Origin of the sequence: Streptomyces sp. CNQ085, from assembly GCF_022614595.1 — a bacterium.
Classification (GTDB): Bacteria; Actinomycetota; Actinomycetes; order Streptomycetales; family Streptomycetaceae; genus Streptomyces.
This window is the reverse complement of sequence record NZ_JAJFAU010000017.1, coordinates 1-49,100: the sequence shown is the minus strand read 5'-3', so window position 1 is coordinate 49,100 and position 49,100 is coordinate 1. Positions and strand designations below refer to the sequence as shown.

Genomic DNA, 49,100 nt, shown 5'->3' with positions numbered 1-49,100 from the left:
GGCCGCTTCGGCACGGGGGACGGACGCAGGCCGGGAGACAGCGGCGCACAGGTCTGACGGGCCGGGCGCCGCACGCCCCGGGGCACGCATACGCGGCGCCGGGCGGGGTCAGGACCGTCCGGCGTCCGAGGCGGGCGACTCCTCGAAGTCGACCTTCTCTATATGGCGGTTCAGCGACTTCATCAGCATCCAGACGGCCAGCCCCAGCACCGCGAAGACGAGGAAGCCGAGGACACCGGGCGTCACCTTGTTCTCGTCGAACTCCTTGGCGAGGTCGACGAGGCCTGGGGCCTGGGTGAGGGCGAGGTTGGTCGGGCTCATGGCGTCAATTGTCGCGGATGCCCGCGAAGAGGTCGTCCTCGGGGAGGGAGGTGTCCACCAGGGACTTCGCCAGCTCGTACTCCTCCGTCGGCCAGACCTCCCGCTGGAGATCCAGCGGGACCTTGAACCAGCCGCCGTCGGGGTCGATCTGGGTGGCGTGGGCGATCAGCGCCTTGTCCCGGACCTCGAAGAAGTCCGCGCAGGGCACATAGGTGGTCAGCGTGCGCTCGGCGCGCTGGAACTCCTCCCACCGCTTGAGCCACTCGCCGTAGGGGGAGTCCAGGCCGCGCTCCAGCATCGCCTCGTGCAGGGCGAGGGTGCGGGGGCGGTTGAAGCCCTGGTTGTAGTAGAGCTTCAGGGGCTGCCACGGCTCACCCGCGTCCGGATGGCGGTCGGGGTCGCCCGCGGCGTCGAAGGCCGCCATCGTGATCCGGTGGGTCATGATGTGGTCCGGGTGCGGGTAGCCGCCGTTCTCGTCGTAGGTGGTGATCACGTGCGGCCGGAAGGCACGGATGCTGCGCACCAGCCGTCCGGCGGCCTCCTCCACGTCCTGGAGGGCGAAGCAGTCCTCCGGCAGCGGCGGCAGCGGGTCGCCCTCGGGCAGGCCGGAGTCGACGAAGCCCAGCCACTCCTGCTTCACGCCCAGGATCTCGCGGGCCTCGGCCATCTCCCTGGCTCGCACCTCGTGGATGTGCTCCTCGATGTAGGCGTCGCCCTGGAGCTTGGGATTGAGGATGGAGCCGCGCTCCCCGCCCGTGCAGGTCACGACCAGCACGTCCACCCCCTCGGACACGTACTTCGCCATGGTCGCCGCGCCCTTGCTCGACTCGTCGTCGGGGTGTGCGTGCACGGCCATCAGTCTGAGCTGTTCAGTCAAGGCTCGATCCTCGTTACCTGGTCATGGGAGACGGCTTCTATAGTGACCGAAGCGGCATCCGCTTGTATTCCCTACAGGACCGACAGGACGTGGCGATGAGTTCGGCTGATCCGGCGCGCGCGGAGCTGCCCCGGGGGCGGTACGGGCGGTCGGGGGACGAGCACTCGGACCGCCGTCTGAGGGCGGTCGGCGCGGTGCTGGGCGTGGCGTTCCTGGCGCTGATCGCCTGGTTCGGGGTGTCGTACGTCGCCGGGACGCGGGTCAGCGGCGAGCTGATCAAGTTCGAGATCGTCTCGGACCGCGAGGTGGCCGTCCACCTGGAGGTCCGCAAGGACGAGGACGTCACCGGTGTGTGCACCGTCAACACCCTCGCGGAGGACGGCGGGGACGTGGGCCGCGCGGACTTCACCTTCGACGGGCCGCGGGGCCGCATCGACGAGATCGTCACCGTGCGCACCACCGGGCGGGCCACCAGCGCCCAGCTGATCGGCTGTACGACGGCCGGCGGGAACTGACGGCCCACCCCGGGCCCGAAGGTTTGACCTTCTTCCCTTTTCCGGCGGAATTGTTAGGCTCGTGGTTTCGCCCACCCATGAAGGCGCGCCCTTCGGGTAGGGCGTTGATTTATATCCCGAGAGTACCTACGAGGAGCACCTGTGACCCAGACCAGCGACAACGTCACCTGGCTCACCCAGGAGGCGTACGACCAGCTCAAGGCCGAGCTGGAGTACCTGTCGGGTCCTGCCCGCGTCGAGATCGCCAAGAAGATCGAGGCGGCCCGCGAGGAAGGCGACCTCCGTGAGAACGGCGGCTACCACGCGGCCAAGGAGGAGCAGGGCAAGCAGGAGCTGCGGGTACGCCAGCTCACCCAGCTGCTGGAGAACGCCAAGGTTGGCGAGGCCCCGGCGGACGACGGCGTGGTCGAGCCCGGCATGGTGGTCACCGTGGCCTTCGACGGGGACGAGGACGACACGATCACCTTCCTCCTGGCCTCCCGTGAGTACGCGAGCTCGGACATCGAGACCTACTCCCCGCAGTCCCCGCTGGGCCGGGGTGTGAACGGCAAGAAGGTCGGCGACGACGCCGAGTACGAGCTGCCCAACGGCAGGATGGCCTCGGTGCGGGTCCTGAACGCCAAGCCGTACCAGGCCTGAGCCCCCGGACCCCGGCCCCCAGGACCGGGGCGGAGACGGCGGAGGCGACGCGCGGCCCCCGGCCGCCACGGAAGGGGTTCCGTGGCGGCCGGGGCCCGCTTCGTCGTGCCCGCGGCGCGCCGGTCAGGCCGCCGAGCGGTACTTGCGCACCGCCAGGGTGCGGAAGACCGCGATGATCAGCACCGACCACAGCAGCGAGGCCAGGACCGGGTTCTGCATGGGCCAGGCGTCGGGCGCCTGGTAGCCGGGCGGGAGGTTGCCGAACAGTTCGCGGGCCGCCAGCACGGTCGCGCTGAACGGGTTCCACTCGGCGACGTGCCGCAGGAACGAGGGCATGTTCTCCGAGGGCACGAAGGCGATCGAGACGAAGGTCAGCGGGAACAGCCAGATCAGTCCGCCGGAGGTCGCCGCCTCCGGAGTGCGTACCGACAGGCCGATCAGCGCGCCGATCCAGGTGAAGGCGTAGCCCAGCAGGAGCAGCAGGCAGAAGCCCGCCAGCGCCTTGAGGACGCCCTCGTGGGCCCGCCAGCCGACGATCGTCGCCACGACGGCCAGCACCACCAGGGTCAGCGCGGTCTGGACGAGGTCGGCCAGGGTGCGGCCGGTCAGGACCGCGCCGCGTGCCATCGGCAGGGAGCGGAAGCGGTCGATGAGACCCTTGTGCATGTCCTCGGCGATGCCCGCGCCCGCGCCGGCCGTGGCGAAGGTGACGGTCTGGGCGAAGATGCCCGCCATGAGGAACTCGCGGTAGGCGCCGGCGTCCACGCCGGCGCCGGGGATGCTGATCGAGCCGCCGAAGACGTAGCTGAACAGCACCACGAACATGACCGGCTGGATGAGGCCGAAGACGACCATCTCCGGGATGCGCATCATCCGCAGCAGGTTGCGTTTGGCGATGGTCAGCGAGTCCGTCAGGGACTGCCCGACGCCGCCGCCCGCGCGGGGCGCGCGGGTGGTGGGTGCGGAACCGGTGGTGGTGCTCACTTGGTGTCCTCCTTCCGGCCCGCGGCCTTGGCGGCGGACCCGTCGTCCGAGCCGTTCGAGCCGTTCGAGCCGTCCGGGCCGGCTCCGGCCTCCTGGGCGTCCTCGGCCGCGTGGCCGGTCAGCGAGATGAACACGTCGTCCAGGGTCGGTCGGCGCAGGCCGACGTCGTCGATCTCCACGCCGCGGGCGTCCAGCTCCCGGATGGCCTCGGCCAGCAGCTTGGCGCCGCCGACGACCGGGACGGTCAGCCTGCGGGTGTGCTCCTCCAGCGAGACCGCACCCCGGCCCAGGCCCCGCAGGATCTCCTCGGTGGTGCGGATGTCGTCGCGCTCGTGCACGACGACCTCGATGCGCTCGCCGCCGATGCGGGCCTTGAGCTCGTCGGAGGTGCCGCGGGCGATGACGCGGCCGTGGTCGACCACGGCGATGTCGTGGGCGAGCCGGTCGGCCTCCTCCAGGTACTGGGTGGTCAGCAGCAGTGTGGTGCCGCCGGCGACCAGCTCCTCGATGACCTCCCACAGCGCCTGGCGGTTGCGCGGGTCCAGACCGGTGGTCGGCTCGTCCATGAACATCACGGGCGGGCTGACGACCAGCGCGGCGGCGAGGTCGAGGCGGCGGCGCATGCCGCCGGAGTACGTCTTGGCGGTCCGGTCGGCGGCGTCGGCGAGGTTGAACCGCTCCAGCAGCTCGGCGGCCCGCCGCTTGGCGTCGCGTGCGGACATCTGGTAGAGGCGGCCGACCATCTGGAGGTTCTCGCGGCCGGTCAGGTACTCGTCGACGGCGGCGAACTGCCCGGACAGGCCGATGGACCGGCGTACCTCCTGGGGCTGCCTGAGCACGTCGATGCCCGCCACGACCGCGCGGCCGCTGTCGGGCCGCAGCAGTGTGGTCAGTACCCGTACGGTGGTGGTCTTCCCGGCGCCGTTGGGCCCGAGCAGGCCCAGTACGGTGCCTTCGGAGACGTCGAGATCGACACCGTCCAGAGCCCTGACGTCGCCGAAGGTCTTGACCAGCCCCTCGGCGTGGATGGCACCTGGCATGGAGGTCTCCCATGGGTGTGGGTGGTCGGAGAAGGGCGGAAACCGCGGGGATCGCGGAAACCGCGCGGGAGCAGCCGTTCCGCACCGAACGCGACGGTGCGGGCGGATGCGCACGGACACACCGCGGGCGCGGTGCGGGTCAGCACTATGCAGGAACGCGATATATCGCGTCAAACGATTTACGGCGTGTCCCACCGGCGTGTTCCGGCGGCCCGCCGCCCGCCCGGTCCGTACGCCTCAGCCCGTTACCGTGTAACCGGCCCTGACCAGCGACGTCTTCACCTCGGCGCAGTGCTGGGGACCCTTGGTCTCCAGGTGCAGGTCCACCTCCACCTCCGTCAGCCCGAGCCGCGGATCGGTCCGCACATGGCTGATGTCCAGCACATTGGCGTCCACCACCGACAGCTCCGCCAGGAGCGCCGCAAGCGCCCCCGGGCGGTCGGTCAGCCGCAGCCGCAGCGACAGGTAGCGGCCCGCCGCCGCCATGCCGTGCCGCAGCGTGCGCTGCAGCACCAGGGGATCGACGTTCCCGCCGGAGAGCACGGCCACCACCGGCCCCTCGAAGGCGTCCGGAGCGGACAGCAGCGCCGCCACCGGACTGGCGCCGGCCGGCTCGACGACCAGCTTGGCGCGCTCCAGGCAGAGCAGCAGCGCGCTGGAGAGCGCGTCCTCGCTCACCGTGCGGACCTCGTCGACCATCCTGCCGACGATCTCGAACGGCACGTCCCCGGGCCGCCCGACCATGATCCCGTCGGCCATCGTCGAGACCGACTCCAGGGTCACCGGGTGCCCGGCGGCCAGCGAGGGCGGGTACGCCGCGGCCCCCTCGGCCTGCACCCCGACCACGCGCACGTCCGGCCGCAGCGACTTCACCGCCAGCGCCACCCCCGCCGCCAGCCCGCCGCCGCCGATGCCGACGACGACCGTGCGGACCTCCGGGCACTGCTCCAGGATCTCCAGCCCGACCGTGCCCTGGCCGGCGACGATGTCGGGATGGTCGAAGGGGTGGATGAAGACCGCGCCGGTCCCGGCCGCGTACTCCTGCGCCGCCCGCAGCGTCTCGTCCACCACCTGCCCGTGCAGCCGCACCCGCGCGCCGTAGTCACGGGTCGCCGCCACCTTCGGCAGCGCCGCGCCCACCGGCATGTAGACCGTAGAACGCACCCCCAGCAGGGAGGCGGCCAGGGCGACGCCCTGGGCGTGGTTGCCCGCGGAGGCCGCGACGACCCCGCGGGCGCGCTCCTCGGCGGACATCGCGGCTATCCGCACATACGCGCCGCGGACCTTGAACGACCCGGTGCGCTGGAGGTTCTCGCACTTGAGGTGGACGGGCGAACCGACCAGTTCGCCGAGGTGGCGGCTGCCCTCCAGCGCGGTCGTCCGGGCCACCCCCAAGAGCGTCTTCTGGGCGGCGCGTACGTCGTCGAGGGTGAGTGCCGGCGCGTCGTCGCGGCCGGTGTGCTGGACAGTGCTGGCGACCATGCCGCCAGTCTGGCAGTCCGGCTCGCGGGCGGCTCGGGGGGCCCGGCAGGCGGAAAGCCCGCCGGGTCCCCGCGGCGGGGGCCGTCCATTCGTACGCCACCGGTACGGGGCGGGCCCGGGGCGCGTACTCTTTGGCACACCCTCAGCCCGTCGTACCCCGTATTCACGAAGAAGCGAGCAACCGGCCATGCCCACGCACCCGGACATGACGACCGCCCACCCACACGACGAAACGAGCGAAGAGAGCGCGCAGGCCAGCATGCCTCCCACAGCAGGCCGCCCGGACCCCGACCAGGACCGGACCGGCTCCGCACCCCTTCTCGACTCCCTGCAGCACCAGGTGGCCCTCTTCGCGCGGCGCGCGGAGCAGACCCGGCTCGGCGGCGTCGGACAGGCCCGCAACTCCATGGACCGCGCCGCCTACCTGCTGCTCAACCGGCTGGACAAGGACGGGCCCACCGGCGTCAAGGCGCTCGCCGCGGGCATGGGCATCGACTCCTCGACCGTGACCCGCCAGGTGGCTCCGCTGGTGGAGTCCGGCCTGGTCAAACGCACCTCCCATCCCGACGACGGCCGCGCCGTGGTCCTCCAGCTCTCCCCGCGGGGCATCGCACGGCTGGAGCAGGTGCGCGCCTCGCGGCGCGAGCTGATGGAGGTGCTGACACGGGACTGGGAGGAGGAGGAGCGGACGGTCTTCCGCGACCTGCTCACCCGCTTCAACCAGGCCCTCTCCGACTTCCAGGCGGAGGGCTCCTGACCCTCTCCGCGGCCCTTCTGCGGAGGCCTGCGGGGCCCGCCCCCGACCAGTGCGCAAGGCGTCCGGGGGCGGGCCCCCGCGAAGCCGCTGTGACGCGGCGTCCGCCCCTCCGGGGCACAGAGAGGACAGGGAGGGGACATGACCAGCCGAGTTCCAGCGGGCGGGTGGCGACGCACACTCGGTCACCTATCCGCTGGGCCGCGAGCACATGGTGACCGTGACGCAGACCGCGGACCGGGCCGCCCAGCGGGTCCTGAGCGTCTTCCTGGTGCAGAGCGCGTCGACACTCACCGCGTTCCACGAGCAGGCCACCTGGGCCACCCTCGCGGAGATCCGGCTGATGGCACGGATCGCAGGCCTGAAGGTGGCGAACGTCAACGGGTCATACGCGGGAGAGCCCTACGGCGCGCACTCGCGGGAGATGCTGGTAGTGCTGGAGCGGCAGTGAGCGAAGTGCCCGCGATCGCGGCGGAGGACGCCACGGTCGTCCTGGACGGGACCACGCTGCTGGCACCGACGACGTTCTCGGTGACGCCGGGCGAGTTCTGGTGCCTCACCGGCAGCAACGGCTCCGGGAAGACGACCCTCCTGCGGGCCTTCCTGGGGAGCCGGAGACTGACAGGCGGTGCCGTCCGCGTCCGGGGCGAGACCGTCGACCTGGCCAGGCCCCGGCACCGGCGGCTCGTGGCCTCCCTCGTCGAACCGGTGCCCGTCGCACGTGACATGACGCTGCGCGAGCAGGTGACCCTGGTCGCCGCCTCCTGGTACGGCAACACCACGACGACCGTGGAGCGCGCCGAGGAGGTCATCGGGCGACTGGGCCTTTCCGTACTGGGCGAGCGGTTTCCCACGCAGCTCTCCTCCGGCCAGCTGCAGCTCTTCAGTCTCGCGCTGACCCTGGTCCGCCCCGCCGACGTCGTCCTGCTCGACGAGCCGGAGCGGCATCTCGACACCGACCGCGTCGACCTCGTCGCCACGCTGCTCGCCGAACGCGCGGAGCGGGGAACCTCGTTCCTGGTCGCCACCCATGAGGCCGCCGTGGTGGAGGCCTGCGACGGCGTTGTGGAGCTGGGATGACGATGGACGGCATCATGGCGGCGGAGGCCGGCACCAGGGCCCGGGTCCATGCCGTACGGCAACGGTACGCCCACCGCGGTGGCCGCGCCACGGTGCACGACTGGGCGTACACCGGCTACCTCGCCGTCATCCTCGTCTCCGTCTACGCGGCGCCGGTCGTCCACCTGATGAGGACCTCGCGGGCGCGTGTCCCACTGGAGTCCTCCGAGGCGGCGGCGCCAGTGGCATGCCTGGTCGCGGCGGTGGCGGTCTGGGGCGCCCAGCTCACCGGCCGGTTCTGGGGGCCGCTGGTGCTCAAGCCGTTCCTGCTGCACGTGTTCATGTCCACAGACCTGTCCCCGACGCACTACCTCGGCGCGATCGCCCGCCGCCGGCTGATGTACGCGGGACTCGGAACGGTGCCGGCGGTGTGCACGGCGACGTTCCTCGGGACCGACCTGTTCGACCACCCGGGGACCGCGCTCGTGCCGCAGGGCGTGGCCGTCGCGGTGGGCATCGGCGCCGTCGCCTCCACCGCGTGGCTGTGGGGCCAGATCCGGACGGTGCGCGAGAATCTCCTGCTCGCCTTCGCCGCGGCCCCCGCGGCCGTCGCCGTCGCGCTGCTCGGCCGGTCCGCCTTCCTGGGCGTGGGCGGTCTGTGGCTCGTCGCCGGTGTACTGGCGGTCTCGGCGACGGTGCTCGGCCGGTCCGCCTTCCGGTCCGTCCGTACGGTCGATCTCGCCCGGCTGGCACGCGAATCGGCGCGTGCCGCCGAGGCCCAGGCCTTCGCCTGGACCGGCACGCTCCACCACGCGCTCGACCTGTACCGTCCGGAGCCGCGCGGGCTCACGTCGGCCCTGGTGCGCCCGGACGGGCGCCTGCGCGGCCACCTCACACAGGGAGTGGTCCGCGCGCTCCGCACACGGGGCCGTGCGATCGCGGCCGCGGCCTTCCTGCCGACCGGTGGTGCCCTGCTGACGCTCGGCGTCGCGGAGCCGGACGCCGAAGGGGCGACGTTGTTCCGGGTGGCCGGCTCGGTCGCCGTGTACTGGGGGTCCGGGTGGGTCGGCGAGACCTGGCGCGGTCTGCGCGACGAGCTGATGCTGGCCCCCTTGTTCGGTGAGCGGTGGGGCGGGGTGCTCGCCCGCACCCTGGCCTGGCCGGTCGTCGCGGTGGTGGTCATGGTGGGCTTCGCCGGCGGTGTCGCGGCCATGACCCGGTGGCCGTTTCAGGGCGGCAGGCCGGCCGACGCGCTGCTGCTCGCCGCCGCATCGGTGGTGCTCGTGCTCGGTGCCAGGTTCCTGCGCGAGATGAAGACGAATCTGCCGATCGAACTGCTGCTCCCCGTCATCACGCCCCTGGGCGACCTTTCCGGGCTCCGGGTCTTCGTGTGGCAGTTCGACGGACTCGCCGTCGTGCTGACCGGCGTCCTCGTGATGACGTGGATGCCCTCCGCGCTCGGCGCGGCCCTGGTCGCGCTGGGCATGGCCGCCTGGTGCGGCTGGGCGGGCCTGCGCCGTACGGGGTGGGCCCGCCTGGCGCTGTTCACCCGCCTCGGCCGGGCGTAGGACCGCGGCGTGGGACTGCCCTGCGCCGAGCGGTACCCGGGCCGGCGGATGACGGGCCGCCGCGCGGGACCGCTGCGCAGGGCAGGATGGGAGGCATGGCGAACCGACTGGCCCGTGAGACGTCCCCCTACCTCCTCCAGCACGCGGACAACCCCGTCGACTGGTGGCCCTGGTCGCCGCAGGCGTTCGACGAGGCCCGGCGGCGGGACGTCCCGGTGCTGCTCAGCGTCGGCTACAGCTCCTGCCACTGGTGCCATGTGATGGCCGAGGAGTCCTTCGAGGACGGGGCCACCGCCGAGTACCTCAACGCCCACTACGTGTCCGTCAAGGTGGACCGTGAGGAGCGCCCGGACGTCGACGCCGTCTACATGGAGGCGGTCCAGGCTGCCACCGGGCAGGGCGGCTGGCCCATGACCGTCTTCCTGACCCCGGAGGGTGAGCCGTTCTACTTCGGCACCTACTTCCCGCCCGGGCCCCGGCACGGGATGCCCTCCTTCCGCCAGGTGCTGGAAGGGGTGCGCGCCGCCTGGGCCGACCGGCGCGAGGAGGTCGCCGAGGTGGCCGGGCGGATCGTGGCGGACCTGGCGGGTCGGAGCATCGGCTACGGCGACGGCGGGGACGCCCCCCGCCCGCCCCGGCCGGAGGAACTGGGCGCGGCACTGCTCGCGCTGACCCGCGAGTTCGACGCGCGGCACGGCGGCTTCGGCGGCGCGCCGAAGTTCCCGCCGTCGATGGTGCTGGAGTTCCTGCTGCGCCACCACGCCCGCACCGGCTCCGAGGGCGCGCTGCAGATGGTGGAGGCGACCTGCGGGGCGATGGCGCGCGGCGGTCTCTACGACCAGCTCGGCGGCGGCTTCGCCCGCTACTCGGTGGACGCCGCGTGGACGGTGCCCCACTTCGAGAAGATGCTCTACGACAACGCCCTGCTGTGCCGGGTGTACGCGCATCTGTGGCGTGCCACCGGCAGCGAGCGGGCACGGCGGGTCGCGCTGGAGACGGCCGACTTCATGGTCCGCGAACTGCGCACCCCCCAGGGCGCCTTCGCATCCGCGCTGGACGCCGACAGCGACGACGGCACCGGGCGGCACCGGGAGGGCGCGTACTACGTGTGGACGCCCGCCGAACTGCGCGAGGTCCTCGGCGATCAGGACGCGGAGCTGGCCGCCGCCCACTTCGGGGTGACCGGGGAGGGCACCTTCGAGGAGGGGGCCTCCGTCCTGCGGCTCCCGGACACCGACGGCCCCGCGGACGCCGGGCGGATCGAGTCGGTGCGCCGCAGGCTGCTGGACGCCCGGTCCGCGCGTCCGCGCCCCGGCCGGGACGACAAGGCCGTCGCCGCCTGGAACGGGCTGGCGGTCGCCGCGCTGGCCGAGACCGGCGCCTACTTCGACCGTCCCGACCTGGTGGAGGCGGCCACCGCCGCCGCCGATCTGCTGGTCGCCGTCCACCTCGATACGGGCGGACGTCTGGCGCGCACCTCCCGCGACGGCGTCGCCGGTCCCGGAGCCGGGGTGCTGGAGGACTACGGCGACGTGGCCGAGGGCTTCCTCGCCCTGTACTCGGTGACCGGCGAGAGCCGCCGGCTGGAGCTGGCCGGCACCCTGCTGGAGATCGTGCTGACGCGCTTCACCGCCGCCGACGGCACCCTGTACGACACCGCCGACGACGCCGAGCGGCTCATCCGCCGCCCCCAGGACCCCACCGACAACGCCGCGCCCTCCGGCTGGACGGCCGCCGCCGCGGCCCTGCTGTCCTACGCGGCCCACACCGGGTCCTCCCGCCACCGCGAGGCCGCCGAGCGGGCGCTGGGCGTGGTGACGGCGCTGGCCCCGCGCGTGCCGCGCTTCACCGGCTGGGGGCTGGCCGCCGCCGAGGCGGCGCTGGACGGGCCGCGCGAGATCGCCGTGGTCGGCCCGGCCGGCGACCCGGCCACCGCCGTGCTGCACCGCACCGCGCTGCTGGCCACCGCGCCCGGCGCGGTGGTGGCCGTGGGCGAGCCGTCGGCGGACGCGAGTGCGGACGGCGCGGACGGGGAGACGCCCGCGCTGCTGCGCGGCCGGCCGCTACTGGAGGGCCGCCCGGCCGCGTACGTGTGCCGGCACTTCGTGTGCGACGCCCCCACGGCCGATCCGGAGCGGCTGGCGCGGATGGTGGGGGCGTCCGCCGGGGAGTGAGGCGGCGCCCGCGGGCCACCCGTGTGCCGCCCGCGCGTCACCCACGTGGGGAAAAACACGGAGCGCCCGGCCCGGGGTGTCCGTACAGTGGCCGTCATGCAGGTGATCCAGTCGACGAAACTCGCCAATGTCTGCTACGAGATCCGGGGCCCGGTTCTCGAGGAGGCCATGCGGCTGGAGGCGGCGGGTCACCGCATCCTCAAGCTCAACACCGGCAATCCCGCGCCCTTCGGCTTCGAGTGCCCGCCGGAGATCCTCGAGGACATGCTGCGCAACGTCGGGTCGGCCCACGGCTACGGCGACGCCAAGGGGCTGCCGGCGGCCCGGCGCGCGGTGATGCAGTACTACCAGACCAAGGGCATCGAGCTGGACGTCGAGGACATCTACATCGGCAACGGTGTCTCCGAGCTGATCCAGATGTCGATGCAGGCGCTGCTGGACGACGGCGATGAGGTGCTGGTGCCGGCGCCGGACTACCCGCTGTGGACGGCCTCGGTCTCGCTCTCGGGCGGCACCGCCGTGCACTACCGCTGTGACGAGCACTCCGACTGGATGCCGGACCTCGCCGACATCGAGCGCAAGGTGACCGACCGCACCAAGGCGATCGTCGTCATCAACCCCAACAACCCCACCGGCGCCGTCTACGGCGAAGAGGTGCTGCGCGGTCTGACGGACATCGCCCGCCGCCACGGCCTGATCGTCTACTCCGACGAGATCTACGACAGGATCCTCTATGACGGCGCCACCCACACCCCCACCGCCGCCGTCGCCCCCGACCTGCTGACCGTCACCTTCAACGGTCTCTCCAAGTCCTACCGGGTGGCCGGGTACCGCTGCGGCTGGATGGCCGTCTGCGGGCCGAAGACGCACGCCGCCAGCTACATCGAGGGCCTGACGATCCTGGCGAACATGCGGCTGTGCGCCAACATGCCGTCCCAGTACGCGGTGGCCACGGCCCTGGGCGGGCGGCAGTCGATCAACGATCTGGTGCTGCCGGGCGGGCGGCTGCTGGAACAGCGCGACACCGCGTACGACCTGCTGACGTCCATCCCGGGCGTGACGTGCGTGAAGCCCAGGGGGGCGCTGTACCTCTTCCCCCGGCTGGATCCGCAGGTCCACCGGATCAAGGACGACCGGCAGATGGTCCTGGACCTGCTGCGGACCGAGAAGATCATGGTCGTCCACGGCACGGGCTTCAACTGGCCGGAGCCGGATCACTTCCGCATCGTCACGCTGCCTCCGGTACAGGATCTGGCGGACGCGGTGCAGCGGATCGGGAAGTTCCTGGAGGGCTACGGCCAGCACTGAGGAGCCGCCGGGACAGCGCGGCACCGGGGCGGCACCGGGGCCCCGTCCGCGCCCGGCGGGAGCGGGCGAGGACGCCGGAGAACTTTCTGCACCCGTCACAACTTTAGACAGAGTCTAAGTTAGGATGGACTCCTGTATCAGCCAGGAGGCCATCCCATGTACGAACCGATTCGCACGCCGTCGGTCCACACCATGGCCGATCGGGCCAGGACCGGGGGACCCCTCCCGCGCCGCTCCCGCGAGGAGGAGCTGGACGACAGGCTCGCCGGCCATCTCACCGCGCTGCTGACCGTGACCGACGAGCTCCGCGCCCACGCCCCGGACGTGGAGCTGGACGACGCAGCACAGCGGCTCGACGCCCAGGTCGCCCGGTTGTGCGGAGGGCGCGCCCCGCTGCGGGCCGAGCCGTCCGCGGCCGGGGCCGACGCCTCCCGCGTCGCGGCGCTCCACCAGCGGGCCCACACGCTCGCCGGGCAGGCCCTGGTCGTGGCCACCTCCCGCTCGGACACGGCGGCCGTCTCCCTGGCCGCCGAGCGGATGGAGACCCACGCCCGGGCGCTCGGCCTGGCCGAGGTCGGCTGACCGGCGCCGGCCGGGGACGGGAAGTCCACGAAGCCCGCGGTCCCCGTCCCGGCACAGGATGCCGGGACGGGGACCGCGGGCTCTCGGCGCGGCCTCGGGCGGCCGCCCGCTCAGCCCAGGCGCTCGACCAGGGCGTGGTACTCGTCCCACATCGCCTTCGGGGTGTGGTCGCCGAAGGTGTTCAGGTGCTCGGGGATGAGCGCGGCCTCCTCGCGCCAGGCCTTCTCGTCCACCTTGAGCAGGAACTCCAGGTCCGCCTCGGGAAGCGCCAGACCGTCGGTGTCCAGGGCGCTCCTGGCCGGGACGATGCCGATGGGCGTCTCGGCGCCCTCCGCCTCGCCGTTCAGGCGGCCGACGATCCACTTGAGCACCCGGCCGTTCTCGCCGAAGCCCGGCCACACGAACCGGCCGCCCTCGTCCTTGCGGAACCAGTTCACGTAGTAGATCCTCGGCAGCTTCGCCGGGTCCGCCTTGGCGCCGACCTCCAGCCAGTGGCCCATGTAGTCGCCCATGTTGTAGCCGCAGAACGGCAGCATGGCGAACGGGTCGCGGCGCAGCTCGCCGACCCTGCCCTCGGCCGCGGCGGTCTTCTCCGAGGCCACGTTGGCGCCGAGGAAGACGCCGTGCTGCCAGTCGAAGGACTCCGTCACCAGCGGCACCGCGCTGGCGCGGCGCCCGCCGAAGAGGATCGCCGAGATCGGCACGCCCCTGGGGTCCTCCCACTCCGGCGCGATGATCGGGCACTGCGAGGCGGGCACGGTGAAGCGGGCGTTGGGGTGCGCGGCCGGGGTGCCGGAGTCGGGCGTCCAGTCCTCGCCCCGCCAGTCGGTCAGATGGGCCGGGGGCTCCTCGGTCATGCCCTCCCACCACACGTCGCCGTCGTCGGTGAGCGCGACGTTGGTGAAGATCGCGTTGCCCCAGAGGGTCTTCATCGCGTTGGCGTTGGTGTGCTCACCGGTGCCCGGCGCCACGCCGAAGAAGCCGGCCTCGGGGTTGATCGCGTAGAGGCGGCCGTCCTCGCCGAAGCGCATCCAGGCGATGTCGTCGCCGATCGTCTCGACCGTCCAGCCCGGGATCGTCGGCTCCAGCATCGCCAGGTTGGTCTTGCCGCAGGCGCTGGGGAAGGCGGCGGCGACGTACTTCGACTCACCGCGGGGAGGCGTCAGCTTGAGGATCAGCATGTGCTCGGCGAGCCAGCCCTCGTCGCGCGCCATCACCGAGGCGATGCGCAGCGCGTAGCACTTCTTGCCCAGCAGGGCGTTGCCGCCGTAGCCCGAGCCGTAGGACCAGATCTCGCGGGTCTCGGGGAAGTGGGAGATGTACTTGGTGGAGCTGCACGGCCAGGGGACGTCCTCCCGGCCCGGTTCGAGCGGGGCGCCGACGGTGTGGACCGCCCTGACGAACGCCCCGTCCTCGCCCAGCTCCTCCAGCACGGCGCTGCCCATGCGGGTCATCGTCCGCATGGAGACGGCCACGTAGGCGGAGTCGGTGATCTCCACGCCCAGCGCGGAGAGCGGGGAGCCCAGCGGTCCCATGCAGAAGGGGACGACGTACATCGTGCGGCCGCGCATCGCGCCGCGGAAGATGCCGCCCTCGCCGCCGGACCCGGTGAAGACCTCGCGCATCCTCGCGGGGTCCATCCAGTGGTTGGTGGGGCCCGCGTCCTCCTCCCCGCCGGAGCAGATGAAGGTGCGGTCCTCCACGCGCGCCACGTCGGACGGGTCGGAGGCGGCGTAGTACGAGTTGGGGCGTTTGACCGGGTCGAGCCTGGTGAAAGTGCCCTTCTCGACCAGTTCCTCGCAGAGCCTGTCGTACTCCGCCTCGGAACCGTCGCACCAGACGACGCGGTCGGGCCGGGTGAGAGCCGCGATCTCGTCGACCCAGGCGGCCAGTCCCCGGTGACGGGTGGGGGTGGTGTTGCCGGGAGCCGCAGTACTGCGCGTCACAATCGCTCCAGATGTCGAGGGTTTCATGCGGATACCGCACATGTATCCGTTTTGTTCATCCGTGCTTCAGATTCGACCCCGTGGGGGCTGCGACCCGGACGCTGCGGCCTTGCTCATCCGGTGCCGACCATGCTCATTTGATACTCCGCCTTCGGGGCGATTCTGTCCAGACGGCCGCATGGTGAGCATGGCCACGCGGCGGCGAAGCCGACGGTCACGTAGGTACGATGAGACGCATGACCGCCGCAGTGCCCGAATCCCCCAGGACCCTGCCCGCCGAGGATGGCGACGGCCGCGAGGACCACGGTGCCCGGGGGGCCGTCCACCCCGTCAAACCCCGCCTGCGGGGGTGGCTGCACGCCGGGATGTTCCCGGCCGTGCTGACCTCGGGGATCTTCCTCACCGCTCTGGCGCAGACCCCGCGCGGCCGTCTGGCCTGCGCGGTCTACACGCTGACCGCCTGCCTGCTGTTCGGCGTCAGCGCCCTGTACCACCGCGGCGACTGGGGCCCGCGCGCCAACGCGGTGCTCCGCCGCCTCGACCACGCGAACATCTTCCTGATCATCGCGGGCACCTACACGCCCCTGACGATCCTGCTGGTCCCCGGAGGCCGCGGTCAGTTGCTGCTGTGGGGCGTCTGGGCCGCCGCCGCCGCGGGCATCGCCTTCCGCGTCTTCTGGGTCGGCGCGCCGCGCTGGCTCTACACCCCCTGCTACGTCGCGATGGGCTGGGCCGCGGTGTTCTTCCTGCCCGACTTCCTGCGCGCGGGCGGTGTCGCCGTCCTGGTGTGCGTGATCGTGGGCGGCCTCCTCTACAGCGTGGGCGGCCTCGTCTACGGCATCAAGCGGCCCAACCCCTCACCGCGCTGGTTCGGCTTCCACGAGGTCTTCCACTCCCTCACCCTGGCCGCCTTCGCCGTCCACTACGTGGGAATCTCCCTGGTGGCCTACAACGCCTGACACCCGGTCCCGGCCCCCGCCCCCGGCGGGCGGTCAGCGGCCGCGCCGCACCGAGCGGCCGGCGAGCACCCCGGTGCGGCGGCCGTCCTCGACGGCGAACCGGCCGCCGACCAGCACGTGCGGGATGCCCCGCGGCGGGGTGCGCGGCGCCTCGAAGGTCGCCTCCGCCGCCACCGTCTCCGGATCGAACAGAACCAGGTCGGCGTGGTACCCCTCGCGGACCAGCCCCCGGTCCGGCAGCCGCAGCCGGGCGGCCGGGCGGCCGGTCAGACGCGCCACGCACTCCTCCAGCGACAGCACGCCCAGTTCGCGCACATAGCGCCCCAGGTAGTGCGGGAAGGCGCCCCACGCCCGCGGATGGGGCCGGCCGCCGACGAGGATGCCGTCGCTTCCGCCGGTGTGGGCCCGGTGCCGCATGATCGCCCGGACGTTCTCCTCGTGCCCGACGTGCTGGAGGACGGTGGTGCCCAGCCGGTCCGCCAGCAGCAGCCGCCGCGCCACCGTGAACGGCTCCTCTCCGCGTTCGGCCGCCGTCCGCGCGATCGTGCGGCCCACGTGTCCGGCCAGGGCGGGGTCGGTCACCCCGGAGACCTCCACGGTGTCCCAGTCGACCGGCACCCCGTGGCAGCCGTCCGAGCCCTCGGTCTCCATCACGTACCGGATCCGGGCGCAGGCCTCCGGGTCACGCAGCCGGGCGAGGGTCGCCCCGGGGCCGCCCTCGGCCGCCCAGCTCGGCAGCAGCGCGGCCAGGCTGGTGCAGCCGGGCAGGTAGGGATAGCTGTCCAGCGTCAGATCCATGCCCTCCTCCAGAGCCGCGTCCAGCAGGGCCAGCAGCTCGGGGGCGCGTTTGGCGTTGACGGAGAAGTTCACGGTGGCGTGCGCCAGGTGCAGGGCGCATCCGGAGGCGCGGGCGACCTCGATCATCTGCGCGTACGCATCCAGCGCGCCGGCGCCGTAGGAGCGGTGGTGGGGGCAGTGGTAGCCGCCGTAGGACGCCACCACCCGGCACAGCTCGGTCAGCTCGGAGTCGGGGGCGTACATCCCCGGGGTGTACGTCAGGCCGGACGACATCCCCACCGCGCCCTGTTCCAGGCCCTCGGCCACCAGGCGCCGCATCCGCTCCAGCTCCCCGTCCGCGGCGGGCCGGTCCTCCCAGCCGACCGCCATCGCCCGCACCGTGCCGTGGGGGACGAGATAGGCGGCGTTGACGGCGATGCCGCGGTCGAGCCGGTCCAGGTACTCCCCGACGGTCCGCCAGTCGAAGTCGACGTCCGAGCCGTCGCCGTTCCAGCCGGTGATCGCCTGCCGCACCCGCGCCAGCGTGCGGTCGTCCACCGGCGCGTACGACAGGCCGTCCTGCCCGAGCACCTCCAGGGTCACGCCCTGGGCGACCTTGGCGATGTGGGCGGGGTCGCGCAGCAGCGCCAGATCGCTGTGGGCGTGCATGTCGATGAAGCCGGGTGCGAGGACCAGGCCGTCCGCCTCCAGCACGCGCCGTGCGCCGGGGCGCGGCCCGGCGTCCCCCTCGCGGTGGACCACGGCGATCCGGCCGCCGTCGACGCCGACATCGGCCCGGCGGGCGGGGGCTGGGGTGCCGTCGGCGACGCGCGCGCCGCGCAGGACGAGTTCCACGCCGGACTCCGGTTCTCGGGGACGGGGAGGGGTGGGGGAGGGGTCAGAAGAACGTGCGGACGAAGTCGGTGACGGTACCGTCGGCCTCGGCGACGGGGATGAGCTGCCACCGGTCGAAGACGGTGCACGGATGCGACAGGCCCAGCGCCACCCAGTCGCCCACCTCCAGCTCCGTGCCCGGCGCGAGGCGGACGAACGCGTGCTGGTCGGCCAGCTTCACCACCTCCATCCCCTCCGCGGCCCGCTCCGCGCCGCCGGCCGTGCGGACGGTCACCGGCTGGGGCAGGCCCAGGTCGTAGGAGGTGTCGCGCTTGCCCGCGTTGAGGAACGCCAGGTGCGGCTCGGGACGGGAGACCACCTGTGCCCACAGCCGGAACGCCGGCAGCAGCGAGCCCTGCCCGGGTACGCGGTTGAACGGGGTCGCGCGCCGGTAGTGGCCGTCGTCGTGCGAGATGTACGCGCCCGAGCGCAGCAGCTTCAGCACCGGGCGCGAGAGTTCCGGCACGCGCCCGAAGACCTCGGCCACCACGTCGAACCAGGCGCTGCCGCCCGCGCTCACCACGATCTCCTCCCCGGGCCCCAGGGCGGCGAAGAGGCCCGCCGCGTCCAGGCCGGCGGCCAGCGCGACCAGTTCCTCCAGCCAGGCCCGCACCCGTCCGGCGTCGGCGTCCGGCACCTCCCCCTCGTAACCGGCGACGCCGACCAGCCGCAGCGAGGCCGCCTCCGCCACCGCCCGAGCCACCCGCACCGCCTCACCGGCCGTGCGCACACCGGTACGGCCGCCCGTCACGCCCAGCTCGACGACGACGTCGAGGGGACGCGGGGAGGGGGAGGCGCCGGTGGCCGGGGCCAGGGCGGCGTCCATCAGCTCCACGCCGCGCACCGAGTCCGCATAGCAGACGACCGCCGCCTCCGGGTCCGCCACCAGCTCCGCGGAGATCCAGCGCAGCGCGGCGGCGTCCACCACCTCGTTGGCCACGAAGACCCGCCGCACTCCGAAGGCCCGGCACACGCGCACCTGGGAGGGCACCGCGACCGTGATGCCCCAGGCGCCGTGGTCGAGCTGGCGCCTGAAGAGCCGGGGGGACATCGACGTCTTGCCGTGCGGGGCGAAGGCGAGGCCGTGCCGGGCGGCGAAGGCGCCCAGCTGCCGCAGATTGTGCTCCAGCGCCCCGGCGGCCAGCGTCAGCACCGGGGTGGTGAAGCCGCCGGTGAACAGGGAGCGCCGCTGGGCCGCCAGCGCGCCCACGGTCAGTCCCGCCGCGTTTGGGGGCAGCCCCTTGAAGCGGTGGTCGACGATCTCGCCGGCGAGACGGGCGACGGGGTCCGCGGACCCGGGCCCCCCGGTGTGCCGGAGGCGCTCGGGGTGCTCTGGTTGCTCGGCGTGCTCGTCGGCCACGGTGAACTCCGGACTCCGGGGCGGACCCCGGAAGAGTGATTGCGATATGTGCAACACCTGTTGCGCATAGTGCTCTTCGCTGTCTAGCATCCCCGCGAACGCCCGGTCAACGGACAGCGGGGACGGAAACGGGGACGGAAGCGGGGAGGGGCGACCGTGACGGTGCGTCCCGGGACCTCCGCACCCGTCGCGGCCCACGGCCCCCGCGCCGGGCTCCCCTTCGGCGTGGTCTGCCCGGGGGGAAACCATGGCGGCCTTCCGGCCCGCCGGCCCCGGCCGGCTCGCCGAGTCCCCGGTCTTCGTCCGCGGCGTCGGCGGCGCCGAGTCCAACACCGCCTGCCTGCTTGCCCGCGCCGGGCACCGGGTCCGCTGGAGGGGGCTGCGGCACGGCCATCCGGCCGCCGCCGCGCTCACCTGCCCGGCGACCTCGCCGAACCGCCCGGCCGGGCCCTGGCCGACCGGCTGGCCGCGCTCGACGACGCCGCCTGGGGCAGACTGCGGCTCACCCCCGGCTGGACCACACGGAAGGCGTGAGACAGATGAGCCAGACCGTCGGCCGGGCGCTGAGCATCCTCCCCCTGCTCGCGCGCGGGCCGGCAGGCCTCGAACAGGTCGCCCGGCACCTGGACGTCCACAAGTCCACCGCCCTGCGGTTGCTGCGCACCCTGCACGAGCACGGTATGGTCCACCGCCAGGCCGACCAGCGTTACCGCCTGGGAGCGCGGCTGATCGCGCTGGCTCAGGAGGCCGTGGAGAACATCGATGTGCGTGCCGTCGCCCACCCGTACCTGGCGGAGCTGAACGAGGCGTGCGGCCACACCGTCCACCTGGCGGTACGGCAGGAGGACGAGGTCCTCTACATCGACAAGGTCGAGAGCCGCTACCCGGTGCGGATGTACTCGCGCATCGGCAGACCGGTGGCGGTCACCGTCGCCGCGGTCGCCAAGGTCATCCTCGCCGACCTGCCCGAGGCCGAGCGGCGCGCGCTCGCCGAACGCCTGGACTACCCGCGCCACACGCCCCGCTCCACACCGGGCCCGGACGCCTTCCTGAGGGAGCTGGCCCGGGTGCGCGAACAGGGCTGGGCCACCGACCTCGGCGGCTACGAGGAGACGGTCAACTGCGTCGCGGCCCCCGTACGCGGCGCGGACGGCCGGGTCGCCGCCGCACTGTCGGTCTCCGCGCCCGCGGCCGTGGCGGGCCCGGGCGAACTCATGCGCCTGCTGCCCCTGGTACGGCGTACGGCCGACGCCGCCGGCGCCGAGTACTCGGGCAGGCCCCCCGCCACCTGACCCTGCGAACCCCCGTGAACCCCCGTGAACCCCCGTGAACCCCCGTGAACCCCCGTGAACCCCCGTGAACCCCCGTGAACCCCCGTGAACTCAGCCTCACCCGGAAGGACGACCGTGAGCGACACCCCCGCGAAGAACCCCGCCGGCACCCCCTCCAGGACCGCGTTCACCCCGCCGACCCACACCGTCCCGCCCGCCCGCTTCTCGCACGGCGTGCGCAAGGGGAACATCCTCCAGGTGGCCGGACAGGTCGGCTTCCTGCCCGCCGTCCCCGGGCAGCCGCCCACCCCGGCGGGCCCGTCCCTGCGTGAGCAGACCCTTCAGACCCTCGCCAACGTGGAGGCGGTCCTGAGGGAGGGCGGTGCGAGCTGGGAGGACGTGGTGATGGTCCGCGTCTATCTCACCGACACCGGCCACTTCGCCGAGTTCAACGAGATCTACGACGAGTACCTCGCCGGCCCGGCGGGCCTCACCGGCCCCCCGGCGGCGCGGACGACCGTTTACGTCGGCCTGCCCGCCGGGCTGCTGGTCGAGATCGACGCCATGGCCGTCGTGGACTGAGGCCCGGCGGTCCGCCCGCGCGTTCGCGTGCGCCAATGCGCCCTCTTGTGCCGTCCGGCGGCGCGCTGTTGTATGCGCCACGCCGGTCACGGGGACGAGAGCGGAGGTCGTACATGGCCAGTACGGGTGAGAAGGGCGCGGCGGACGGCGCGGAACGGTCCGGGAGCGGAGCGGGGGCCGCCGCGGAGAGTGCCGCGGCCCCTCCCGAGCGGAAGGCGAGCTGGCGGCTGGTCGGCCCCGGCATCGTGGTGGCGGCCACCGGCGTCGGTGCCGGAGACCTGGTGGCCACCCTCGTGGCCGGCAGCAGGTTCGGCTACACGCTGCTGTGGGCGGCCGTCATCGGCTGCCTGGTGAAGATCGCGCTGGCGGAGGCCACCGGCCGCTGGCATCTGGCCACCGGACGGACGATCTTCGACGGCTGGCGCAGCCTGGGAGCGTGGACCACCGTCTACTTCGCGGTCTACGTCACCGTGTGGGGCTTCGTCTACGGAGCCGCCGCCATGTCCTCCAGCGCGCTTCCGCTGGTCGCCCTCTTCCCGGGCGTCCTGGAACTGAAGACCTGGGCGGTCCTGTGCGGGCTGGCGGGTCTGGCGTTCGTCTGGTTCAACCGCTACGCGATCGTCGAGAAGATCATGATGGTCTTCGTCGGCGTGATGTTCGTGGTCGTCCTCTACGTGGCGGTCCGCGTCACGCCGCACCTCGGCGACGCCGTCGCCGGACTGCTTCCGGTGCTGCCGGACGGCTCGCTGCTCTACACCCTCGGCCTGGTCGGCGGCGTCGGCGGGACGATCACCATGGCCGCGTACGGCTACTGGGTCAATGCCAAGGGCTGGACCGACAGCGGCTGGATGCGGATGATGCGCCTGGACAACCGGGTCGCCTATCTGACCACCGGCGTCTTCGTGGTGGCGATGCTGGTCGTCGGCGCCGAGCTGCTGCACGCGGCCGGCACCGCCGTCGGCTCCGGCGACCAGGGGCTGCTGGACCTGGGCCGGATCCTGGAGGACCGCTTCGGGGCCGTCACCGCCAAGCTCTTCCTGATCGGCTTCCTCGCCGCCTCCTTCTCCTCCCTCGTGGGTGTCTGGCACGGCGTCAGCCTGCTGTTCGCCGACTTCGTGGAGCGTACGCGCGCGGCACGGGCGCGGGGCGCCGGCGGCGAGCCCCCCGTCATCGAGGTCGCGAGGGGGCGGCGCGAGCGCTCCCGGCCGTTCCGCGGCTACCTGCTGTGGCTGACGTTCCCGCCGATGGGTCTGCTGTGGCTGGACAAGCCCTTCGGGCTGGTCATCGCCTACGGCGTGCTGGGCGCCTTCTTCATGCCCTTCCTCGCCGGAACGCTGCTGTGGCTGCTCAACTCCGGACGCACCCCCCGCCAGTGGCGCAACGGACCGCTGAGCAACGCGATGCTGGCGGCGGCCGGACTGCTCTTCGTCGTGCTGTGCGTCCAGCAGGTGCGCGAACTGCCCTGGTGACCGTTCCCGCACGGCGCCCCGGAGGGCGCCCGTGCGAGAACGGCGCGGGGCCCGGACCGTGACGGACGCGGTCCGGGCACCGCCCCGGCGTTTCGCCGGTGCTTACGGCAGCGAGTGGACGTGCGGGCCGACGGCGTCCGACCACCGGTTGCCGTTGAGCGCGTCCCAGTTGGTGGACCAGGTCATCGCGCCGCGGATGCCCGGGTAGGTCCGCGCGGGCTTGAACGAGCCGCACCTCGTACCCCTGGCCAGGCAGTCCAGGGCCGCGTTCACCACGGAGGGATCCACGTAGCCGGAGCCGGCGCCGCGTGTGGAGGCGGGGGTGCCCAGACCGACCTGGGAGGGGTCGAGGCCGCCTTCGAGCTGGATGCAGGCGAGCGCGGTGAGGAAGTCCACCGAGCCCTGCGAGTACACCTCGTTGTCGCAGCCCAGCATCGAACCGCTGTTGTAGTACTGCATGTTGACGACCGTGAGGATGTCCTTCACGTTCAGCGCCAGCTTGAAGTACTCCGTGGACGTGGACTGCATGTCGATGGTCTGCGGGGCCATCGTGAGCACCATGGAGGGGCCGGCCTTCGCCGACAGCGAGCGCAGCGCCTGCGTCAGCCAGGTGGAGTCGATGCCGTGCTCCAGGTCGATGTCCACGCCGTCGAAGCCGTACTCCTCCATCAGCCGGTGGGCGCTGTCGGCGAAGCGCGCGGCGGAGGCGGAGTCGTTGACGATGACGTTGCCCTTCTCACCGCCCACCGAGATGATCACCTTCTTGCCGTCCGCCTGCCTGGCGGCGATGTCGTCCTTGAACTCCTGGACGGAGGAGTAGCCGAGCGCCGGGTCGAGGTTGAAGGTGATCTCGCCCGTCCTGGCCGTGGAGTCGGCGAAGGAGACGGCGATGATGTCGTACTGGTCCCGCACCTCGCGCAGCTTCTGCACCCGCGCGCCGTTGTCGAAGTTCTGCCAGTAGCCGGTGACGGCGTGCTTCGGCACACCCGTGCCGGGGCCGCCGCCGTCGCCGGTCCGGTCGGTGGTGGCGGTGACGGGGGCGGACTTGGCGGACTCGCCGGCGCCGTTGACGGCGCTGACGCGGAACTCGTAGGTGGTGGCGGCCGCCAGGCCGGTGACGGTCGCGGAGGTGCCCTGTACCGACAGTGCTCTGGTTCCGTCCCGGTGGACGGTGTAGCCGGTGGCGCCGTCGACGGCGTTCCAGTTCAGGGTGACCGAGGAGGAGGTGGTCGCACCGACGGTGGGGGCGCCGGGTGCGGCCGGGGGCTGGGGGTCGGGTTCGCCGGGGTCGCCGCCGGGGCCGGTGAGGGCGACGTCGTCCACGTGGTAGGCGTTCTGGCCGTACCAGCCGTGGGTGTGGACGGTGACGGAGGTGGTGTGGGGGCCGGTGGTGAAGGAGGTGTTCAGCCGCTGCCAGCCGGAGGTGCCGGGGGTCCAGGTGGAGACGTCGGTGGTGCCGGTGCCGGATGCGCCGAGGTAGACGTAGGAGCCCTGTACCCAGGCGCTGAGTTCGTACTGGGAGTCGGGCCGGACGGTCACGGTCTGGGCGCACCTGGCGTGGTCGCTGCCGGTGGGGGTGGCCTTGAGTGCGGCGGTGCCGCCGTGGACGGGGGAGGAGACGGTCGTGCCGCTGCCGGCGGAGCAGGTCCAGCCGTTCAGGCCGGACTCGAAGCCGGCGTTGCGCACCAGATTCGCCTCGGCGGCCCCGGCGCTGCCCGAGAGCCCGCCGAACGCCATCGCTCCGACCGCGACCGCCCCCGCACCGAGCGCCGCGGTGATCCTGGTGCGGGCGCGTGCGGTGCGGCGCGCGCCGGATGCCTCGCCTCTCCCGCCGTCCGTGGTGCCTCTTCGCGTCCTGTGTTCCACTACTGCCTCCGAGCGTTGGGGGTGAGCGCGCGTGGGGAGACGGTGGCCACCGTGCTGAGCCGGAAGAATGGTTCAGACCAATAAGGATGTCAAGGGGGCCGGTATCCCCGCGGGCGCTGGAGCGTCCCCGCGCCGTGCGCCGCACACAGCCGGGCCTCCGCGTCCACCCCTCTCGTCCGGGGGCGCGAAGCGACCGGTTCGGCCTGTGACATGTCATCAATTACCCTGTTTGGCCAGGGAGTCGGCGGTGGTTCCGCGAACAGCGGTTTCCGGCAGGTGTTCTCTGCGGCTCGAGGCGCCGATAAGCTGCTGAGCCGGCAGGACCGCAGGACCCCGCAGAGCAGAGCAGCACCGCAGGACAGTTCTTGGACAGGGGAACACCCACGTGCTCACCGCGATAGCCGTCACCAGCGCCGACCTGGTGCTCCCCCCACCCGACGCGCACACGCCGACGGCGCACGTGCTGACACCGCCCGACCGGCAGCCCCTGGACGCGGCGGTCCACGAGACGCGCCTCCTCGTCGAACAGCACGGTTGTCTTGTCGTCCTGTACCCCTCGTCCGCCCCCGCCGCCTTCGTCCGCAGACTGCACACCGTCCGCTCCGTGCTGGAGAGCGACCGCATCGCGCTGCTCGGTGTCGACCTGCCCCCGCTGGGGACCGCAGTACTGGCCCGCCAGATCTGCCAGTTGTCCGTCTGCGACTTCAGCCCCGGGGTCCTGGGCGCGGCCGTCCGGCTGCTGGCGCACTACGTCTACGCGGGTGCCCTGCTGAACTCCGTCGCCCGGCTGGACCGGGTGCCCGTGCCCCTTACCGCGCACGCCAGGTCCTGGATGCCCGGCTCGCAGTTCGCCGTACTCGCCGGCCCCGCTCCCCAGCTGGTCAGGGTCGGCGGCGAAGAGGTCCCCGCCGGGCCCGAGTTCGGCACGCAGCTCACCTTCGCCGCCGGCAGCCTCGCCCCCGGCTGGGTGACCGGCACCCTCGCCCCGCGCTGGCGGGTGCGGGACGTACGGGAGGCGCCGCTGCCGGCCGAGTCGACGCGCTGGTGGGGGACGGGCCGGCTGGTCGAGTTCGCCGCGGCCATCTGGGACGTCTCCGTCCTGTACCGGCTCGTCGGCTCGGTACGGCGCGAGGAGTGCCACTGGTGCGGCCTGGAACTGATCGGGGACCGCTGCGCGTTCTGTTCCGCCCCCGTGCCGACGGAGGAGCGCGGGGCTCTCCCGGCAGGCACCGCTCGTACGATCCCCGCGATCGGCGGGGCGCGCTGAGGTGAACCGCAGCCACCCGGAGGAGCCCGCCCGCTCCACGCGCCCCGCCCGCCAACGACGTCCCCGAACGAGGTGGCCGCAACCATGAACTCACGCCAGCGCCGCGGCGTCATCCTGCTGCTCCTGTCCGTCCTTTGCGCCCTGGGCGCCTTCGCGGGGGTGCTCTCGGTGATCAGCGACGTGGAGTCGAAGGTGGGCCCGGAGGTGACCGCGTACCGGATGGCGAAGGATGTGCCGGCCTACCGGGCGGTGGACGAGGGCGCGGTGGAGAAGGTCGCGATACCGGAGCGCTGGCTGCCCGGGACCGCGATCACCGATCTGCGCGACCTGGAGGGGAAGATCGCCGTCACCTCCCTGGAGGAGGGGTCGCTGCTCCAGGCCGACATGGTGGGCGACCGGCCCGAACTGCGTAAGGGGGAGCAGGAGATCGCCATCATGATCGACGCGGCGACCGGTGTGGCGGGCAAGATCCGCTCCGGCTCCCGGGTCAACATCTACGCCACCTTCCGCGGCTCGGACGGGGACGGAGGTGACGCCCGGAACGCCGTCTCCAGGGTGATCGTCGACAACGCCCGCGTCATCGATGTCGGCAGTCTCACCCCCATCTCCCAGAGGGGCGAGCGCGGCGACGGCGACTCCGAGGCGGTGCCGATCACCTTCGCGCTGAGCACCGCGGACGCCCAGCGGGTGGCCTTCGCCGAGTCCTTCGCCGTCAACGTCCGGCTGGCACTGGTGGCGCCGGGCGACGACACCGCCATCCCCGAGGACCAGCGCACCTACACCCTCGACGGGGACAGGTGAGGCGGCCGATGGTCATGCGCGTCCTTCCGGCCGTCGGCGACGCCGACGCCGCCCGCTCCGTCACGGCGCTGCTGAGCCGGCTCCCCGACACCGAGGCCGCACCACCGGCCGGCGACTCCGCGTCGCTGCTGGACGCCCTCGGGGCGCTCGCGGCCGAGTCGGTCGCGTCCCTGCCCGAGGTCGTCCTCGTCCACGAGCGCATCGGACCGCGGCCCGCGCTGGAACTCATCCGGGAGATCGCGCTACGGTTCCCGGCGACCGGGGTGGTCCTGGCGACCGCTGACACCACCCCGGTGCTGTACTCGGCGGCCATGGACGCCGGCGCACGCGGCGTGGTCGGCCTGCCCCTGTCGTACGAGGAGCTGGCCACCCGGGTGGGCGCCGCGGCGCAGTGGGCGGCGGGGGTGCGGCGGCACCTGGGCACCGGACCGGAGGCCGCGACGGGCCCCGGCGGCACCGTCGTCACCGTCACCGGCGCCAAGGGCGGGGTCGGCACCACACTCCTCGCCGTCCAGATGGCGCTCGCCGCCTGCGCCGCGGGCCGCTCCACCGCGCTGGTGGACATGGACCTCCAGGCGGGCGACATCGCCTCCTACCTCGACGTCCGGTTCCGCCGTTCGATCGCCGACCTCGCCGGCATCGCCGACCTCTCCCCGCGCGTCGTGCAGGAAGCCGTCTTCGCCCACCCCGCCGGACCGGCGCTGCTGCTCGCCCCGGCCGAGGGCGAACGCGGAGAGGAGGTCGACGACCGCGCCGCCCGGCAGATCACCGGCGCGCTGCGCTCGCGCCACGAGGTCGTGGTCGTCGACTGCGGCACGCACATGAACGGCGCCAACGCCGCCGCCGTGGAGATGGCGGACACCGCCGTCCTGGTCACCACCCCGGACGTCGTCGCTGTCCGGGCGGCCAAGCGCATGGTCCGGCTGTGGGAACGTCTGCAGGTCCGCAAGGCGGAGGAGACGGTGACGGTCGTCAACCGCCACAGCCGCAACGCGGAGATCCACCCGCAGCTCATCGCCCAGATCGTCCGCACCAAGGTCGCCCGGGGCACGGTCCCGGCGAACTTCAAGGAGCTCCAGGCGGCCGTGGACTCCGGCCGGATGCAGGACCTCGACAGCCGCAGCACCGTCAAACAGGCGATGTGGGGACTGGCCGGGGAACTGGGACTGGCCGGCAGCGACGGGACGGCCCCGGCGGACAGGAGCCGCGGCGGAGGGCAGCGCGGCGACCGCGGCCTGGCCGGTCTCCGCCGCCGCCGGGGAGGCTCGGGCGGGCGCGCGTAGGAGCGGCGGCACACCAGTGGGACCGCACGGACGGGACCGGGGAGGGACGGACGATGAGTGGTGTACGGGCACGGGGCGCCGCGGACGGCGGCGGCCGGGACAGGGGGCAGGTGACCGTCGAGTTCACGGGCACACTGCCGCTCATCCTGGTCGTCCTGGCCCTGATGTGGCAGTTCGTCCTGATCGGCTACACCTTCACCCTGGCCGGCAACGCGGCCGACGAGGGCGCCCGCGCGGCGGCCGTGGACGGGGACTGGGTGGGAGCGGCCCGGGAGGACCTGCCGGACGCGTGGCGGGGATCGTCGCGGGTCGGCCGCGGCTCCCCGGCTCCCGGCATGGTCGAGGTCACGGTCGGGCTGAAGGTGCCGGTGCTCTTCCCCGGGGGAGCGAGCATGCCCATGACGATCACCGGGAAGGCCGGAGCGGTGGAGGAGAGCCGGGAATGACGGGAACGAGCCGCCGCCGTGCCGCGAGCCGCCGGCCGCACTCCGACCGGGGTCAGGTCGCCCTGGAGTTCGTCGGGTTCCTCCCGCTGCTGCTGCTGGTCGGCCTCGCCGCGATCCAGCTCGGCCTCGTGGCCTACGCCGCCCAGCAGGCCGGTACGGGAGCCCGCGCCGCCGCCCGCGCCGAGTCGGCCGAGGAGGTGGAGACGGGCGGCGAACGGGCCGGAAGCGCGGCCGTCAGCGAATGGCTCGACGCCGACTTCGCGGTGCGGGTCTCGCGCGAGGAGGTGACCGCCACCGCGACCGTGGACGTCCCGTCGGTCCTCCCCGGCTTCGACTTCGGACCGGTGAGGAGGACGTCCACCATGCCGCGAGGCTGACGCGGCCGTGCCCGCACCGCCCGGTACGCCGCCCGGCTTCCCGTACCACCCGCACGACCAGGAGGAGTTGGCACATGAGTCTGAGGGCGCGCATCAACGCTCCCGAGACGGCCGCCGACCGGCAGGAGGAGAGCCGTCTCGTCACGGTCTACCGGGCCAAACTGCTGGAGGAGATCGACCTCGCGGAGATGTCGGCGCTCGCCGCGGCCGAGCGCCGGGTGCGCCTGGAACGGGTGCTGGGCCACATCATCAGCCGTGAGGGCCCGGTGCTGTCCACCCAGGAGCGCTCCCTGCTCATCCGCCGCGTGGTGGACGAGGCGCTGGGGCTGGGCATCCTGGAACCGCTGCTGGAGGACGCCTCCATCACCGAGATCATGGTCAACGGCCCCGACCGGATCTTCGTCGAGCGGGCCGGACGCGTCGAACGGCTCCCGTTGCGCTTCGCCTCCGCCGAGCAGCTGATGCAGACCATCGAGCGCATCGTCTCCACCGTCAACCGCCGGGTCGACGAGTCCAACCCCATGGTCGACGCGCGCCTGCCCTCCGGCGAGCGCGTCAACGTCATCATCCCGCCGCTGTCGCTGTCCGGCCCCGCCCTCACCATCCGCCGCTTCCCCCGCGCCTACACCCTGCGCGAGATGATCGGCCTGGGCTCCCTCGACGAGCAGACGCTCGTGCTGCTGTCGGGCCTGGTGCGCGCCAGGTTCAACATCGTCGTCTCCGGTTCCACCGGCTCCGGCAAGACGACCCTGCTCAACGCCCTGTCCGGGTTGATCCCCGACGGGGAGCGCATCATCACCATCGAGGACGCCGCCGAACTCCAGCTCCAGCAGAGCCATGTCATCAGCCTGGAGAGCCGCCCGCCCAACGTCGAGGGGAAGGGCCAGGTCACCATCCGCGACCTGGTGCGCAACTCACTGCGCATGCGCCCCGACCGGATCATCGTCGGCGAGGTCCGCGGCGGGGAGACCCTCGACATGCTCCAGGCGATGTCCACCGGGCACGACGGATCGCTTGCCACCGTCCACGCCAACACCGCCGAGGATGCCCTGACGCGACTGCAGACCCTCGCCTCCATGTCGGAGGTGAAGGTGCCCTTCGAGGCCCTGCGCGACCAGATCAACAGCGCCCTGGATGTCATCGTCCAGCTCGGCCGCTACCCCGACGGGACGCGCCGCGTCAGCGAGATCGCCGTGCTCGACTCGCGCGGCCGGGAGGAGTACCGCATCGCGACCGTGTGCCGCTTCGACCCCCTGCCCGTGGGGGCGGATGGCGCGGTGCGCGGCGTCTTCCGTCACCTGCCCCTGCCCCGCCGCGTAGCCGAACGCCTCCACCTGAAGGGGGAGTCGGTCCCGCCCGCCTTCGGGGTGGCCCGGGACGACAGCCAGCTCCTCACCAGGGAAGCCGTCTAACCACCGAGGAAAGCCCATCCGACATGGACAATCTCGTGTTGCCGACGATCGGCGCCACACTGCTCGGCGGTGTGCTCGCGGTCGCGGGCGTGCACGCCTACTCCTCCGGGAGGGCGCAGCACCGGGCACTGATCGACCGGCTCTCGCAGGCCGGGCCGTCCGCGGGCGCCGGGCGTCCCCGCAGGTTCGCCGGCATCGACCGGCGGCTGCGCGGGACCGGGCTGGGCAGGAGGGTCGAGCTGAAGCTCGCCGCCACCGGCCTGGACCTGACACCGGGCGAGTTCCTCGTCCATCTGACCGCGGTGGCGGCCGGGCTGTGGCTGCTGGCCTCCTCGGTCCTGGCGCCCTTCTTCGGTCCGATCGCCGGGTTCATCGGCGTCTGGAGCGCCAACGCCTTTCTCAACTGGCAGCGCAACAGGCGCAACGAGGCTTTCATCGGACAACTCCCGGAGTTGTCCCGGGTGCTGGCCAACGCCACCCGCGCCGGGCTCGCCCTCCGCACCGCCCTGGCCATGGCCGCGGAGGAGATGGAGGCGCCGGCGGGCGACGAACTCGCCAAGGTCGCCGCCCAGCTGGCGGTCGGGCACTCCGTCGACGACGCTCTGAACGAGCTCGCCGAGCGGCTTCCCTCGCGCGAACTGGCCGTCCTGGTCACGACCCTGGTGCTCTCCAACCGGGCCGGCGGCACGGTCGTCGGCTCCCTGCAGAACCTCACCCGGACCCTGGAAGAGCGCAAGGAGACCAGGCGCGAGGTCCGCACCCAGCTCTCCCAGGTGAGTGTCACGGCCTACACCGTGCCCGCCATCGGCCTGGGCGCCATGCTGCTGATCAACGCCATCGAGCCCGGTGCCCTGGACCGGGTCACCGGGAGCCTGCCCGGACAGGTCGCGGTGATCGTCTCGCTGGGGCTGTACGTCCTGGGGTTCGTCGCCATCCGCCGCATCTCCAAGATCGACGTCTGAGGGAGGAGAAGTCATGGGCCTGCTGCTCGCGCTCCTCCTGGGGCTCGGTGTCTACGGGATCTTCGCCGGCGTCCGCATGTACCGCAGCGAGACCGAGCTCCCGGGGGACCTGGCCGTCGCCCTGGAGGTCGGCTCCACACGCGCCGGCGCCGTTGGATCGGTCGTCGACCGGCTGGGCATGCGCTGGGCGCCGCTGGTGCTGCGCATGTTGGGCCCGGCCCGCGTGGACCGCAAGCGCCGCCGGATCAGCATGGCCGGCAACCCGGGCGGCCTCACCATCGACCGCTACGCGGCCCGCCGCGCCGTCTACGGCTTCCTGGGGTTCTTCGGCGCGCTGGTGATGCTGGCCGACGGGCAGCCGGTCGCGGCCGGACTGCTGGTCGCCTTCGGGCTGCTGTGGGCCGAGGTGGGGCTGTGGGTGGCCGTCCGCCAGCGCCGTGAGGACATCGAGCGAACCCTCCCCGACTTCCTGGACGTCCTCGCCGTCGTCGTCAGCGCCGGGCTCGGCTTCCGGCAGGCACTGGAGAGGGTGGCGGAGCGCTACGAGGGCCCCTGGGCGGACGAACTGCGCATCACGCTGCGCCAGATGGACATGGGGGTCAGCCGCCGCCAGGCCTTCGACGAGCTGCGCCGGCGCAACGACTCCGAACAGGTCGCGATGTTCGTCAGCACGTTGCAGCAGGGCGAGGAGCTGGGCGCCCCGATCGTCGACACACTGATCGCCATAGCGAACGACATGCGGCGCGCCGACGCGCAGAACGCGCGGCGCCGGGCGGCCAGGGCGATTCCCAAGGCCACCATGATCGTCACCACCTTCATGGTGCCGGCCACCATCATCCTGATGGGCGCCGGACTACTGCTCGGTTCCGGAACCGACTTCGGTTCCATCATGGGTGACTAGGCATGGCCGTCCGACCCTGGTCGTCCGTCCCCGCCCGCCCGGTCGGGCTTCCGTCCGGGCGGGCGTCCCGGCGCGGGAACGCGGCCGGTCTCGAATGCGCCACAATTCGTGGAGAGTCTTCGCATCCGCAACTTGATGTGGCACAGTCAGAAATGATCCCGGGGCTTCCCGGGTGGAGACGTTCCGGGGTGGCGGCGGGAGGCGAAGCCGATGGAAGCGGAAGCGGTCGGCCGTCGCGCCCTCGGTGGTGGACGCCACGTCACATCCGGGCCGCGTGCGGGTGAACAGATCCGGGGAAAAGGGAGTTGGAACCGAGGATTCCGGGACGAGCCGGGTGAACCCGCGTACGTTTCTCGTGTCGCCGACAGGACCGGCCCCGTGCGGGCCGGTTACGGGGACGGCGTCAGAGGCACAGAATCGTATGTGTCGGCCGGCGGACGGCCGGCCGGACTCGGAGGGGAACACCGTGAGCGACAAACTGCTGAAGACCGCCGTCGACACCCAGACCCGCCTGCACGGCTGGCGGAACACCACGGCCGACGCCATGCGGCGCCGCTCGGACGAGGGGCAGTCCGCGGTGGAGTACATGGGCATCATCGTGGTGGTCGTGGCGATCATCGTCGTGCTGCTCAGCACCAACTTCGGGGACCGGATCGCCGCGGAGATCTCCAACCAGATCGACAGCATCACCTCCGGGTGACCAGGAGAGGAGCCGAGGCGGGGCAGGCCGCACCCGTCTACGTCACGGCGGTGGCGGGCCTGCTCTTCCTCGCGTTCGCGTACTTCGCGGTCGGGATGGCCTCCGCCGGCCGGAACGACGCCCAGGGCGCGGCGGACGCCGCCGCTCTGGCCGCGGCGCAGGACGCCAGGGACGGGATACGGGAGGACCTGCTGGACCTCTTCGATCCGGATGCCTGGGAGGACCTGCTCGACGGCGACCGGCCGGGCGGCACGAGCGGTCCCTGCGGCGAGGCGTCGGAGTTCGCGCGGAAGAACCGCGCCGAGACGGTCTCGTGCGAACCGGTTTCCTTCCCGGCGGGGTTCACGGTGGAGGTCAGGAACGCCAGGCCGATCGGGGAGTCGCTGATCCCCGGCACCGAGAACCGGTACGCCGAGGCCGCAGCCACCGCCGTGATCGAACCCCGTTGCGGAGTCAGGGAGGCCGAGAGGGAACCGGAGGATCCCCCCGGGGAACCCGGGGACGGCGAGGACGAGGAGAGGGAGGGCAGCGAGGAGGCGGAGAAGGAGCACGAGTTGTTCTGTGAGGGGATCGACGATCCCATCGAGATCGACCCCGACCGCCTCGCCGACCTCCTTCCCGACCCCGAGGATCTGTTCTCCGTCCGCCTGGCGGACCGGTGAGCGAACGACGAGCAGAGGGAACGCGATTCATGGGCACACGCGAGAACGGGAAGCTGTTGCGGACTGTTACCGCCGCAGCGATGACGGCGGCGATGGCTTTCACCCTGACCGCGTGCGGCGGGGGGGACAGGGCGCCGGACACCGGCTCGTCCTCGCAGCCGCCCGGTGAGGGGGGAGACATGGACGGGGAGGGTGTCCCGGATTCCGCCTCCGAGGACGGAGAGGTCATGGCTACGCTCAATGGGACGAACGGCGTGAACATCGCCGTGACCTCCGCGATCCGCGACCAGGGGGGGTTCGTCACGGTCAAAGGGAAGATCGAGAACACCGGAGACCGGGCGTATCTCTTCGACCGTTGGTCGGCGGGAGACCAGGACTTCAGCGGTAAAGGTGCCTCGGTCGGCGGCATGACGCTCGTCGACAAGGAGGGGAAGAAGCGCTACTACATCCTCCGTGACACTGACAACAACTGTCTGTGCACGATGTTCCCCGGCGGTCTGGGAGCGGGCGAGATCGCCGATTTCTTCGCGCAGTTCCCCGCCCCTCCGGCCGAGACGACCGAGGTCGACCTGCAGGTGCCCACCATGAGCAGCGTGACCATCCGGATCACCGACAAATGAGGAGCGCGCAGCGATGACCGACAGACCGCGCTCCCTCGCGGTGCGGCGCACCGCGGCGGCGGGTGCCGCCGCCCTGCTGGTCGCTTCCGGCCTGACGGCGACGGCGGCGGGCGCCGCGTTCGCCGACCCCGGCCCCAGCGCGCCTCCCGACTTCGCGCCCTCCCCGCCGCCGCCGGTGGAGGTGGACCGGAACGCGCCCGGCCTGATGATGAAGGACGGGGGCACCCTCAAGGAGCCCAAGGTCCTCGACATCCGCTCCATCATCGAGGAGCAGAGCGGCGCGGAGCGGCGCGAGGACACCAACTCCCAGACAAAGTTCACGCTCCAGGCCGAGGTGCTCTTCGGCAAGGACAGCGCCCGGCTGAACGGCGAGGCGCACTCGCGGATCTCGGCCATCGCCGGGGAGATCGACGAGCAGGGCGCCGCGGAGGTCAACGTCTTCGGCTTCACCGACAACCTGGGCTCCTACGAGCACGGCTTGGAGCTCTCCAAGAAGCGGGCGACCGCCGTCCACCGGCAGCTGGTGAGGGAGCTCGCCTCCGACGTCACCTTCAACATCCGCGGCTACAGCGAGGACTACCCGATCGCCGACAACTCCACGGAGGAGGGCCGCGAGAAGAACCGCCGAGTCGAGGTCTCCTTCCCGCGCGACGGCTGATCCGCGGCAAGCGGCGCGCGGCCTCCGGACCCGCCTCGGCGGTCATGCCGCCGGCGGTTTCGGCCCTCCCGCCGCGTCCGGTACTACCAGTGCGACCCGCACCCCCGGCCGCAGCCCCCAGCGGGCCATGGCGCCCGCCTCCGCCTCCAGTACGTGGCGGGCACGCGGCCGAGGGAGACCGAGGCGGCCGGGCCGCATCGTCCGTACGGCCAGTACGTTCAGCCGACGGTCGAGGTAGGCCACGTCGATCGCGAACCGCATCCCGAAGGTGTGCACGCTGCTCGCGGGAGTCAGCAGGATCGCCCCGTCGATGCCGTCGCGCCCCAGCAGGCCGCGTACGCGTGTGCGGTGGGACGTGGCCGTCTCAAGCGGCACGCCGGCCGCGCCGCCCCCGACGCTCAGAGTTCCCGTCCCGTCCCGCCAGCGCCCCATGCCACCGCCTCCTCGGCGCCGTTCTACCAGAGGGACGGCACCGGTGAGGCGGTGGCATGGTCCGTCCACAGGCTCTGTCCACAGGGCCGTGCCCGCCCGGCCCGTCCGCCGTACGCTCACCGAGTGCGCCTCGCCCTGATCGTCCTCGCCGCCGTCCACGGCACCGCCGCCGGGCTGCTCGTGCCGCGTGCCGTCTACCGTCTCGCCGTGGAGGCGGGGACGCCGTGGCGTGCGCACTGCCCCGCCGGGCACAGCCTGCCGGGATGGCTCGGGCCCGCCAGGTGCGGGGGGTGCGGGGGCGGGCGGGAGGGGCTGTACGGGCCGGGTGCCGCGTCGACGGCCGCCGTCACGGCGGTGGCGTGCGCACTGGTGGCCGCGGCCGTCGGGGGGCGGCCGGAGCTGGGTGTGTGGCTGCTGCTGGCGCCGTGCGCGGTGCTGCTGGCGCTCGTGGACCGCAGGGTCCACCGGCTGCCGGACGTGGTGACCCTGCCGCTCGCCGTGTGCGGCGCCGTCCTGCTCGGGATCGCGGCCCTGCTGCCCGGGGCGGGCGGCAGCTGGGCGCGCGCCCTGCTGGGCGGGGCGGTGCTGGGCGGGGTGTATCTGGTGCTGTTCCTGGTCAACCCGCGCGGCATGGGCTTCGGGGACGTCAAGCTGGCGGTCCCGGTGGGGGTAGCCCTTGGGTGGTACGGCTGGGGCGTGCTCCTGGGCGGAGCGTTCGCGGGCTTCCTGTTCGGGGCGGTCTACGGGATGTCGCTGCTCCTGGCGCGGCGGGCGAGCCGCAAGGCGGCCATACCGTTCGGCCCGTTCATGGTGGCGGGGGCCTTCGTGGGCCTGCTCGCAGGAGGGCTGACCGTGTGAACCGGCCCGCGGCTGCGCGCGGTGGGGCACGGCAGGGGATATGGTGGAAGCCCCCCCTCGGGCCGGTCCGTATCCCCCCCACGGACCGGCCCGCTTCGCGTCCCCGCTCCTCGACCGGCCGCGCGCCCCCCGTGCCGCCTTCAGCTCTCGCTGCTGAGGGCCCAGATGTTCGCGCCGGGCGCCGAGACGGCGTAGGTGTCGATCTCCGCCAGCTCCTCGTCGGTCAGCCCCGGACTCCGCAGCGCCGCCACGTTCGCCTCCAGCTGCGCCACGCTGCTCGCGCCGATCAGCGCCGACGTCATCCGCGGGTCACGCAGCACCCAGCTCAGTGCCAGCTGGGCCAGGGTCTGCCCGCGCCGCTCGGCGATGGCGGACAGGGCGCGCAGCCGCCCGACGACCTCCTCGGTCAGCAGGCCGGGATCGAGGGAGGTGCCCCGGGCCGCGCGGGAGTCCTCCGGGACGCCGCCCAGGTACTTGTCGGTGAGCAGCCCCTGTGCCAGCGGGGCGAAGCAGACGCAGCCCATGCCCTCCGCCTCCAGGGCGTCCAGCAGATGGTCGTCCTCCGTCCAGCGGTTGATCATGGAGTAGGACGGCTGGTGGATCAGCGGCCGCACCCCCATCTCACGCAGGATCCGCGCCGCCTCGCGGGTGCGCCGTGCGCTGTAGGAGGAGACGCCCACGTGGAGCGCCTTGCCCTGGTGGACGGCGGACGCCAGCGCGCCCATCGTCTCCTCCAGCGGGGTCTCGGGGTCGTAGCGGTGCGAGTAGAAGATGTCGACGTACTCCAGGCCCGTGCGCCTCAGCGAGGCGTCCAGGGAGGACAGCAGGTACTTGCGCGAACCCCACTCGCCGTACGGCCCGGGGTGCATCAGGTAGCCCGCCTTGGTGGAGATCACCAGTTCGTCGCGGTGGGGGAGGAAGTCCCGGGCGAGCAGGCGGCCGAAGTTGGCCTCGGCCGCGCCGGGGGGCGGGCCGTAGTTGTTGGCCAGGTCGAAGTGGGTGACACCCAGGTCGAAGGCGCGGCGCAGGATCGCCCGCTGGGTCCGGAGCGGCCGGTCGTCGCCGAAGTTGTGCCACAGACCCAGGGAGATCTCCGGGAGCAGCAGTCCGCTGCGGCCGGTACGGCGGTAGCGCATGGCGTCGTAGCGGGAGCCGTCCGGGCGGTACGGGGATGCGTCGTTCATGGGTTCCTGCCTATCACTGTCTTATCGCCGTTCTGTGACATTCCCGGCTCGTGCGGCCGTACGGCGGAGCAGTAAGGTGCTGAGGACCTGTCCGTTCCGGTCTTCACGGCCCGTCCCGGCCCGGGCTCCGCACGGCGCCAGGGCGCCGTGCGGGTACGGTCGGAGCGAACCGCGGTCCCCCCCACTTCCCACTCCCGGGCCCGTCCGGGCGAAAGCGCCTCCGGCGGGGCGGAGCCGGGGGAGGGGTCACAGGGTGCCGCGGGCCGACCCGCGAAGACGCGACCGGACGGGATCCGGCGCTCGGGACCTGCATGGAGGGGCTGAACAAACCGATGCTGCAATCTTCCCGGGGACGCACCCGGTATCCCCGGTGGCTGCGCCGCCTGGTCTACAGGCTCTACGCCCACCGGGTGGAAGGGCGTCTCGACCACGAGCAGGTGCCCAAGCACATCGGCGTCATCCTCGACGGCAATCGCCGCTGGGCGCGGGCCTCCGGGGGTACGACCGAGCAGGGCCACCAGGCGGGGGCCGAGAAGATCCGCGAGATGCTGGGCTGGTGCGCCGAGACGGACGTCGAGGTGGTAACCCTGTGGCTGCTGTCCACCGACAACCTCAGCCGGCCGGCCGGGGAGCTGGAGCCGCTGCTGGGCATCATCGAGGACGCGGTGCGCGACCTGGCCTCGGACGGCCGCTGGCGGGTGCACCACGTCGGCACGCCGGACCTGCTGCCCGGCCACACCCAGCGTGTGCTGAAGGAGGCCGAGGAGAGCACCCGGGGCAACCGGGGCATCCTGGTCAACGTCGCCGTCGGCTACGGCGGCCGGCAGGAGATCGTGGACGCGGTGCGTTCCCTGCTCGCCGACCGGGCCGCACGGGGCGCGACCCTGGAGGATCTCGCGGAGGAGCTCGCCCTGGAGGACATCGCCGAGCACCTGTACACGCGCGGGCAGCCCGACCCGGACCTGGTGATCCGCACCAGTGGCGAGCAGCGACTGTCGGGCTTCATGCTCTGGCAGAGCGCCCACTCCGAGTACTACTTCTGCGACGTGTTCTGGCCCGCCTTCCGGAAGGTGGACTTCCTGCGCGCCCTGCGCGACTACGCGGCCCGCCACCGCCGCTACGGATCCTGACGGACGTGCTCCCGGCGGCGGCCGGCACCCCCCTCCCAGGGGATACCGGCCGTTCACCGCACCGTAGGCATATGCCGGGGCATGGCGGCGGCCCCGGCAGGGAATATCCCCTCCAGGCCGGCTCCCGGCGCAGGGAGGCGGCCCCGGGAGGCCCCTTGCACACCACGGACGACCGTGCGGGCAGACGCACGCGAGGACGCGGCGGAGGGCCGGTGCCCGGCCCGTGCACGGGACCGGAGCCCGGCCTCATCCCCCGCGACGCCGTCGCACCCGACCTCTTCCGAGGGGGTAGGTCCATCCGTGGTGACCAGCACCAAGCGCCGGGAAGACCGGCGCACCTATGTCATCGACACCAGCGTCCTGCTCGCCGATCCGGCGGCCGTGACCCGCTTCGACGAGCACGAGGTCGTGCTCCCGGTGGTCGTGGTCACGGAGTTGGAGGCCAAGCGCCACCATCCGGAGCTGGGCTACTTCGCCCGCCAGGCCCTCAGACGGCTGGACGAGTACCGCGTCCTGCACGGGCGGCTGGACGCCCCGATCCCGATCGGCGAGCTGGGCGGCACGCTCAGAGTCGAACTCAACCACTCGGATCCGGCCGTGCTGCCCGCCACCATGCGCGGCGATCACGGCAGGCCGCTCGACAACGACTCGCGCATCCTGGCGGTGGCCAGGAACCTCCAGGCCGAGGGGTACGACGTCACGGTCGTCTCCAAGGACCTGCCGCTGCGCATCAAGGCCTCCTCCGTCGGTCTGCTGGCCGAGGAGTACCGGGCCGAACTGGCCGTCACCGAGTCCGGCTGGACGGGGGTGACGGAGCTGACCCTGGCGGCCGAGGACGTGGACGAGCTGTTCGCCGCGGAGAGCGTGTACGTGCCCGAGGCGGCCGAACTGCCGGTTCACACCGGCCTGGTCCTGCAGTCCGAGCGCGGCAGTGCGCTGGGTCGGGTCACGTCCGAGGGGCGGGTCAGGCTGGTGCGCGGGGACCGTGAGGCGTTCGGCATCCACGGGCGCAGCGCCGAGCAGCGCATCGCGCTGGACCTGCTGCTCGACCCGGAGGTCGGCATCGTCTCGATGGGCGGCCGGGCCGGCACCGGCAAGTCCGCGCTGGCGCTGTGCGCCGGGCTGGAGGCCGTGCTGGAGAGGCGGCAGCACGGCAAGGTGATGGTGTTCCGGCCGCTGTACGCGGTCGGCGGCCAGGACCTGGGCTATCTGCCGGGCACCGCCGACGAGAAGATGAACCCCTGGGCGCAGGCGGTCTTCGACACCCTCTCGGCGGTGACGACACGTGAGGTGGTCGAGGAGATCACGGCCCGCGGCATGCTGGAGGTGCTGCCGCTCACGCACATCCGCGGCCGTTCCCTGCACGACGCCTTCGTGATCGTCGACGAGGCCCAGTCGCTGGAGCGGAACGTGCTGCTGACGGTCCTCTCCAGGATCGGGCAGGACTCGCGGGTCGTCCTCACCCACGACATCGCCCAGCGCGACAACCTGCGCGTGGGGCGGTACGACGGGGTGGCCGCGGTGGTCGAACGGCTCAAGGGGCACCCGCTCTTCGCGCACATCACCCTCAACCGGTCCGAACGGTCGCCGATCGCGGCGCTGGTGACCGAGATGCTGGAGGACGGCCGGATCTGACCCGGTCGGTGAACGGCTCCGTGCGGCGAGATCGGGCAGCATAGCCGTGCGGGGCTTTTCGCGCGCTCTTTTCCACTCAATCGGTGCGCGAAACAGGATGTGAGTTTTCCCACATGTCACGGAATTGCATCCACCGTTCCGCCTCCGGCAGTGTGTGAGTCCTGTCAGGCCCCGCATACGGCACTCAGGCACCATCCGCACCGACCGGGTGCGGCCCCACAAGTCAACAGCAGCGCGCCGTATGCCGCCCGAAGCGCCGCGAGGCCCTCCTCTTCGGGGGTCCGGCCGGGCCAGTGCCTCCCGTGGCCAGCACGTGGGGAGGCCCGTGCCAGGGGCACGATCGCGCCCGCGAGGTCACCTGAGCGGGCAGTGTGGAAGGAAACCGTGTGACTCGGATCTCGGTCCGGGGGTTCGCGGTGGCGTCCGCCACCGCGGTCACCACCGTCGGCGCCGTCGTCGGTGTGGCCTCGGGCAGTGAGCAGGGAACGGCCGAACCGGTCGAGGCCACTGCCGCTGACGCGACGCTCCTCGCCGACATACCCGCAGGCCAGCAGGCCCAGACCGCTTCCCTCACACAGCAGGCGGACAACGCCGCCGTGGCGGCCGACGCCGAGGCGAAGAAGGCAGCCGAGGAGGCGGCCCGCAAGCAGGCCGCCAAGGACGCCCAGGCCAAGAGGGAGGCGGCGGAGAAGGCTGCCGAGGCCGCCGAGGAGGCGAAGAAGCGGGAGGAGGCCGAGCAGCAGGCCGCCAGCCGCTCCGCGGAGCGCACCGACTTCGCGGTGCAGAGCTCCTACACCGTCGCCCAGGTCAAGGCGATGGCCCAGCAGATCGTGGGCGCGGGCCAGTTCCAGTGCTTCTCCAGCATCATCGAGCGCGAGAGCGGCTGGAACTACAAGGCCCAGAACCCGTCCTCCGGCGCGTACGGCCTCGTCCAGGCGCTGCCCGGCTCTAAGATGGCCTCGGCCGGAGCCGACTGGCAGACCAACCCGGCCACGCAGATCAAGTGGGGCGTGAACTACATGAACGACCGCTACGGCAGCCCCTGTGGCGCCTGGGAGTTCTGGCAGGCCAATCACTGGTACTGAGCCTCCGCGCCGAGCCGCTCCCGCGGCTGCCCCGGTTCCCTCTCCAAGCCTCCTGCCCGCCGGCGGGGGGTTTGGCATGTCTGCCGGGGAGCAACCCTTTACCCCAGTAGCGTCGTCCCCGGATGGGACGGGCCGATACGGCGGACACGCCGGGTCGGGGTGGAACGGGCCATACTGGATCCGGTCGAACAGGACACGGGGGCGAAGGAAGCGGCATGTCGAGACTTCGGGGTCTTAAGACGGGGGTGTCGCGTGCTGCCACCCGGCTGTCCGAGCGGTTGGCTCGCGAAGAGGGCAACGACGAAGGCGTCATGGCGCCTCCCCCGGCCGCTCCGCCGGCCGGGCCGCCCTTCGGCGCCTACGATCCCGCGGCTCCCGCCGGGCCACCCCCGCCCGCGACCATGGTGCCGTGGGGGATGAGGGTGGCGGCCGAGGCCGGGTGGCGGCTGCTGGTCCTGGCCGGGGTCATCTACGTCCTGATGAAGGTGATCAGCACCGTCAGCCTGCTCGTGCTGGCCTTCGTCATCGGTCTGCTGTTCACCGCGCTGCTCCAGCCGACGGCCGCCCGGCTGCGGATGCTGGGCGTAGGACGCGGTCTGGCCGCGGCGATCACGTTCGTCACCGGTGTGGCACTGCTGGGCCTGGTGGGCTGGTTCGTGGTCTGGCAGGTGATGGAGAACCTGGACAACCTCACCCGGCAGGTCCAGGACGGCATCGAGGAGCTGAAGACCTGGCTGCTCAACAGCTCCTTCCACGTCACCGAGGCGCAGATCAACAATGTCGCCGACACCATCAACGACTGGCTCGGCAGCAACAGCCAGGAGATCACCAGCGCGGGGCTGCAGGGCGTGACCGTCGTCCTGGAGTTCCTCTCCGGCGCGGTGCTGGCGCTGTTCGTGACGATCTTCCTGCTCTACGACGGCCGGACCGTGTGGAACTGGACGCTCAACTTCGTACCCCGGGTGGCGCGCGACGCCGTCGCGGGCGCCGGGCCCATGGCATGGGCGACGCTCACCAGCTATGTGCGCGGCACGGTGATCGTGGCCTTCATCGACGGCTTCTTCATCGGTCTCGGGCTGTACTTCCTGGACGTTCCGATGGCCGTGCCGCTGGCCGTGTTCGTCTTCCTGTTCGCCTTCGTGCCGCTCGTCGGTGCGGTGGTCTCCGGGGCGCTGGCGGTCCTCGTCGCCTTCGTGGCCAACGGCGTGATCACCGCGCTGCTCGTCCTGGCGGTGGTGCTGGGCGTGCAGCAGTTGGAGGGGCATGTGCTCCAGCCGCTCATCCTCGGCCGGATGGTGCGGATCCACCCCCTGGGCGTGGCGCTGGCGGTGACCGCCGGAGGCCTGGTCGCGGGCATTCCCGGCGCGGTGACGGCGGTGCCGCTGGTGGCGGTGCTCAAGTCCGTCGTCATCTCCCTGCGGCGGTACGCGACGGGCCACGCCGTGCCCGTGGGCACCCCCGACCCGGCGTCGGTCGCGCCGCCGCCCGCCGCCGAGAAGCCCAGGTCGCCCAAGTCACCCGTGACCGTGCCGCCTCCGGAGCCGGAGGAGAACGGGGAGTCCGGCGGCCCGTCGCGGGACGAGGGACGGTAGACCTCCTTCCGGAGGCGTCCCGGAGGCGTCCCGAACGCACGGCGCTCCGCCGCACGGCGGGGCCCGGGCGTCTCCGCACCCCCCTTTCCCGAGGAACCCGGTGGGCGGCCGCCGACCTGGCGATGGGCGCCCGCGAGTCGCGCGGCGAGGCCCGGGAGAACCTCGGTTTCGGGCAGGTCGAGCGTTCCGACCGCGGCGCCTTCACCCCGTGGATCCTCGCCACCCCCGGGGCGCTCGACCCCGCCCGGCTGCCGGGGCCCCGGGCCGAGTTCTCCGTCAAGACCGACCCCGCGGTGCCGGACGCGCGCGAGTACGTCCGCAACCTCGTGGGGGTCGGCTCGCCCGAGACCCACGTCATGACGCTCAGCGGCATGGACCAGTCGGACGGGTTCGCCGCCGTCCAGCGGGCACTGTACGCGGGGCGGCCGGGGCGATGCTCCTGATCGGCGCCAGCATGGTCGTCTCCACCCTGGAGCAGTTGCGCGAGCGCAGGAAGCCGCTGCCGGTGCTGGTCGCCTTCGGTACCCGGCGCTCCACGCTGGGCTGGTCGGTGCTGTGGCAGACCGCGCTGCCCGTGTTCCTCGGGCTGGCGCTGTCGGTCCTCGGCGGGATCGGGCTGGGTGCGGTGCTGCTGAAGCTGGCCTCCGTGCCGGTCACCGTCCACTGGACGAGCCTGGGCGCGATGGCGGGCATCGGCGCCGGGGTGGTGCTGGTGACCTGTCTCAGTCCGCCGCCGCTGTGGCGGATGATGCGCCTGGACGGACTGCGCACGGAGTGACCGCCCGCCCGGCAGGCCGTGGGGGAGGCGCCGTCGAGGACAGGCGTCAGCGGCGCAGGTTCCGCAGGCGCTTGCCACGCTCCGCCTTCGCCTCGACCCCGCCGAAGACCGCCGCGCCGCGCACCACGACCACCGGTGCGTCGGGATCCGCCGACTCCCTGGCCTCCACGTCGTAGCCGCCCAGGATGCCGCTGCCCGAGCCGCGCAGGGTCACGTTCTCCGGGACCTTGATCTTGATGCCGCCGAAGACGGCCGTGGCGTTGACGACGAGTTCCCGCCGCTCGAAGAGCGCCTCGGTCAGGTCGATCTCGACCCCGCCGAACAGCGCGAAGGCGTTGGTCCTCGCCCCCGCCCGGCGGCGCCCCTTGCGCGAGGCCCCGCCGAAGACCGCGATCACGTCGTCGCCGCACCCGCCGGACGCCGGGCGGCCCGAGCGGGCAGCCGTCTCCCGTCCGTCCGGCAGATCGCGGACCAGCGGCCGCAGTTCGCCCACCGTCCCGGCCCGGCACGCCGCGTCGATCCGCTCGGCGTGCTCGCCGGCGTCCAGCCGTCCCTCCGCGAGTGCCTCGCGGAGGATCTCCAGCACCCGGTCGCGGTCGGCGTCGGAGGCGCGTACGTCCGCCCCGGCCGCCGGGGGCGCGGCGGGGGGCCGTTCCGCGGGCCGCTTGCGCGGGGAGGTCTTCTCGTCCACACCGCCACCCTAGCGAACGCGATACATCGCGACCAGTGCCGCGTCGGCCGGGGTGCGGCCGGCCCGGCGGCTGAGCCGCACCTCACACCACCGCCACCCGTTCGGGGGTCATACCCTGTGATGCGCCACCGTCGAGAGGAAGAGACCGTCCATGCCTGCCGACCCCCGACCGTCCCGCGCGGCCGCCTCCCGCCCGGCCTCCGAGGAGTTCGACCACACCGAACTCCTTCCCCTGGGTGAGGACACCACCCCCTACCGCCTGGTCACCGCCGAGGGTGTCAGCACCTTCGGGGCGGGCGGGCGCACCTTCCTCAAGGTCGAGCCGGAGGCACTGCGCAAGCTCGCGGCCGAGGCGATGCACGACATCTCCCACTACCTGCGCCCGGCCCACCTGGCCCAGCTCCGCCGCATCCTGGACGATCCCGAGGCCTCCCCCAACGACCGCTTCGTGGCGCTGGACCTGCTGAGGAACGCCAACATCGCCGCCGCCGGCGTCCTGCCGATGTGCCAGGACACTGGCACCGCGATCGTGATGGGCAAGCGCGGCCAGAACGTGCTGACCGGGGGCGACGACGAAAGGGCCCTGTCCGGCGGCGTCTTCGACGCCTACCACCAGCTCAACCTGCGCTACTCCCAGATGGCCCCGCTGACCATGTGGGAGGAGAGGAACACCGGCACCAACCTGCCCGCGCAGATCGAGCTGTACGCCACCGACGGCGACGCCTACAAGTTCCTGTTCATGGCCAAGGGCGGCGGCAGTGCCAACAAGTCCTTCCTCTACCAGGAGACCAAGGCCGTCCTGAACGAGGGCGCCATGATGCGCTTCCTGGAGGAGAAGATCCGCTCCCTGGGCACGGCCGCCTGCCCGCCGTACCACCTGGCGATCGTCGTCGGCGGCACCTCGGCCGAGTACGCGCTCAAGACCGCCAAGTACGCCTCCGCGCACTACCTGGACTCCCTGCCCACCGAAGGCTCCCCGGCCGGCCACGGCTTCCGGGACCTTCAGCTGGAGGAGAAGGTCTTCGAGCTCACCCAGAAGCTGGGCATCGGTGCCCAGTTCGGCGGCAAGTACTTCTGCCACGACGTGCGCGTGGTCCGCCTGCCCCGTCACGGCGCCTCCTGCCCGGTGGCCATCGCCGTCTCCTGCTCCGCCGACCGCCAGGCCCTGGCGAAGATCACCGCCGAAGGTGTCTTCCTGGAGGAGCTGGAGAGGGACCCGGCGCGCTTCCTGCCCGACACCACCGACGCCGACCTCGACTCGGACGTGGTGCGGATCGACCTCAGCCGGCCGATGGAGGAGATCCGCGCCGAGCTGTCCAAGTACCCGGTCAAGACCCGGCTGTCCCTGAGCGGCCCGCTGGTCGTCGCCCGCGACATCGCCCACGCCAGGATCAAGGAGCGGCTGGACGCGGGCGAGGGGATGCCGGCCTACCTGCGCGACCACGCCGTGTACTACGCGGGTCCGGCCAAGACCCCGCAGGGTTACGCCTCGGGCTCCTTCGGCCCGACCACCGCCGGCCGTATGGACGCCTACGTCGAGCAGTTCCAGGCCGCGGGCGGCTCCTTCGTCATGCTGGCCAAGGGCAACCGCAGCAAGCAGGTCACCGACGCCTGCGCGAAGTACGGCGGCTTCTACCTCGGCTCCATCGGCGGCCCGGCCGCGCGCCTGGCCCAGGACTGCATCAGGAAGGTGGAGGTCCTGGAGTACGAGGAGCTGGGCATGGAGGCGGTCTGGCGGATCGAGGTCGAGGACTTCCCCGCCTTCGTCGTCGTCGACGACAAGGGCAACGACTTCTTCACCGACCCCGGCCCGGCCCAGCCGTTCGTCACCTCCATCCCGGTGCGTTCCGAGGACTGACCGGTCCGCCCGGTTAGATTCGTTCCATGACCGGGACGAGCGACGACGAGCAGCAATACCGGATCGAACACGACTCCATGGGCGAGGTGCGGGTGCCCGCCCACGCCAGGTGGCGGGCGCAGACGCAGCGCGCCGTGGAGAACTTCCCTCTGTCGGGCCGGCGCCTGGAACGCGCGCACATCCAGGCGCTGGCCCGGATCAAGGCCGCCGCGGCCCGGGTCAACGCCGAGCTCGGCGTCCTGGACGCGGGTCTGGCCCGGGCCCTCGGACAGGCCGCCGATGAGGTAGCCGAGGGCCGTTGGGACGACCACTTCCCCGTGGACGTCTTCCAGACCGGCTCCGGCACCTCCTCCAACATGAACATGAACGAGGTGCTGGCCACGCTCGCGAGCGAGCGGCTGGGCGCGCCGGTGCACCCCAACGACCACGTCAACGCCAGCCAGTCCTCCAACGACGTCTTCCCCTCCTCCATCCACGTCGCGGCCACCGCCGCCGTCACCGGGGACCTGATCCCCGCGCTGGAGCACCTGGCGGGAGCGCTGGAGCGCAAGGCGGAGGAGTTCGCCGAGGTCGTCAAGTCCGGCCGCACCCATCTGATGGACGCCACGCCCGTCACACTCGGCCAGGAGTTCGGCGGCTACGCGGCGCAGGTGCGCCACGGGGTGGAGCGGCTGCGCGCCTGCCTGCCGCGCCTGGCCGAGCTGCCGCTGGGCGGCACCGCGGTGGGCACCGGAATCAACACCCCCCCGGGTTTCTCCGCGGCCGTCATCGCCGAGGTCGCCCGTGCCACCGGGCTGCCGCTGACCGAGGCCCGCGACCACTTCGAGGCCCAGGGGGCCAGGGACGCCCTGGTGGAGACCTCCGGGCAGCTGCGCACCATCGCCGTGAGCCTGACCAAGATCTGCAACGATCTGCGCTGGATGTCCTCGGGCCCGCGCACCGGGCTGGCCGAGATCCGCCTGCCCGACCTCCAGCCCGGCTCCTCGATCATGCCCGGCAAGGTCAATCCGGTGGTCCCCGAGGCGGTCCTGATGGTCGCCGCGCAGGTGATGGGCAACGACGCCACGGTCGCGGTGGCCGGGGCGTCGGGCAACTTCGAGCTGAACGTCATGCTCCCCGTCATCGCCCGGAACCTGCTGGAGTCGATCCGGCTGCTGGCGAACTCCTCCCGGCTGCTGGCCGACCGCACGGTCGACGGCATCGAGGCCGACGCGGAGCGGGCCCGCGAGTACGCCGAGTCCTCCCCGTCCGTGGTGACCCCGCTCAACCGCTACATCGGCTACGAGGAGGCCGCGAAGGTCGCCAAGCGCTCCCTGGCCGAGCGCAGGACGATCCGCGAGGTCGTCCTGGAGGCCGGCTACGTCGAGCGCGGCATGCTCACCCTGGAGCAGCTCGACCAGGCCCTGGACGTGCTGCGCATGACCCGCCCCTGACCCGGGGCACGGGGCCGGGGCGCGGGATCCTGGGCCCGGCCCCCGGACCGGGCCTAAAATCCGTGCATGACGGCGGACACGGCGGATCACACACGGGCGGCGGGCGGCACCCATTGGAAGGCCGGCGAGCACATTCTGTGGCGGTACCGGGCCAACGGCGGGGATGCCCTGCACATCTGCCGTCCCGTGACCGTCGTCCGCGACACCCCCGAACTGCTCGCCGTGTGGATGGCGCCGGGGACCGTCTGCGTCAAGCCGGAGCTCGCCGACGGCACTCCCGTGCACCGCGAGCCGCTCGCCACCCGCTACACCAAACCGCGCCGGGTGGCGCGGTCACGGTGGTTCGGGACCGGGGTCCTCAAGGTCGCGCGGGCCGGCGAACCCTGGTCGGTGTGGCTGTTCTGGGACCGTGGCTGGCGGTTCCGGAACTGGTACGTCAACCTGGAGGAGCCCCTGCGCCGCTGGAGGGGCGGTGTGGATTCAGAGGACCACTTCCTGGACATCACCGTCCACCCCGACCGCACCTGGCAGTGGCGGGACGAGGACGAGTTCGAGCAGGCGCAGCGCACCGGCCTGATGGACGCCGCCCAGGCCGAGCGCGTACGGGCCGCCGGGCGGCGCGCGGTGGAGGTGGTCCGCGCCTGGGGCAGTCCGTTCCGCGACGGCTGGGAGGACTGGCGACCCGATCCCGCCTGGCGGGTTCCCCGGCTGCCGCGCGACTGGGACCGCGAACCCGCACGGATCGGCTGAAAGGGCTGGTGGGGTCGCCGTGCGTCTCGCATGATGGCGGAGGACGTTCCGCGGTTCCTTGTTGTGCCCCGGGGCGTCGAAAGTAGGATCACCCCCGGACTCGGCGGAAAGCTCGTCATGGCGAACTCCCCGTCCATGCAAGGGATTTGGCGAACTGCCGCGAGAGGAGCCCCCCAGCGTGAGCGACACGGAAGGCCACCAGGTGTACACGGGCTACGACAGGGCGGCGATCGACCGCGCCGGACAGGCCGACGCGTTCGACGCGATCGGCGACCGATATGACGAGGTCTTTCCCCACAAGGAGGGGCAGATGGCCGCGGGCGCCTGGCTGGCGGAGGGGCTGCCCGCCGGTTCGCGGGTGCTCGACATCGGATGCGGCACCGGGGTCCCCACCGCCCGCCAGCTCGCCGACGCCGGGCACCGGGTCACCGGCATCGACATCTCGCCCTGCATGATCGAGCTCGGCCGGGCCAGCGTCCCCGGTGCCGACTTCCGCCTGATGGACCTCGCCGACCTGGAGCACGCCGGTCTGGGGCCCTTCGACGGCGTCGCCGCCTTCTTCTCGCTGCTGATGCTGCCGCGCAAGGAGATCCCCGTCGCCCTGCGGATGCTGCACGCCCAGCTGCGCCCCGGCGGGCTGCTGGCACTCGGCATGGTCGAGGCGGACGTGGACGACTTCGCCATCCCGTTCCTGGGGCACACGATCCGGGTATCCGGTTACCTGCGGGAGGAGCTGCGCCAGGTGGTGTCCGACGCGGGCTTCGAGATCGACGGAGAGGAGACGTTCGCGTACGCGCCGGCCAGCACGGACGTCTCTCCCGAGATACAGGTCTTCCTGAACTGCCGACGCCCCTGAGTCCTCAAGCGCTGGGCCCGCCCGATGCACGGCGCGGCCCCGGACGGATGGAAACCCAACGCGTGACGGAGTATCCGACCCCCCGACAGTCCGCTGCCCGGCCGACGGGCGGCGGTGCTCGTACGGCCGCGCCCGCGCCGGAACGAACGGCCGGGCGCGCCGCCGCCGCGCAGGCCGCGCTTCCCGATCCCCGGGACGAGCCGGGTGCGTCGGACCTGGCGGCCGCCATGCCAGGGGAAGCCCCCGTCCCGCCGGAGGCGTCCGTACCGGCCGCCGGGGGCTGCCCGCACACCGGCCACGCC

48 protein-coding genes and 1 pseudogene are annotated in these 49,100 nt (G+C 72.5%); 37 read left to right on the top strand and 12 right to left on the bottom strand.

Annotation, left to right across the window (positions count from 1 at the left end):
• Positions 1–108: 108 nt before the first annotated feature.
• Positions 109–321: a hypothetical protein gene (locus LJ221_RS05650; RefSeq protein ID WP_241714304.1), complete on the bottom strand. Its 213-nt coding sequence runs from the start codon at positions 319–321 to the stop codon at positions 109–111.
• A gap of 4 nt (positions 322–325) precedes the next feature.
• Positions 326–1,198 carry a mycothiol conjugate amidase Mca gene (gene mca / locus LJ221_RS05645; protein ID WP_241714302.1) on the bottom strand — a complete coding sequence of 291 codons (873 nt, stop codon included), beginning with the start codon at positions 1,196–1,198 and terminating at the stop codon, positions 326–328.
• 95 nt (positions 1,199–1,293) lie between these two features.
• On the opposite strand from mca, the gene LJ221_RS05640 reads away from it, so the two are divergent.
• Together LJ221_RS05640 and greA are read left to right on the top strand one after the other, a co-directional pair.
• Positions 1,294–1,713: a DUF4307 domain-containing protein gene (locus LJ221_RS05640; protein ID WP_241714300.1), complete on the top strand. Its 420-nt coding sequence runs from the start codon at positions 1,294–1,296 to the stop codon at positions 1,711–1,713.
• Positions 1,714–1,854: 141 nt separating this feature from the next.
• Complete coding sequence (greA, locus tag LJ221_RS05635; RefSeq protein ID WP_241714298.1) at positions 1,855–2,352, top strand: transcription elongation factor GreA; 498 nt, start codon at positions 1,855–1,857, stop codon at positions 2,350–2,352.
• Between the two features lie 123 nt (positions 2,353–2,475).
• On the opposite strand, the gene LJ221_RS05630 is transcribed toward greA, so the two are convergent.
• The 3 genes from LJ221_RS05630 to ilvA form a co-directional block, all read right to left on the bottom strand.
• Positions 2,476–3,336, bottom strand: coding sequence for an ABC transporter permease (locus LJ221_RS05630; protein ID WP_241714296.1), 861 nt, complete (start codon positions 3,334–3,336; stop codon positions 2,476–2,478).
• Complete coding sequence (locus tag LJ221_RS05625; protein WP_241714293.1) at positions 3,333–4,376, bottom strand: ATP-binding cassette domain-containing protein; 1,044 nt, start codon at positions 4,374–4,376, stop codon at positions 3,333–3,335. The genes LJ221_RS05630 and LJ221_RS05625 overlap by 4 nt, the downstream gene beginning before the upstream one ends.
• A gap of 237 nt (positions 4,377–4,613) precedes the next feature.
• Positions 4,614–5,858: a threonine ammonia-lyase gene (gene ilvA, locus LJ221_RS05620; protein ID WP_241714291.1), complete on the bottom strand. Its 1,245-nt coding sequence runs from the start codon at positions 5,856–5,858 to the stop codon at positions 4,614–4,616.
• 259 nt (positions 5,859–6,117) lie between these two features.
• Between ilvA and LJ221_RS05615 the strand changes: the two genes are divergently transcribed.
• The 7 genes from LJ221_RS05615 (at position 6,118) to LJ221_RS05585 (ending at position 13,303) form a co-directional block, all read left to right on the top strand.
• Positions 6,118–6,615, top strand: a complete 498-nt coding sequence (locus tag LJ221_RS05615) for a MarR family winged helix-turn-helix transcriptional regulator (RefSeq protein WP_241714310.1) — start codon at positions 6,118–6,120, stop codon at positions 6,613–6,615.
• 217 nt (positions 6,616–6,832) lie between these two features.
• A complete protein-coding gene (locus tag LJ221_RS05610; RefSeq protein ID WP_241714289.1) occupies positions 6,833–7,063 on the top strand; it encodes a hypothetical protein in 231 nt (76 codons plus the stop codon).
• The gene (locus LJ221_RS05605) at positions 7,060–7,692 is read left to right on the top strand and encodes an ATP-binding cassette domain-containing protein (protein ID WP_241714286.1); all 633 of its coding nucleotides are present in this window, start codon (positions 7,060–7,062) and stop codon (positions 7,690–7,692) included. Before LJ221_RS05610 ends, LJ221_RS05605 begins: the two co-directional genes overlap by 4 nt.
• The gene (locus tag LJ221_RS05600; protein ID WP_241714285.1) at positions 7,689–9,239 is read left to right on the top strand and encodes a hypothetical protein; all 1,551 of its coding nucleotides are present in this window, start codon (positions 7,689–7,691) and stop codon (positions 9,237–9,239) included. Before LJ221_RS05605 ends, LJ221_RS05600 begins: the two co-directional genes overlap by 4 nt.
• A gap of 95 nt (positions 9,240–9,334) precedes the next feature.
• A complete protein-coding gene (locus LJ221_RS05595) occupies positions 9,335–11,413 on the top strand; it encodes a thioredoxin domain-containing protein (protein WP_241714283.1) in 2,079 nt (692 codons plus the stop codon).
• Between the two features lie 96 nt (positions 11,414–11,509).
• Positions 11,510–12,721 carry a pyridoxal phosphate-dependent aminotransferase gene (locus LJ221_RS05590; RefSeq protein WP_241714282.1) on the top strand — a complete coding sequence of 404 codons (1,212 nt, stop codon included), beginning with the start codon at positions 11,510–11,512 and terminating at the stop codon, positions 12,719–12,721.
• Between the two features lie 156 nt (positions 12,722–12,877).
• Complete coding sequence (locus LJ221_RS05585; RefSeq protein ID WP_241714281.1) at positions 12,878–13,303, top strand: hypothetical protein; 426 nt, start codon at positions 12,878–12,880, stop codon at positions 13,301–13,303.
• Between the two features lie 110 nt (positions 13,304–13,413).
• Here the strand turns inward: LJ221_RS05585 and LJ221_RS05580 are convergent, their stop codons facing one another.
• Positions 13,414–15,249, bottom strand: a complete 1,836-nt coding sequence (locus LJ221_RS05580; protein ID WP_241714279.1) for a phosphoenolpyruvate carboxykinase (GTP) — start codon at positions 15,247–15,249, stop codon at positions 13,414–13,416.
• A 236-nt stretch (positions 15,250–15,485) separates the two neighbouring features.
• Here LJ221_RS05580 and LJ221_RS05575 point away from each other — a divergent pair, with 236 nt between their 5' ends.
• The gene (locus tag LJ221_RS05575; RefSeq protein WP_241714276.1) at positions 15,486–16,208 is read left to right on the top strand and encodes a hemolysin III family protein; all 723 of its coding nucleotides are present in this window, start codon (positions 15,486–15,488) and stop codon (positions 16,206–16,208) included.
• Between the two features lie 33 nt (positions 16,209–16,241).
• On the opposite strand, the gene LJ221_RS05570 is transcribed toward LJ221_RS05575, so the two are convergent.
• Together LJ221_RS05570 and LJ221_RS05565 are read right to left on the bottom strand one after the other, a co-directional pair.
• Complete coding sequence (locus tag LJ221_RS05570; protein ID WP_241714274.1) at positions 16,242–17,840, bottom strand: amidohydrolase family protein; 1,599 nt, start codon at positions 17,838–17,840, stop codon at positions 16,242–16,244.
• Between the two features lie 43 nt (positions 17,841–17,883).
• A complete protein-coding gene (locus LJ221_RS05565; RefSeq protein ID WP_241714309.1) occupies positions 17,884–19,140 on the bottom strand; it encodes an amino acid deaminase in 1,257 nt (418 codons plus the stop codon).
• A 638-nt stretch (positions 19,141–19,778) separates the two neighbouring features.
• On the opposite strand from LJ221_RS05565, the gene LJ221_RS05560 reads away from it, so the two are divergent.
• The 3 genes from LJ221_RS05560 to LJ221_RS05550 all read left to right on the top strand — a co-directional run bounded on the left by LJ221_RS05560 (position 19,779) and on the right by LJ221_RS05550 (position 22,561).
• Complete coding sequence (locus tag LJ221_RS05560; protein ID WP_241714271.1) at positions 19,779–20,531, top strand: IclR family transcriptional regulator; 753 nt, start codon at positions 19,779–19,781, stop codon at positions 20,529–20,531.
• Positions 20,532–20,645: 114 nt separating this feature from the next.
• Positions 20,646–21,092, top strand: coding sequence for a RidA family protein (locus LJ221_RS05555; protein WP_241714269.1), 447 nt, complete (start codon positions 20,646–20,648; stop codon positions 21,090–21,092).
• A 113-nt stretch (positions 21,093–21,205) separates the two neighbouring features.
• Positions 21,206–22,561 (top strand): Nramp family divalent metal transporter, encoded by a 1,356-nt coding sequence (locus LJ221_RS05550; RefSeq protein ID WP_241714267.1) that lies wholly within the window; start codon positions 21,206–21,208, stop codon positions 22,559–22,561.
• A gap of 102 nt (positions 22,562–22,663) precedes the next feature.
• On the opposite strand, the gene LJ221_RS05545 is transcribed toward LJ221_RS05550, so the two are convergent.
• The gene (locus tag LJ221_RS05545; protein ID WP_308314726.1) at positions 22,664–24,340 is read right to left on the bottom strand and encodes a glycoside hydrolase family 18 protein; all 1,677 of its coding nucleotides are present in this window, start codon (positions 24,338–24,340) and stop codon (positions 22,664–22,666) included.
• A 472-nt stretch (positions 24,341–24,812) separates the two neighbouring features.
• Between LJ221_RS05545 and LJ221_RS05540 the strand changes: the two genes are divergently transcribed.
• The 12 genes from LJ221_RS05540 to LJ221_RS05485 all read left to right on the top strand — a co-directional run bounded on the left by LJ221_RS05540 (position 24,813) and on the right by LJ221_RS05485 (position 34,516).
• Positions 24,813–25,694 (top strand): zinc ribbon domain-containing protein, encoded by an 882-nt coding sequence (locus LJ221_RS05540; RefSeq protein ID WP_241714265.1) that lies wholly within the window; start codon positions 24,813–24,815, stop codon positions 25,692–25,694.
• Positions 25,695–25,778: 84 nt separating this feature from the next.
• Positions 25,779–26,495, top strand: a complete 717-nt coding sequence (gene cpaB, locus LJ221_RS05535; RefSeq protein WP_241714263.1) for a Flp pilus assembly protein CpaB — start codon at positions 25,779–25,781, stop codon at positions 26,493–26,495.
• Positions 26,496–26,503: 8 nt separating this feature from the next.
• Positions 26,504–27,778 (top strand): AAA family ATPase, encoded by a 1,275-nt coding sequence (locus LJ221_RS05530; RefSeq protein ID WP_241714261.1) that lies wholly within the window; start codon positions 26,504–26,506, stop codon positions 27,776–27,778.
• A gap of 53 nt (positions 27,779–27,831) precedes the next feature.
• Positions 27,832–28,224, top strand: a complete 393-nt coding sequence (locus LJ221_RS05525) for a TadE/TadG family type IV pilus assembly protein (protein ID WP_241714259.1) — start codon at positions 27,832–27,834, stop codon at positions 28,222–28,224.
• Positions 28,221–28,601 (top strand): TadE/TadG family type IV pilus assembly protein, encoded by a 381-nt coding sequence (locus LJ221_RS05520; protein ID WP_241714256.1) that lies wholly within the window; start codon positions 28,221–28,223, stop codon positions 28,599–28,601. Before LJ221_RS05525 ends, LJ221_RS05520 begins: the two co-directional genes overlap by 4 nt.
• 74 nt (positions 28,602–28,675) lie before the next feature.
• Positions 28,676–30,013: a CpaF family protein gene (locus LJ221_RS05515; RefSeq protein WP_241714255.1), complete on the top strand. Its 1,338-nt coding sequence runs from the start codon at positions 28,676–28,678 to the stop codon at positions 30,011–30,013.
• Between the two features lie 23 nt (positions 30,014–30,036).
• Positions 30,037–30,975, top strand: coding sequence for a type II secretion system F family protein (locus LJ221_RS05510; RefSeq protein WP_241714253.1), 939 nt, complete (start codon positions 30,037–30,039; stop codon positions 30,973–30,975).
• A 13-nt stretch (positions 30,976–30,988) separates the two neighbouring features.
• Complete coding sequence (locus LJ221_RS05505; protein ID WP_241714251.1) at positions 30,989–31,876, top strand: DUF5936 domain-containing protein; 888 nt, start codon at positions 30,989–30,991, stop codon at positions 31,874–31,876.
• A gap of 466 nt (positions 31,877–32,342) precedes the next feature.
• Positions 32,343–32,576 carry a hypothetical protein gene (locus tag LJ221_RS05500; RefSeq protein WP_241714249.1) on the top strand — a complete coding sequence of 78 codons (234 nt, stop codon included), beginning with the start codon at positions 32,343–32,345 and terminating at the stop codon, positions 32,574–32,576.
• Entirely contained in the window at positions 32,573–33,238 is a 666-nt protein-coding gene (locus LJ221_RS05495; RefSeq protein ID WP_241714247.1) for a pilus assembly protein TadG-related protein, read from the top strand. Before LJ221_RS05500 ends, LJ221_RS05495 begins: the two co-directional genes overlap by 4 nt.
• 80 nt (positions 33,239–33,318) lie before the next feature.
• Positions 33,319–33,858: a hypothetical protein gene (locus tag LJ221_RS05490; protein ID WP_241714244.1), complete on the top strand. Its 540-nt coding sequence runs from the start codon at positions 33,319–33,321 to the stop codon at positions 33,856–33,858.
• Between the two features lie 13 nt (positions 33,859–33,871).
• Positions 33,872–34,516, top strand: coding sequence for an OmpA family protein (locus tag LJ221_RS05485; protein ID WP_241714243.1), 645 nt, complete (start codon positions 33,872–33,874; stop codon positions 34,514–34,516).
• Between the two features lie 42 nt (positions 34,517–34,558).
• On the opposite strand, the gene LJ221_RS05480 is transcribed toward LJ221_RS05485, so the two are convergent.
• Entirely contained in the window at positions 34,559–34,948 is a 390-nt protein-coding gene (locus tag LJ221_RS05480) for a DUF192 domain-containing protein (RefSeq protein ID WP_241714241.1), read from the bottom strand.
• Positions 34,949–35,071: 123 nt separating this feature from the next.
• Here LJ221_RS05480 and LJ221_RS05475 point away from each other — a divergent pair, with 123 nt between their 5' ends.
• Complete coding sequence (locus LJ221_RS05475; protein WP_241714239.1) at positions 35,072–35,806, top strand: A24 family peptidase; 735 nt, start codon at positions 35,072–35,074, stop codon at positions 35,804–35,806.
• A gap of 140 nt (positions 35,807–35,946) precedes the next feature.
• Here the strand turns inward: LJ221_RS05475 and mgrA are convergent, their stop codons facing one another.
• The gene (mgrA, locus tag LJ221_RS05470) at positions 35,947–36,990 is read right to left on the bottom strand and encodes an L-glyceraldehyde 3-phosphate reductase (protein WP_241714237.1); all 1,044 of its coding nucleotides are present in this window, start codon (positions 36,988–36,990) and stop codon (positions 35,947–35,949) included.
• Positions 36,991–37,322: 332 nt separating this feature from the next.
• Between mgrA and LJ221_RS05465 the strand changes: the two genes are divergently transcribed.
• From LJ221_RS05465 to LJ221_RS05440, 6 genes are all read left to right on the top strand, one after another.
• Entirely contained in the window at positions 37,323–38,120 is a 798-nt protein-coding gene (locus tag LJ221_RS05465; protein WP_241714235.1) for an isoprenyl transferase, read from the top strand.
• A 300-nt stretch (positions 38,121–38,420) separates the two neighbouring features.
• Entirely contained in the window at positions 38,421–39,755 is a 1,335-nt protein-coding gene (locus tag LJ221_RS05460) for a PhoH family protein (RefSeq protein WP_241714233.1), read from the top strand.
• 386 nt (positions 39,756–40,141) lie between these two features.
• Positions 40,142–40,840: a transglycosylase SLT domain-containing protein gene (locus LJ221_RS05455; RefSeq protein ID WP_241714231.1), complete on the top strand. Its 699-nt coding sequence runs from the start codon at positions 40,142–40,144 to the stop codon at positions 40,838–40,840.
• Between the two features lie 215 nt (positions 40,841–41,055).
• Complete coding sequence (locus tag LJ221_RS05450; RefSeq protein WP_241714229.1) at positions 41,056–42,432, top strand: AI-2E family transporter; 1,377 nt, start codon at positions 41,056–41,058, stop codon at positions 42,430–42,432.
• A 122-nt stretch (positions 42,433–42,554) separates the two neighbouring features.
• On the top strand, positions 42,555–42,875 hold the full coding sequence (locus LJ221_RS05445) for a hypothetical protein (RefSeq protein ID WP_241714227.1): 321 nt from the start codon (positions 42,555–42,557) through the stop codon (positions 42,873–42,875).
• The gene (locus LJ221_RS05440; RefSeq protein WP_241714225.1) at positions 42,866–43,210 is read left to right on the top strand and encodes an FtsX-like permease family protein; all 345 of its coding nucleotides are present in this window, start codon (positions 42,866–42,868) and stop codon (positions 43,208–43,210) included. Before LJ221_RS05445 ends, LJ221_RS05440 begins: the two co-directional genes overlap by 10 nt.
• A 46-nt stretch (positions 43,211–43,256) precedes the next feature.
• On the opposite strand, the gene LJ221_RS05435 is transcribed toward LJ221_RS05440, so the two are convergent.
• The gene (locus LJ221_RS05435) at positions 43,257–43,901 is read right to left on the bottom strand and encodes a DUF1707 domain-containing protein (RefSeq protein WP_241714223.1); all 645 of its coding nucleotides are present in this window, start codon (positions 43,899–43,901) and stop codon (positions 43,257–43,259) included.
• A 151-nt stretch (positions 43,902–44,052) separates the two neighbouring features.
• On the opposite strand from LJ221_RS05435, the gene LJ221_RS05430 reads away from it, so the two are divergent.
• The 5 genes and pseudogenes from LJ221_RS05430 to LJ221_RS05410 form a co-directional block, all read left to right on the top strand.
• Positions 44,053–45,759 carry a fumarate hydratase gene (locus tag LJ221_RS05430; protein ID WP_241714221.1) on the top strand — a complete coding sequence of 569 codons (1,707 nt, stop codon included), beginning with the start codon at positions 44,053–44,055 and terminating at the stop codon, positions 45,757–45,759.
• 26 nt (positions 45,760–45,785) lie between these two features.
• A complete protein-coding gene (locus LJ221_RS05425) occupies positions 45,786–47,192 on the top strand; it encodes an aspartate ammonia-lyase (protein WP_241714219.1) in 1,407 nt (468 codons plus the stop codon).
• A gap of 66 nt (positions 47,193–47,258) precedes the next feature.
• Positions 47,259–47,942, top strand: coding sequence for a DUF402 domain-containing protein (locus LJ221_RS05420; RefSeq protein WP_241714217.1), 684 nt, complete (start codon positions 47,259–47,261; stop codon positions 47,940–47,942).
• A gap of 178 nt (positions 47,943–48,120) precedes the next feature.
• Positions 48,121–48,798 (top strand): bifunctional 2-polyprenyl-6-hydroxyphenol methylase/3-demethylubiquinol 3-O-methyltransferase UbiG, encoded by a 678-nt coding sequence (locus LJ221_RS05415; protein WP_241714214.1) that lies wholly within the window; start codon positions 48,121–48,123, stop codon positions 48,796–48,798.
• A gap of 62 nt (positions 48,799–48,860) precedes the next feature.
• Positions 48,861–49,100: pseudogene (locus tag LJ221_RS05410) on the top strand (hypothetical protein); the annotation flags it as partial.

Excerpts from the sequence above, each read along its gene's own strand:
- LJ221_RS05650 (WP_241714304.1), bottom strand. The coding sequence starts at position 321 with ATGAGCCCGACCAACCTCGCCCTCACCCAGGCCCCAGGCCTCGTCGAC.
- LJ221_RS05640 (WP_241714300.1), top strand. The coding sequence starts at position 1,294 with ATGAGTTCGGCTGATCCGGCGCGCGCGGAGCTGCCCCGGGGGCGGTAC.
- LJ221_RS05625 (WP_241714293.1), bottom strand. The coding sequence starts at position 4,376 with ATGCCAGGTGCCATCCACGCCGAGGGGCTGGTCAAGACCTTCGGCGAC.
- ilvA (WP_241714291.1), bottom strand. The coding sequence starts at position 5,858 with ATGGTCGCCAGCACTGTCCAGCACACCGGCCGCGACGACGCGCCGGCA.
- LJ221_RS05615 (WP_241714310.1), top strand. The coding sequence starts at position 6,118 with ATGCCTCCCACAGCAGGCCGCCCGGACCCCGACCAGGACCGGACCGGC.
- LJ221_RS05600 (WP_241714285.1), top strand. The coding sequence starts at position 7,689 with ATGACGATGGACGGCATCATGGCGGCGGAGGCCGGCACCAGGGCCCGG.
- LJ221_RS05595 (WP_241714283.1), top strand. The coding sequence starts at position 9,335 with ATGGCGAACCGACTGGCCCGTGAGACGTCCCCCTACCTCCTCCAGCAC.
- LJ221_RS05590 (WP_241714282.1), top strand. The coding sequence starts at position 11,510 with ATGCAGGTGATCCAGTCGACGAAACTCGCCAATGTCTGCTACGAGATC.
- LJ221_RS05585 (WP_241714281.1), top strand. The coding sequence starts at position 12,878 with ATGTACGAACCGATTCGCACGCCGTCGGTCCACACCATGGCCGATCGG.
- LJ221_RS05575 (WP_241714276.1), top strand. The coding sequence starts at position 15,486 with ATGACCGCCGCAGTGCCCGAATCCCCCAGGACCCTGCCCGCCGAGGAT.
- LJ221_RS05560 (WP_241714271.1), top strand. The coding sequence starts at position 19,779 with ATGAGCCAGACCGTCGGCCGGGCGCTGAGCATCCTCCCCCTGCTCGCG.
- LJ221_RS05550 (WP_241714267.1), top strand. The coding sequence starts at position 21,206 with ATGGCCAGTACGGGTGAGAAGGGCGCGGCGGACGGCGCGGAACGGTCC.
- cpaB (WP_241714263.1), top strand. The coding sequence starts at position 25,779 with ATGAACTCACGCCAGCGCCGCGGCGTCATCCTGCTGCTCCTGTCCGTC.
- LJ221_RS05530 (WP_241714261.1), top strand. The coding sequence starts at position 26,504 with ATGGTCATGCGCGTCCTTCCGGCCGTCGGCGACGCCGACGCCGCCCGC.
- LJ221_RS05525 (WP_241714259.1), top strand. The coding sequence starts at position 27,832 with ATGAGTGGTGTACGGGCACGGGGCGCCGCGGACGGCGGCGGCCGGGAC.
- LJ221_RS05520 (WP_241714256.1), top strand. The coding sequence starts at position 28,221 with ATGACGGGAACGAGCCGCCGCCGTGCCGCGAGCCGCCGGCCGCACTCC.
- LJ221_RS05515 (WP_241714255.1), top strand. The coding sequence starts at position 28,676 with ATGAGTCTGAGGGCGCGCATCAACGCTCCCGAGACGGCCGCCGACCGG.
- LJ221_RS05510 (WP_241714253.1), top strand. The coding sequence starts at position 30,037 with ATGGACAATCTCGTGTTGCCGACGATCGGCGCCACACTGCTCGGCGGT.
- LJ221_RS05505 (WP_241714251.1), top strand. The coding sequence starts at position 30,989 with ATGGGCCTGCTGCTCGCGCTCCTCCTGGGGCTCGGTGTCTACGGGATC.
- LJ221_RS05490 (WP_241714244.1), top strand. The coding sequence starts at position 33,319 with ATGACGGCGGCGATGGCTTTCACCCTGACCGCGTGCGGCGGGGGGGAC.
- LJ221_RS05485 (WP_241714243.1), top strand. The coding sequence starts at position 33,872 with ATGACCGACAGACCGCGCTCCCTCGCGGTGCGGCGCACCGCGGCGGCG.
- LJ221_RS05480 (WP_241714241.1), bottom strand. The coding sequence starts at position 34,948 with ATGGGGCGCTGGCGGGACGGGACGGGAACTCTGAGCGTCGGGGGCGGC.
- mgrA (WP_241714237.1), bottom strand. The coding sequence starts at position 36,990 with ATGAACGACGCATCCCCGTACCGCCCGGACGGCTCCCGCTACGACGCC.
- LJ221_RS05465 (WP_241714235.1), top strand. The coding sequence starts at position 37,323 with ATGCTGCAATCTTCCCGGGGACGCACCCGGTATCCCCGGTGGCTGCGC.
- LJ221_RS05450 (WP_241714229.1), top strand. The coding sequence starts at position 41,056 with ATGTCGAGACTTCGGGGTCTTAAGACGGGGGTGTCGCGTGCTGCCACC.
- LJ221_RS05445 (WP_241714227.1), top strand. The coding sequence starts at position 42,555 with ATGGGCGCCCGCGAGTCGCGCGGCGAGGCCCGGGAGAACCTCGGTTTC.
- LJ221_RS05440 (WP_241714225.1), top strand. The coding sequence starts at position 42,866 with ATGCTCCTGATCGGCGCCAGCATGGTCGTCTCCACCCTGGAGCAGTTG.
- LJ221_RS05430 (WP_241714221.1), top strand. The coding sequence starts at position 44,053 with ATGCCTGCCGACCCCCGACCGTCCCGCGCGGCCGCCTCCCGCCCGGCC.
- LJ221_RS05425 (WP_241714219.1), top strand. The coding sequence starts at position 45,786 with ATGACCGGGACGAGCGACGACGAGCAGCAATACCGGATCGAACACGAC.
- LJ221_RS05420 (WP_241714217.1), top strand. The coding sequence starts at position 47,259 with ATGACGGCGGACACGGCGGATCACACACGGGCGGCGGGCGGCACCCAT.